The sequence below is a fragment of the Micromonospora sp. I033 genome (assembly GCF_053890995.1).
In genome coordinates, this window is record NZ_JBSSLX010000010.1 from 1 (window position 1) to 56,237 (window position 56,237).

Genomic DNA, 56,237 nt, shown 5'->3' on the forward strand with positions numbered 1-56,237 from the left:
GGCGCGGGGAGAAGCAGGGCTAGTCGCCCGTCCGCCGACGACAGTTCCGACGAGAGGAGGCCGGGCGGGTTCCGGTGACGTGACCACCCGGGCGGTGCCGGTCGCGGCTCCGGCCGCGAGCGCGCCCGCGGTGACGGTGGCGACGACCGGGTGCGCGGCGATCGCCTGGGCGATCGTCCCGAGGAGCCCCGTCCCGGTGCCGGTGGCTCCTCCACCGCCCGCGGCCGCGCCTGCGCCGGCGGCCGTGCCGGCGCCGCCGGCTGCTCCGCCCGTGGCGGCCCCGCCGGCCGACGAGAGCGCGGAGGCGGCGGCCGCCACCGTGCCGGCCTTGCCCAGCGCGAGTTTGCCCAGCAGGGCGGCGGCGAGCCCGGCGGGCACCGGCACCAGCGCCAGCGTCGGTAGGAGCCGGTCGGCCGGCAGCAGCCCGTCGGCCGCCCGCCCACAGCGGGCACAGCCGCGTACGTGCCGTACGGCGCGCTTGCGCCACAGTGGACTCGGTACGCCGTCCCAGCCCGCCATCGCCCCGGTCAGTCCTGGACAGCGCGGCCGGGCCTCCCATGCCGCCACCACCGATCGGCTCGCCTCGAGCTGACCGCGCATCCGCTGGACGCGTACGCCCGCGTGCGCCACGCTCACGCCGAGGGCGGCCGCGAGTTCCGTGCGGGTCAGCTCGTCGGCGACCTCGAGCCACCACAGCGACAGCAGCACGCGGTCGTCCGGGTCCAGCCACCGGCCGGCCCGCCGCGTCTGGTGGCGCTGCCCGGACAGGTCGGCACGCAGCAGCGCGGCCCCCTCGAAGTCGGCGTCGGGAATGGCGTCGGCCTCGGTCAGGGCCGCGGTGCGCCGCTCGGCACGGGCGGTACGGGCGAGGTGGGTGCCGACGTGGCGGACCGCGATCGAGGTCAGCCACGGCCGGAAGCTCTCCGCGTCGCGGAGTGCCGGCAGGTGCCGCACGGCCCGCAGCATGACCTCCTGGACGACGTCGTCGACCTCGTGTGGGACGTCCAGCGCCCGCCCCACGATCGTGTAGACCAGCGGCAGGTACGCCGTCACCAGGTCGTCCAGCGCTCGCCGGTCGCCGGCCCGTGCCGCGGCGATCAGCTCCGTCTCGTTCCGTCCGGTAGCGCGCACGTCCCCTCGTCGTCCAGAGCAGGCATCGACTCTGCGGGATCAGTGGCGGGCCGTCAACACCCCGAGATCGATGAGAGCCGAAGTGGCAGGGCTTCGCCGTGCACCCTTCCGGTCGCAAGGTGGCTACGCACCGTGCTGCTGCCCGCCGCCGACTCCGCTGGGCCGCCCGCCGTAACCGAAAAGGTTCTCTTCCGCGCCTGCCTGCAAAACTCAATCGCTTCGGCAAAAAGCGTTATGAGTGTGCGATTTCCCGGGTCGCGCCGCTGTGAACTGCGGCCGGCTCCCGCACTTGGGGCGGTGGCGCCTCCTTTGGAAGGCGGCCTGAGCTGCGGTTATGACGGCTCCGCGAGGATCCGTGCGGCGCCGGGTGCAGCCCGCGGATTCGTCGGCCACGGTACTTCTTGAACATTCCGAAACGAGCTGGCAATATTGCAAGCCATAGATGTTAGCGCTCACACGAGCCCCGTGCCGGCAATTCATCGCCGCGTCCCGCAACCCCGTTCGGCGGCGTGCGCCGCTGCGCGGCCGTGACCCTCTGTCAGCAACGGAAGGAGTTGACGATGACCTCCCACATTGCGGTCCGGCCCCGCCGGCGGGCGAGCACGCTCGTCGCCGCAGCCGCCGCCGCGCTGGTCTGCGCGGCGATGGCGCTCGTGGCCGCCTCCCCGGCAAGGGCGGCCACGGTGGACACCGCGGCCTGGTACGTGCTGGTCAACCGCAACAGCGGCAAGGCCGTCGACGTGTACAACCTCGCGACCAATGATGGTGCGCGGATCACCCAGTGGAGCCGTAACGACGGTGCGAACCAGCAGTGGCAGTTCGTGGATTCCGGTGGGGGTTACTACCGGCTGCGGTCGCGGTTGTCGGGCAAGGTGCTGGACGTCTACAACTGGTCCACGGCCAACGGTGGGTCGATCGTGCAGTGGGCGGACAACAACGCCGCCAACCAGCAGTTCAGCCTCCAGGACGTCGACGGCTACGTGCAGTTGATCAACCGGAACAGCGGTAAGGCCGTGGAGGTGCAGGGTGCCTCCACCGCCGATGGCGGCAACATCGTCCAGTACGACGACTGGAACGGCACCAACCAGCAGTGGCAACTGGTCAAGGTCGGCGGCGGCACGAGCACCGGGACGTACACCAACCCGGTGGTGTGGCAGGACTTCGCCGACGGGGACGTCATCCGCGTCGGCGACGCCTACTACTACTCCGCCTCCACGATGCACTACTCGCCCGGCGCTCCCATCCTGCGCTCCTACGACCTGGTGAACTGGGAGTACGCGGGGCACTCCGTGCCGAGCCTGGACTTCGGCTCGAGCGCGTACAACCTCAACGGCGGGCGGGCCTACGTCAAGGGCATCTGGGCCTCGGCGTTCAACTACCGGCCCAGCACCAGCACCTACTACTGGATCGGGTGCGTCGAGTTCAACCGCACGTACGTCTACACCGCGAGCGCGGTGGACGGCACCTGGAGCAAGCGGTCGCAGATCAACAACTGCTACTACGACGCCGGGCTGCTCGTCGACGACAACGACACCATGTACGTGGCGTACGGCAACAGCACGATCAACGTGGCCCAGCTGTCGGCCGACGGGCTCAGCCAGGTCCGCAGCCAGCAGGTGTTCACCACACCGTCCAGCGTCGGCACCCTGGAAGGGGCCCGGTTCTACAAGCGGAACGGCTACTACTACATCTGGCTGACCCGGCCGGCCAACGGCCAGTACGTGTTGCGGTCCAGCTCCCCGTTCGGACCGTACGAGATGCGCCAGGTGCTGCTGAACCTGCCCGGCCCGATCTCCGGCGGCGGCGTGCCGCACCAGGGCGGGCTGGTCCAGACCCAGAACGGCGGCTGGTACTACATGGCCTTCGTCGACGCGTACCCCGGCGGCCGCGTGCCCGCCCTCGCCCCGATCAGCTGGACCGCGGACGGCTGGCCCACCCTGCAGACCGTCAACGGCGCCTGGGGCACGACCTACCCCAGGCCGGCCATCACGACGACGCGCACCGTCGCGTCGATGATCGGCCCGGACACCTTCACCGGGCCTGCCCTCGGCCCGCGCTGGGAGTGGAACCACAACCCGGACACCAGCAGGTTCACGGTGAGCAACGGCCTGCGGCTGCAGACGGCCACCGTCACCGGCGACCTCTACAACGCCCGCAACACGCTCACCCACCGCATCCAGGGCCCCTCCTCGACCGCGACGATCGAGCTGGACCACAGCACCATGCGCGACGGCGACCGGGCCGGGCTGGCGCTGCTGCGCGACTCGTCCGCCTGGATCGGCGTACGCCGCGACAACGGCGTCACCCGGGTCTCGATGACCAACGGCCTGACCATGGACAGCAACTGGAACACCACCGGTACCGGCAGCGAGGCGGCGGGCGCGACCGTCACCGGCGGCCGGATCTGGCTGCGCGCCACCGCCGACATCCGGCCCGGCTCCGGCCGGCAGGCCACCTTCTCCTACAGCACCGACGGGACCACGTTCACCCGGCTCGGGCCCGCCTTCACGCTCGGCAACGCCTGGCAGTTCTTCATGGGCTACCGCTTCGGGATCTTCAACTACGCCACCGCGGCGCTCGGCGGCGCCGTCACCGTGCGGCGCTTCGACCTGACCACCCCGTGACAACCCTCCGTGTGCCGCGCTCCACCCCGCGCGGCACTTACCGAAAGGAACGACCGGCATGAACAGTCTTACCGGGGCGCACCCGCCGCGCACGGTTTCCCGCCGGCTCCTGGCCCTGGCGGTGCTGCTCACCGCAGCCCTGGCCGCCGCGGGCCTGGCGGTGGTGTTCGCCCGTACCGCCGACGCCGGCACCACCCTCGGCGCCTCCGCAGCCGAGAGGGGCCGCTACTTCGGCGCGGCGGTTCCCGCATCCAAGCTCTCCGACGGCCAGTACGTCGGCATCCTCGACCGGGAGTTCAACTCGATCACCCCGGAGAACGAGATGAAGTGGGACGCCACCGAGCCGTCCCAGAACCAGTTCCGCTACACCGGCGGCGACCAGATCGTCAGCCACGCCCAAGCGCACGGGATGAGGGTCCGCGGCCACACCCTGCTCTGGCACGCGCAGCAGCCCGGCTGGGCGCAGAGCCTCTCCGGCGCCGCCCTGCGCTCGGCCATGATGAACCACGTCACCCAGGTCGCCACCCACTACCGGGGCAAGATCTACGCCTGGGACGTGGTCAACGAGGCCTTCGCCGACGGCAGCAGCGGCGGCCGCCGCGACTCCAACCTCCAACGCACCGGCAACGACTGGATCGAGGCGGCGTTCCGCGCCGCCCGGGCCGCCGACCCCGGCGCCAAGCTCTGCTACAACGACTACAACACCGACGGGGTCAACGCGAAGTCGACAGGCATCTACAACATGGTCCGCGACTTCAGGTCCCGCGGTGTGCCGATCGACTGCGTGGGCTTCCAGTCCCACCTGGGCACCTCGCTGCCCGGCGACTACCAGGCCAACCTGCAACGTTTCGCCGACCTCGGCGTCGACGTGCAGATCACCGAACTGGACATCACCCAGGGCGCCAACCAGGCCACCATGTACGGCGCGGTCACCAGGGCCTGCCTGGCCGTGGCCCGCTGCACCGGCATCACCACCTGGGGCGTCCGGGACAGCGACTCCTGGCGAGGCGGCGACAACCCGCTGCTCTTCGACGCCTCCGGCAACAAGAAGGCCGCGTACACCGCGGTGCTCAACGCGCTCAACGTCGGCGGCGGAGGCGGCTCCACCGGTCCGGTGGACACCGCGGCCTGGTATGTGCTGGTCAACCGCAACAGCGGCAAGGCGGTCGACGTGTACAACCTCGCGACGAATGATGGTGCGCGGATCACCCAGTGGACGCGTAACGACGGTGCGAACCAGCAGTGGCAGTTCGTGGATTCCGGTGGGGGTTACTACCGGCTGCGGTCGCGGTTGTCGGGCAAGGTGCTGGACGTCTACAACTGGTCCACGGCCAACGGTGGGTCGATCGTGCAGTGGGCCGACAACAACGCCGCCAACCAGCAGTTCAGCCTCCAGAGCGTCGACGGCTACGTGCAGTTGATCAACCGGAACAGCGGTAAGGCCGTGGAGGTGCAGGGTGCCTCGACGGCCGATGGCGGCAACATCGTCCAGTACGACGACTGGAACGGCACCAACCAGCAGTGGCAACTCGTCAGGGTCGGCTGACCGGCCGCGTACCGGAAGGACCGACCTTCCACCTGCCGAATGACGCCTACATCAACCCCGACTGCTCTCGGGGCCGGCGCTCCAGCAACTGGTGATGGCGAGGCCCGGGGCGCGCGTGCGGCGCGCCCCGGTCCATCGGTGACTACCGTTCACCCATGACCGAGACCTTCCGCGGGGTAGACATCCCGCTCGTCCGGCTCGCCCAGCCCCACGGTGACCAGCTGGTTGCGCAAGCAGAGCGCCTCGATCAACAGCTCGACGCATAGGTGGACAAGGTGTGTGGGAACGCCAAGCCAGCCGTGGGAGCGCTCGAAGCCAAGCTGCCAGAGAAGCTTAAGGACACCCCACGGCGGTCGAAGCGGCGCGCCGTGCTGACTACAGCGAAGGCACCCACAGCACCCCCTCGTTGTAACCCTCCTTGAACCCGTCCACGAACGCCCCGGCGACCCCAGTGATGACGCACCCGGCGCAGCACAACACCAGCCCGATCACCGGCAGCGCGATCCACAGGAGGATTGCCCACGAGCCCAGAATCGCCTTGTTGGATGGCTGCTGAACGAACCCCGGCGGCGGGTACTGCCCCTGGTGCGGGTACGGCTGCTGCGGTGGGTACGGCTGCTGCGGTGGGTACGGGTGCTGCCCCGGGTAGGGGGGCGGTTGTTGCTGGTACGGGTCGTGAGGATGCATCCGGCCATCCTTCCCAGCGTTGGCCGGCGCGGGAAGACCCGAACGGCCCCACCTCTGTCCGGTCCCTGACCGGCCAAGGGCCGGGATGGTCAGGCCGAAGACGCTGCCGTCGGAGAGCTCACAGCCGCACGCCGCGGTCGAGGGTCAGGACGCCGGCGTCGCGGGAGACGCGGGCACAGGTGGCGGTTACCGAGGTGCCGTCGTGGGTGAGCTGGGGCAGATCGGCCCCGTCGCAGAGCTGATCTACGTCGGCACTGGCCACCAGGCTGCGGAGCAGGGCATGGAGGACCTCCTCGTGGCGAGCGGGTCTCGACATGCCGCCGCCGTCGGGGGCCGTCTGCCGCAGGTCGAATCGGCTGGCGTAGGGCTGTGGTGAGGTGATGAGGCACCGGGGGGAAGGGCCGATGGCGCAAGAGGAAGCCGACGAGCCGGGCGCTTCCGAAGTGGGAGATGGGGGAGGGTTCGCCGGTCCTGCGAGCTGACCCGCGTGACGCGCTCGTGTCGGCCTCCATCGGGCCTACCGGTGAGCTGGTAGCGCTGTGGTCGACATCCGAGGACGAGGCGGCGCTGCGGTCGGTCACCACCCAACCGGCTGGGCGACGTTTCCCGATCCGACAGCGGCCCGACCCGTGACTGCCCGAGTGACCAGGCAGGCGGGGGACACCTTCGAGGTCACCGAGTTGCCCGGGTTGACGCTGGCCCATCCTTCGGTCCAGCCCCGACCCCGGGCGCGCGTACTGGTGGTCGGAGCCCGCTGCCGGTGGCGCAAGCACGGCCCGGACCACAACGCCGTGATCTACGGCAGCGACGGACGCATCGAGGCGCAGGCGACGCTTCGGTGCGGCATCGAACACGTCTGCACCACCACCTCCGGGGAGGTATGGGTGGCTACTTCGACGAAGGCGTTTATGGCAACTACGGCTGGGGCGATTCAAGCTCGGCGCCGCCGATGGGCACGGGCGACCGCGGCAGAGCAGGTGCGCGTGGTGTGGTGGGATGGCCCGCACGTGCTCGCGGGCTCGGATCATCCCTGGCGGTGGGAACTACTCAAGGGCGACGGTGGTTGGCGGGGTGTGGTGCATCGAGCTGCCTTCGTGGTGGGGGTGCACGTGCGGGCCGACCTTTGCCGGCGATGAGGACCAGGGCGTGAGGGGCGAGCAGCGGGCACCTCGACGCCCGCGAACTTCGTAGAGCCCGTTCGGCTCACGAGCAGGTCGCGCAAGGCTTCTACGGTGCTGCGGCAAACTTCAGATGTTGGAACTTCTCGACGTAGACGAACCGCTTGCCGTCAGGCGAAAAGCTCGGGTGATTTGCTATCTCGTCGTCGACGATCTTCGTCTTCTTCCCGGTACTGAGGTCGACCGACCAGACCCCGGATTTGTCCTCCGTCGACCCAACGGCAGCGATCATCGACCGGCCGTCCGGTGATACCGCAAGATCGGCCATGCCGGGAAGCTTCGTGAGAAACCTGGCTGTGGCCGATTTCCCATCCCACTCGGTCAGGTACCAGGTGAAGTCCTCCGGATCCACCTCGGGACGCAGCGGCAACCTGCCGAGGGAGTCGGGTGCGGTCATGAAGTACAGCCGGTCACCCGCGGTTGCCGGCGACCGCACCAGCACCACTGACTCGCAACCCGAATCACCGCCGCTGACGTTGAAGGTTGTCCCGCCGACAGTCACCGGAGAGGGGAACTCAGACGCCTTCCCGTCGGCGAGCGCCCCGATTGCGATACCGCACTTCCGGGGCGCCTGCACGTATCCTCTGCCGTCACCGTTTGCCAGTACGGCGCCGCCAAGGAAGCGCGTCAGCGCCAGAGGCTCGAACTTCTTGTCGTTCGGGGAATAGCTGAGCAGTTCGGTACGGTCCCAGCCGCACTCGATGGCCACCCCGAGGTCGCCGTCGGCGCCCGCGAAGAGGAAGCTGAGCACCCCCTCTTCGCAGACAGATCCCTGTGGGGGGCGCCCGAAAACGCGTTCCTCGTTGCTCTGGTCGGGCCGCTGCCGCCACACTTCGGCCCCGTCCGAGGACACCTCTCGCAGGTAGTAGACCCAACCATCGGTGGCCCAGACCGGATTGAACAAGGAGACCGGCTCCACGAACCCCGCGATCCGGCCACACCCGCCGAGCATGATCACGGCCAGCACGACGATCGGCAAGACGACCAGACGCACCGCACGTACACGCAACCTTCCGGCGCTCATCTGCCTCATTCCGTCCGTCACTCAGCGCGCGCTCACTCTAGGCACCACCACAGCCCTCCGAGACCCCACCGACTCTGTAGAACCCTTACACAGGCGGTTTCGTCGCAGCGTCGCCGTCCATTTCGCGCCACTGACCGCCATCGGCTTGCAGGAACCGCTTCACCCTTGCCGTGCTTCGCCCTCGGTGTCGAATTCCCAGCGGAGCACCTTGCCCGTCTCGGAGTCACCTGCCCTGGCCACAAGGTGCCACCGGACCTCACGGGCGAGCCACACGTCACGCGGTCAGCCGTCCTCGGCCTCTATTCCACCAGCCCGTCACCAGCTCCTTGCCCGCGCGATACAGACGTTCAAATCGAGGGCGGGTGCATTATTGGCCTGTGCAGGACGTGAGGGTGGCACCTGCCCGAAAACCTCGGCCAGGTCAAGGCCAAGCCGCCTAGCGGTCGCCTACGGCGAGGCTTGATCCAACCGAGAACCTCGGACAGGAGCAAGCCTGCCCGACCGGGGAGACCATGCCCATCGCATAGCCCGCTTGACAGCCGCCATTGAGACTCGTCCGGTAGGGCGCTCCACCTTGTCCCCCTGGCCCCTGGCCCGCTCCACGGTGTGGGACTCATGGCGGAGATGGCTCTGGGGCCCCGCCTTCTGGCCGCAGGAGAGGGTGGGTCCCGGTGGGGTGTGGTTGTGGAGGATGTCGACCCGGCGGCGGGCCGGGCAGATGATCGCGGCGTTGTCGGGTGGGAGGAGCTAGACCATACTGGTCCGCCATGGACCTGGACGGGTATCAGCGGGGGGCCCTCCGGACCGCCGCTCCACGTGACAAGAGGAACGAGCTACTTCACCTGGTGCTCGGGCTGGTCGGCGAATCGGGTGAGATCGCCGAGAAGTTCAAGAAGTGGGTCCGCGACCTGGACAGCGACGAGTCGCGGATCGACCGAGCCGACATCGCCAAGGAACTCGGTGACGTGCTCTGGTACGTAGCCGTGCTCGCCGACTACCTCGAACTATCGCTGGACGACATCGCGACGGCCAACCTGGCCAAGCTGGCCAACCGCCACGGCCGTGGCGTGCTGAGTGGCAGCGGCGACAACCGCTGAGCCAGGGGTTCGGCTGACATTCACCCGTTCAAGCCGGTGGCCTGACGGGCCATCCACCGGTCAGTAACCGTGGCGAGCAGCGGTCACGAGCGGGCACGAGCGGCATTCGGCTCGGCCGCCGGCCGCCGGCGTTTCGGGCATCACGGCCCGTTGAGCGCGCTCTTCCGAACTGAGGGTGCCCTACGGCCATCCGGAAGGGGTCAGAAGGCCGGTTGGACTGTGTTCCACCAGCCGACGATCCGGTTCGCAACGGAGTCGAGGTCGTACCGCGCAGGATCTAGGCCGAAGTGGTCTCCCAGCTCGTGCCGCAGAAACTCCCGTATCTCCGTCTGGCCGGCACCGGCCCGCAGCCTGTCGAACAGTGGTCCGTGCATGCAGTCGTACTCGTCTGGCGCAATCTCCGCCACTCCGATCGGGTCCCACTCGTTGAGGACGTTTTGAAGGCTCAGTTGCAGGTCGGCCCAGTCCATCCGCTGATTCTGACGGTCTGTGTGGCTGTACAGCCACCCGTACAGCCAAGCCGGGCGACGGACCCGGACGCAGGCCGACGGAAGCCGACGGGATGAGCAGGTCAGCGGCAGCCATCGACGCCGGCCGACAGCAGCCTTGCTCTTTGCCAGGCAGGGATAGTGACTGTTTCCTGGCCAGACGGCAAACTCTCAGGCATGAGTTACGACCCGGCGGTGTGGGAGGGCGTGCAGCCCGAAGACGACACCGCGGCCGGCACGGTCTACGACCAGCTCTACGCTGGGCCGCCATGACCGGAGGCAGAACCTCTGGTTGGGGTTCGCTGCTCAACGACGCGTCCGGGCCAATGTCTACCTGACGATGCCATACGGGCTAGCCGGAGAGCTGTCGGCCGAGGCGGCCCGACTGGCTGCTGAGCATGGCCTTGTCTGCTATGACCCACAGTCGGAGCACGTACGGCCGGCCCCTGAGGATTAGGTGGCGCGTCGGGCCATCCGCGGGCCACAAGCCGGTGCGCCGCCAGGCCGAACCAGGCCACCAGGGACCATGCCGACCAGGCAAACCGCCGTGACAGCCGCCGCTTGGGGCCAGTTCTCCAAGCTGACAGTCTTGCGAGCTGCTTCATATCCTGAGCATGTGTCAGAGGTTGAGCTACCAGAGCAGCTGGCTCGACAGCTCGCGCAGGCCGCGTCGAGTGAGGATCCTCCGCGCGTCCTCGAAGCGATAGCCGCGGAGCACCTCCGGGCCGGCGCGTCTCGAGAAGCCCTGCTGGGCGTGTGCGAGGTAGCTCGCCACACGTGTGAGGACGGGACTGCCGAGGACCGCATCCTCGACCTGATGGATCGACTCTCTGGCTGGTGTGCCCCGAGCGCCCGTTTATGAAGATCCGGTCGCCCAACTGACAGCAACCTGGTCGAGCGGGTCTGAATTGCAACGGACGACAGTCGGGCCAGAGGCAGGGCGGCGGCACAGCGCTGAACCGTCCGGGACGCACCAGTCCAGGCTACGGATCAGACGGTCAGCGCCGGCCCGTCGTACAGCCATCCGTACAGCCAGGCTCGCCCCGCCTACGCCGACGTTGCCCGACAACGACGGACGGGCTGGCCAGGAGCGCCATCGCCTGACCGGCCATCTGCGATCTTCTGAACCCCAGGCCGCGCGGTGCCTGGTAGAACGGCCGGCGTGGAGATCAACCAGTTGGACAGGGCCTTGGACAAAGTCTTTGACCAGGCGGTGGTGTACCACGCCTGTACCGCGACCGCCGACCCGAGGACCGGCATCCAGCCGGTGTACTTCACACACGCGCTTAGTGCAGTCCTACGACGTGCTGAAGCCATGCTCTGTCGGCAGTATTCAACGTGTCGTCCTGGAGCAGCGTGCGCAGCAGCGACGCGTGTTCAGAGAACACGGCCCTGCACTGCTCGCGTTCCGGATGGTCGCTGTCGTTGCCGAGCAGCAGCACCGCGCGCTCGTTGTCTGCGTCGACTGGCTGCGACAACTCAGCGGTGACAACCACGAGGTCGAGCAGATCGGACCGCATCGAAATTTCCGGGTCGGCCGCCAGGCGAAGCAGGAACGGCAACGCTGCCGGCATTGCGGCGTTCACGTGGAAGACGCCGTCCATCAGAACATTGGTGAGAACGCGTGCAGCCTCAGGGGCGGCAAGCTGATCTAGCAGCCCATAGAACAGAAGCGGGACGTCGGCGGGACAGCCAGGGATCTCAGACCATGCGATCTCGGCGCAGCCCCGCAGCGCGGGATGGTCGTTGTCGGCCCGATGTACGTGCGCATGCTCCTCAAGGAACCGGGCAACAGCGGCCTCCTTGGCCGCTGCATCCACCACGCACATCCGCCTACGCCCCCATGTCACACGACGCCAGTTCCCAAGAGCGTCCCGGGTGGCACTGTCCTCGAACCGAGCCGTGCACGCAAGAGTTATCCCCCGCCCCGTACAGCCATCCGTACAGCCAAGACCGCCGACCACGCCGACCCTGCCCGACAACGGCAGACGCGCTGACCAGGCGCGCTGTCACCTGGCCAACCCATCCGCGATCCTCTTCTGAACCTAAGGCCGGCCGTCCCGGGCCGAGGTAGCGCGCTGTCAGGCGAGACGACCCTTCGCTGCAGGCGCTGTCGAGCAGCGACCCCCGCCAGCACACCTCACCCGTGTCGTCGACGCCCACCTCTTCGGAGCAAGCGGGCGGTCCTGACTCCGGGTCAGGTCATAGCGCCTGCCGACTAGGGCGTATGCCTCACGCAGGGACGCCGGCAGGGGAAACCCAGGTGTCAGATGATCGGGTCTTCACGGCGGTGCTCGACAGCGTGCTTGAGTGCTTGGCGTTCTTCGAGCTGTGTGACGACGAGACGCTCCACCCGGACATTGCCGTCCAGCAGCTCGACGATGCAGCGTCCCGCCTGAGCGGGTTAGAGCCTGCCGATCGGGCGCGTCTGGCCGCCGCCATCGCCGCCAGAGCGGAGAGCTTCCAACCGCCCTACCGCCAGTTGGTCGAAGACGCGCCGGAGGCATTCGGTCTCGTTGACGAGGATGACTGAGCCGAGCACCGCAGCCTGAGCTGTCGACAGCAGCGGTGACAGCTGTCGACGCGGACGAAGCCACCCAGTGAGGCCCGACGCCGGATGGCAATCCGAGGCCAGTGACACCGGCGGACACCGCTGGACAGAGCGCCCAGAACTTGTAAGCGAGGCGTCCAGGCCACGGCCAGCAGAAGGGCAGGCAGGTCAAGAGACCGTTCACTCAGAGGATCGACACAGAAGACTGTCAGGGCCCTACGCTCAACCCAGGACCGGGCTATTCGAGGCTCTCCACGTACAGGCGCGCCAAGAGTGCCGCCGCCTCGACCGGATCCCTGGCCTGCAAAAGGCACTCGCTGTCCGGGGTGGCTCGGCTGAAAACGGAGTACCAGCCGTCGGACCAGACCGCCACGGTCGGCCGCCGCTCCTCCGCCGGAATGCCCCAGATGTGTGGGCCATGCCCCGGCACCAGTGTGTTCATGGGTGTCCGAGGGTACGCCGACCGCAGCACCGATCGGCGTACGCGGCTTGAAGCAGGGGCCAGAAGGCGGGGGAAAACCAGCCTCGCTCTTCGTCGTGAGGTGGCGCATGTTCGTCGAGCAGCATCTGCCACACGGCTTCGGGCCGTAGCTCCTGGGCGGCACCTTCGACCGGCTCCGTCATTCACGGGGTAATGCCCAGTGCCGGACCAGCTTACGCTCGCTCCGGACGCGGATAGGCGCTAACCCGTGGTGATGTGGACTGGCCGGCTGGCGTGACGTCCCAGTGGGCGCGAAGAAACCACGGCCTTCGGGGACAGGCGGGCCCGTAGACTGCCGCGCCATGGGAGAGATCGTCACGCTCGGCGAAGTCCGGTGCCCGTCTGGCCAGCTGGTCGTCATCGACGGGGGAATGCTGGGCATGTGGTCCGGAAGCAGACCTCCGAACGAGCTGGATCCACGCGGTCTTGGGATTGAGGATCCCGACCTGTTGGCCGAGGTTGCCGGGGCAGCGGACTACACGGTGGTCGGCTCGGACGCCGAGCGCGCGGGGGCGTCGTTCCAGGTTCGGCCCGGGCGGTATCACTACGACATTCCCGCCTCGCGTCGCGACGACTGGGTGGAACGGTTCGGCGGTCACTGCCGGGAACACGGGTGGACGGCGGCGTTGGAGCGCTCCGAGACACAGGTGCCGCACCGGGAGCGGGCCCGCCGGTGTGCGGTCGAACTCCAGCGGGGGTTCAGCGTCTTCGGGCTGCCCGCGGTGGCGGTGGATGGTCTTCCCGGCAGGGCGGTCACGGTGGAAGCGGAACGCTCGGACGGGCCGTGGGATGGCTGGTCCCAGATGATTGTCCGGGTGGGTGACGCGCCGGTTGCATCCACGGTCGACGTGGGCGTGGTCGGTGTCGACGCGGCTCGGCTGGCCTTCGCCGACGTGGCCGCCCTCGATCTGTGGCGCCACGAGGAGCCGTTGGACGGCCTCGCCGATGTGGCGTTCTGGGGTGCTGACGCGCCGGCGGCGGCGCAGGAATTCACCGCCGAGCCGCTGACCACGCCGGGTGATGAGGGCAGCTACGGCTGGACGGACCTGCCGATCCGTTCCGCCCTTCGACGGGCGATGACGGTGCAGGCCTGGCGGGACGCCGAGCCCGGCCGGGGGCTGGCGGTCGACTTCCGGCCGCACTCCCACCACTGGCGGGTGATGCGCCAGGTACGGGCCAGCGACACGGAGAGCGGCACTCTGCCCCTCGGTGACGCGCAGGTCTTGTTCGCCATGACCAGCTGGGGCGATGGGGTTTTCCCGGTCCAGGTCGACCGCGACGTTGCCGGGCACCTGCTGGCGGTCCGGATCATCCTCGCCGAGGGCTGAACCGCGCCAACCGGCGGTACCCGGAGAAACACCAGGGCAGCCGCCACGTGACGGCGGCTGGCGGGTGGGCGGCGGACGAGTCGACCTGTACGGCGGATTCTGGGCTCGGTGCATACTAGGCGCCTTGGCGTGAGGACGATGGCAGTGGCGGCGACAGAACTCACAAGGCTGTTGCGCGGATCCAAGGCAGCGGCGGCTACCGCAGCCTGGTCTGGCGATACCGTTGCCTCGCCGCCGGTTTGATCTTCGTTGTGTTGGTCCTCGTATCGGCCCTCGTTCGCTGCCTGCCGGTGACTATGGCATTGTTCGCCATGACGGCACTGGCGGTCGCCGCCGGTGTGGGTCTCTGCTGGATCGGCAGAGCCGCCGGTCTCGCGATGGCGTTCAAGCTCATCGAGGCCGCCCAGGACCGGTGGCGGGCGGTCAACGCACCCCACCTCGTCGCTCTCGTCCGCGCTGGCGCGCGGTTTACCAACGGACGCCTGGTCGAACGTGAGGAGCTCGCCGCCTGATGGACGCCCCCCAACCGCTGACCGACGAGGAACTCGCCGAGATCGAGAAGCTTGCCGACGCAGCGACCCCGGGCCCCTGGCACGTGCGTCAACTCGACGATGACTTCGCCATGGGCCTGGTCGCTATCAGCACGATCCCGGACACCGGTCTCGCTGAACGCTGGCCGGACTTCGACCATCACGAGATGGTGGCCGCCACCCTCGTCCAGCACCCCCGCTATGTCGATATCGCGGATGAACGCTGGGACGAAAACGCCCAGTTCGTCGCCACCGCCCGCTGCAACGTTCCACGCCTGATCGCTGAGATCCGAAGGCTCCGCCACCTACTCGCGGCCAAAGGGCAAAAGACCACCGGGGACTGACGGGCCTCACCCTGTCCACAGGTATTGACAATTCCTCGCTCGATGGAAGAGGCAGTGACAGCCGGTCAGCCCCTCACAACAGCCGGGGGAGCAGACTGCATCGGTCACCACCCCGCGCCGACATCCGGGTCATGTCAAGCATCTGCTGGGACGCCGGTGTAATGCACCAGCCGGGACACGACCATGGGCAAGTGTTTTGCCTAGTCCCACCACATGCCTGACGGATCCGTCCCAGGACATGCTTGACGGTCGGCCTGGATACCCGAGTCGACATCAGCCTGGCAAGCTGTCACCGTGGACCGTTCGGACATCGACGTCAGAGACTCTGTCGAAGGGGACCGCCTGGCGCAGCTGATGGAGCTGTTCGCCTCGGAATGGTGGACTGCAGAGCGGAGCCCAGCCGACGTGACGGCGATGTTGGCCGCCTCTGATCTGGTCTTCGCCCTGATCCAGCGGTCAACCGATCGGCTCGTGGGGTTCGCCCGGGTCCTCACGGATGGCGTCTACCTGGCCGTCGTACTCGACGTGATCGTTGCGTCGCATGCCCGAGGCTCGGGTGTAGGCCGCATGCTGCTCGATGCGGTCGTCAACGACCCCCGGTTGGCCCAGGTGCGCAGCATCGAGCTTGTCTGCCAGCCGGAGCTCTTGCCGTTCTACCAGCGATGGGGCTTCACGGAGGAAGTCGGACGATCGCAGTTGATGCGACGGTCCTCCGACCCGCTCCTGGCATCCCCAGGCCGGTAGCCATAGCGAGACGATAATGTCAAGCGTCTGGTGGGACGCGAGTGTCAAGGATGTCCCGTGACGGGACACATGGGCAAGTGTTTAGATTGCCGAACTGACCTCTTAAGGATCAAGGCGGCCCGCAAGCGGGCCGCGCCGGCCCGGCCCCGGCCTGCTGGCGACCTCCGGCCGGCATCGGCCGGGCCGGCCGGCCACGCTGCGGAGGACCAGAGAGACGAATGGCTGAGCCGGGACGACCGCCGTCGGGGTTGCTCTCCATCGAGGGCGGGGAGATCGCTGCCGCCCAGCAGAGCGGTTGCCCCCGGACACTCGTGGGTACCGCCCGCGGTTCGATGGCGACGAGGACCAGGGCGTGACCCATTCCCTGGATGCCCGATCCTCTACGCCACCGGCCGGCGTGGGCGCTGCGCGTCGGTACGCCGATGGCCTACGGCCACCCTTGACACCGACCGGGCGCCGCAGTCTTTGGCACCTATCCGGAAGATGGGGGAAGACTGGCGGCCACACTCCGCCGAGAGACGGATGGCCTGCCACTGTCCGACGCGACTGGAACCCGGCGGTCAGGACTCACGGCCGGGCGCGACGTAGCGCAACGCGAGGAATGACCCGTACTGGTTGGTCTCTGCCAAGGCCCACGGCGTGTACGCCGCTGCGTGCAGCAGTCGGGTGCCGGCGTCGACCAGGACTGGTGCGACACCGATGTGAAGCTCGTCGACGAGGTCGGCCTGCACGAACTGGGTCGCAAGCTCCGCACCGCCGAGGATCCAGACGTTCTTTCCCTTGGCCGCCTCGACTAGCTGCTGGTGTACCTCGGTCACCTCGCTGTCGGTGAAGCGTAGGTCAGCGCCGTCATGGCGCGGCAGTTTGCGATGGGTGAAGACCCAGGTAGGTCGGTCGGCGTAGAACCAGGGGGCGTGATGGCGATGGATGAACTCGTAGGACCGCGCCCCCATCGCGATGGCACCTACCTGATCGAAGAACCGCTCGTAGCGCCGCCGTTTACCCTCCAGGTTGCTGAACTGGGAGAGCCAGTCAAGCTGTTCGGCGGGTTCAGCGATGTACCCATCGATGCTCATCGCGACGAAATACTGCGTCCGGGTCATGCACGGACACTAGGACCACGCGCTCGGTCCTGCTCTCCGGCCGGCCTGTACTCCGGATCCCCGAGGCTACCTCGCACCGGATCGGATCGGCCGGGCCATCCTCGGGCCACAAGGTGGTGTCACCGGGGGCGAACCAGGACACCTGAGAGCGCGTCGAACACACGTTACGCAGCGCTCCAAGCCGATCTTGTGCGCCGCCACCATGCTTCGGGCGCCCTGGTCGCGGGTGGGTGGCCCGCAGCCGTGCCTGCTGGCCCCTGGGCCGCCAGGCCCGGCCGCCCACCAACGAAAAGCACGGCGTCGATCGCGCCGGGTCAGGTAGTAGATCGTCCTCCAGGCACGGTCACGTACATGTCCTGGTCGTGAAGTTGTTGCAGCCGACGACTCCTGCCCGTCAGTCGATCGGTGTCACGGCCGTGCATCGAGGAATCGCGTGATTGCAGCAGCGACGGCCTGGTGGTCTTCGAGCATCGGTAGGTGCCCCGTATTCAGGTCGCTCTGCCAGGCGCTGCCGAGTCGCTGGACGCATCGTTGTTGCAGCGCCATCGGCAGCTCGTGGTCGTCGGTGGTGCGCAGGTAACCGCGCCACCCGCTCCACGACCGGTGAGCGGTCCGGTCTCGGTAGAGGGCGGGTGACTCGGGGGTGAAGTCGGCGATGATGCGGTCGGCGACCTCCTTGTCCAGACCATGGGCGAGACCACGTCTGATCGCCGAGTCCGGCGGTCGGGTCCCGGCGAACCGCATCGCGGCACTGAGCACCCACCGGTCCGGCGCCGGCATCGCCGAGATGAACGATCCTCCCGGCTGCGGGATCACGGCACTGATCGCCAGGAAGGCGCTGACGCGTTCGGGCGCGAGGCGGGCGACTTCGGCGCCGATCACACCACCGGCCGAGTGCGCGACGATCACGTACCCGCCCGGCGGTGCGGAGTCGATGACCGCCTGGGCGTAGTCGCGCAACCGGGCTCGCTCGCCCTGCGGCCGGGAAGCGACACAGGTCTGCTGCCCTTCGCCGAGGTCGCGGCGGACGTCATCCCAGATCCAGGCGGGAAGCCCGGCGCCGCTGATGAACATGATCGATTCGCGTGATGTGCTCATGACACCATCGTCACCCCAGCGATGTCACCGGTATGTCACTATTTATTGGATGAACCGCACCGACCGTCTCTACGCCTTGCGTGAGGAACTGCGGCGCGCGGGGCCTGCGGGGCGCTCTGCGGAACGACTCGCCGAGGTCTTCGAGGTCAGCGTCCGCACAATCAAACGAGACATTTCGGCTCTGCAACATGGCGGCTTCCCGGTCTGGGCTCGACCCGGCCCCGGTGGTGGCTACGTCGTTGACGCCGCCGCGACGCTCCCGCCGGTGAACTTCACCGACGCTGAGGTCTCCGGCCTCGCCGCCGCCGTGGCCGCCCACCGCGGACAGCCCTTCGAAAGCCACGCCCGCGCCGCCCTCGTCAAGGTGCTCAGCGTGATGGACACCCGCGCACGAGAAAACGCCACCGCGTTGAACGGTCGTGTCTGGATCGATCACACCGACACGCCCGGCGATGCCCGGACTCGACGCGCGATCGAGCAAGCACTCCACGCACAACGCGTCCTCGTCGTGGAGTACCGCGACCGGCGCGGCGCGCCCACCACCCGGCAACTCGATCCCGTGCTCCTGGCCCGCACTCGTGGCCACTGGTACCTCGTCGGGCACTGTCACACGCGTCAAGCGATCCGCTGGCTCCGCCTCGACCGCGTCACCGCCGCACACCTGACAACCCAGCCGGCCGCTCGTATCCCCATCGAAGCCGTTGGCGCACCGCCCACCACCGCCGAAGCCATCGCTGAACTGTGACGCCACGCGCCATCGCCGACCAGTCCGCTACCGCAGTCGAACGACACGAGGACTTCGGCGAGCCCTGGACCGTCCGACGCTGGACAGCATCCTGTCGCTGTCCATCGGCCACCTCGGATATCACGACGGCGCTCTCTGGTACGCCGCCGGGGAGGCCAACACGGGCGCAACCTCGTAGGTGGGCGCGGGCAAGTTCCGCAACCCGCGTGCGGCCAACCCCGACCTCGCGACCGTCCAGAGCAAGGACACGGACCGTCTTCGTAAACCGGCTGCGGCGGAGTGACCCAGCCTTCAGCGGGCTGGAGAAATCAGGGCCAAGCCGGTGTCCGGATCCACCCGCTTCGCCAGCTCCGGCGCCACCTCGGAGATGATGACCTCGAGCGTCGGCCACACCCGACCACGTAGCAGGTGCCCGCCGACCGTACTGCCGTCGGCCCGTCCCAGCACCGTATGCACATGCAGTGCGGGCTCGCCGTCCTGCTCGGCAACGTCGCCGAGCAGGGAGAGCACCTCGACCTGCTCCGCGACCGGGATACGGCGGTAGTCATGGGCGTTCCGGTCGAACCAGCCGACCTCGGCCTCGGCGAACCCGCCGACCGCGGACACCCGGGCGGCGACCAGCCCCTGCTCCCGCAGCGCGGCGCCGATGGTGGTCACCGCCTCCTCCTCCTTGTCACAGACCACCACCAGGACCCGCCCGGTCTGGTGGCGCACCTCCCGCAGTATCATTCCGATCTCCCCGTGCGGATCAATCCTGGTCGACCGCCACGCCGACGGCGGGCGTGGCGAGCCCGGCCGGCGCGCCTTCCTCCGAAGCGTAGGCAGCGGGCAGCTTCGGGGTGGCGGTAATCCAGAGCACCCGAACCTGTGTCAAGGTCCGCTTGACGTGGCGGGCCGGGCGGCGGCCGGCTCCCCGCCGGGCGGGTCGACGGCAAGCGGGATGGCGAGGCGGTTTTCCGCTGCCCTTCAGGGCAGTCCGGAGCGCTTGAGGATGTCGATGGCGTCTCGGAGATCGCCGCCCCGGTCGGAGAGCTCGCCTGGTGTGGTCGAGGCCACCGGACTCCACTGACACAGCCTGTCAGGAAAGTTGTCGGAGGCTGTGCACATGGCCACCACCACCCCGCCCACGCAGATGCCTGGGGCCCCGACCGCATCGACCGATTCTCGCGTGCCGCCAGCCGAAGCCTTGGCTACGCCACCGACGGAGGGTCGAGCCGAGCGACTGCTCCTGCCGGCTACCTTTGTCACGAGCCTGGGCAACGGCATCCAGCTCGTCGCCTCCGCGATCCTGGTCTTCACGACCGCGGGCAGCGCACTGTCGGTGGGGTGGCTGTTCATCGCGGCGTCCGTGCCACCGGCGCTGCTGTCGCTGGTGTTCGGGCGCATCGCCGACCGTTACGACCGGCGGACGCTCTGCCTGATCGCGGATATGGCCAGCGCCCTGGCAGCATTGGTGCTGCCGGTCTGGCTGCTGCTGGCCGGGGCAACCACACCTGTGGCGTACCTGGTCAGCTTCGCGCTCGCCGCGCTGGCCGCGATGTTCATGCCAGCAAGCAACGCCCTGGTGAAGGAGCGGATTGCTCCAGGTCGCCTCGTACGGTTCAGCGCGCACTACGAGATCGCCTTGCAAGCCGGAAGTCTTCTCTCCGCAGCGGTAGGCGGATTCGCCATCCACCTGTTCGGGCCCACGCCGCTGTTCCTCTTCAACGGCGGCACCTTCCTCGTCTCGGCCCTGGCCATGTATCTGATCGGCCGGGGCCCTGCCCACGCCGAGCTTGGCCAGCCGGCGGCCATCGGCAACGGCACGCCGACCGGCCGCACCGGCGCACCGCTGCTGCGCCTCGGCCTTCTCTACGCCACCTGCACGGTGATGACCATGGTCGGCAACACCGTCTTGATCGTCTTGGTGTACCAAGGCTTCCACCAGGGCGCGGGTATCTACGGGCTGGTGGACGCACTGGCCGGGGTCGGGTTCGTCGCCGCCGCCGCCCTCTACCCCCGACTTCCCGCCAGGTTCGGCCACCTTCGCATCGCCGTCATCGGCATCGTCGGCTGCGCGGTCATCGTGGCCGTGGAGCCGCTGCACCTGTCCGTTCTTCTGGCGGGCATCCCCATCGCCGGCGGTCTGGTCGGACTGGCTCGGGTAGCAACCCGGAGCCTGCTGCTGGCCAGCGTGCCCGAACGTAGGGCCGGCCAGGTCTTCGGCGCCACCAACGCAGCCGGCCTCGGCCTGAGTGCCCTGATCACCGTGCTGGTCGCCGCCGTTGCCGATCACACGAACATCGCCAACGCGTTCTATTCACTTGCGGGCATCACCGCCGTTATCACCGCTATCACCGCCGTGACCCTACGCAAGTCAAGTGCTTCATACGGCGTCCTACAACCCGGCCCCTCGTGACGCGCTGCGGCGCCCGGTCGGTGGCAGATCCCGGATGTCGGGGCCTACGATCACCAGTTCGGAAATGAACCTGCTGGGCCCGCGCGCCGACTGAATAGGCGAAGGAGGGCCGATGAGCGGTGAGTTGCTGGTGGTCCGCTGTCAGTTGGGTGAACGGGAGGCCTTCGCCGAGCTGGTCCAGGGTTGGCATCCGGCGGTCGAGCGGTACGTCAGGCGGATGCTCGGCGGGTCCGACGACGACGTGGTGCAGGAGATCTGGCTGGCGGTCTTCAAGGGGCTGCCGGGGCTGCGGCGGCCGGACCGCTTCACCCCGTGGCTGTTCGCCATCGCCCGCCGGGCAGTGATGAACCGGCTGCGGGATGCGTACACGTGCCCGGAACCCGAGCCGATCGACGACATGCCGGGGGACGACGAGGCGGAAGGTGTCGTCAACCGGGAGACCCTCGCCGGCGCGCTGGCGGCACTTCCCGCGCGGGAGCGGGAGGTGCTCTTGCTGTTCTATCTCGAGGATCTGCCGCTGGATGCATGCGCGCAGGTCTGCGCCGTACCCGTCGGCACTGTCAAGTCGCGGCTCAACCGGGCACGCAAGTTGTTACGCCACGAGCTGGTACGGAAGGGGTATGAAGCATGACTCCGGAAGAGGTGCTGGCGCGGCTCGACGCGCGGTTGTCGCTGCGCAGGCGGGCCGGCTATCTGATCCTGGCCTTCGCCGGGCTCACCGGGAGCGCCCTGCTCAGCCTGCTCTGGGCGACCGAGCCCAACTTGCCGGCGCGCACGAAGGTGGCCTTCGCGGTCTTGGTGGCGATTGGTCTGTGCTGGGCGGCGTTCAGCGGCTGGGCTGTGACCCGACGGACGCCGCTGTTCGCCCGGGACCGGGTGATCGCCGGCTGGCTCGGCGTCGGCGCCTGGCTGGCATTCACCGTTGGCGCGTTGATCATCACCCTTCTGCGGCACAAGCTCGAGCCGTCGCTGCTGGGCATTGTGCTCACGCTGGGGGTACTGGCCGCCGCGAACCTGCGGGCGGCCCGCCGGGCGAAGGCGGCGCTGGTGCGCCGCAGGACCGAGCTGGCCGGGGGCAACGACGTGCAGTGAGTGAGTGTCTCCCGGATCCTAGCGACCGTTCTGGGTTACGAGCCCGACCAACGAACAGTGAAGACAGGTACCTTGCGCGACGCTCATGGGCCCGTTCGCCACTGTGCGGACCTCTCCCGTTCGCCGTTGCGGCGCGTCCTTCCGCCGGTACGCGAGTGCACCGGGCCGGGTCAATGTGTGCGCCAGTTACCGACGGAGGTAGACGGGAGCTCGGTCATGCCCGTCCATGACGTGTCCGTGATGGAGTTCCCGGCATCGGATGGGCCCGGTTGACAGCCCCAGGCCCTGGGCCTGAGTTGGCTCACGGTGCCGCGCTCGTGAGGCCCGCGTCGCGTTCACCTGCGGTGATGCCTGCAGGTGGGGCTGCTTTCACGCACTAACCGAATGAGTCAACTGGGTCTGACCGGCCAGCCGTCTGGCGGCCTCAGAGCCGCAGCAGCCCCGCGGCGAGCGACTCACGCAATCCGGCGGGCGGCTCTTGGTAGCCCTCGTCCCACAGCGCACCGGGAAAGCCGCCGGCCGCGAACGCAGTGTTGAGATCGTCGACGAACCAGATCGCGGGCCCCACCTTCCCGTCGATTCCGGGGCCGGGCAGGTCGATGCCGTAGGGCGCGTCGCCGCTGATGTTCGCCTTGTGGAGCTCGTCGGGCGCGTAGTCGAGCTGGAACGGGATGCCGGCGTCCCGGCGCGCGGTGTCCCTGAGGTACGCGGCGTGCTCGGCCTCGTAGTAGGAGCGCGAGCCGCCCCGCTCGGCCCACTCGAATTGCACCACCAACGGGTCCGCGAGCACGCTGGCCGGCCAACCCGGCAATTCCCCGACGAGCCACACATCGCCCACCTGCCGGATCCACGCGCTGATCGTCATCGGGAACGGCGCGAACGTCACCTCCAGCCAGTCGGCCAGCGCGGGCGCGCCCGGCGACGGGGGAACGTGGGCGCGACACGGCGTCCCCTCGTCGTCGTTCTCCTTCGCACGGAAGCCCCGCGCCTGCAGCCGCTCAACGAGCGTCTCGACGTTCCTGCGGGCACGGTCGGCGAACTCGCGCGCCACCGCCTCGGCGTCCTCGCGGTATGGGGCGTCGAAGACCCGTAGGCCAAGACCGCGCAGGTCGCGCCATACGTCGTCGGGATCACCGGACACATACCGCGCGTGGAAGCTCGCCATGGCCAGCATCCTTGCAGGGAGCCACCAGCGTCGGCGGCGAGGTCTCGGTTGCCGACTCAGCTGGCGATCCGCAACGTCATCAAGCAGCCGCGGCCGCTGCGCTCGGCGACCATCGCGATCAATGGCACGACACAGACCTTCGCCCTGCCATCCCCGCCGAGAAACAGGCCATCCTCGAGGATCCACGCCCGCAAAGTCACGCACTAACCCGACTTGGCTGGGGGTGTATGCCACGGGAGGCAAGGCTTCCGCGGCCGGTGGGAAGACCGAGGGTGTGCCGGTCGAGGGCGACGCCGACCTTCGATCCGGCCGGTGGCCCATGGCGGGCCCGGCTGGCCCGCGCCTGCGCCGCGCACGTCAGCTTGGGGCCGGCGACGTTGCTGCTCTACGACGTCACAACGCTGTACTTCGAGACCGACGAGGGTGACGGGTTCCGCGAGCCCGGGTTCTCCAAGGAACGCCGGCTGGAGCCGCAGATCACCGTCGGGCTGCTCACCGACGGGTCGGGGTTCCCGTTGATGGTGCACGCGTTCGAGGCAACCGGGCCGAGACCACCACCATGATGCTGCCGGTCCTACGGGCCTTCCTGAACGCGCACCACCTGTCGAATGTCACGGTCGTGGCCGACGCGGGGATGATGTCGGAGGCGAACAAACGCGCGATCGAAGCCGCCGGGTTGTCGTTCATCCTCGGTGCCCGCGTCCCCGACGTGCCCTACGTCGTCACAGAGTTCCGCAACGCCCACCCCGATGCCGAGATCCCAGACGGGCGCGTGTTCGTCCGACCCTGGCCCGCCGGCCCCGGCGACAACCGCCGCGACCACAACTTCTACTACCAGTACCGGGCTGACCGGGCCCGCCGCACGCTGCGCGGAATCGACCAGCAGATCACCAAGGCCGAAAACGCGGTCGCAGGCCGGACAGCGGTCAAGCGGAACCGGTACGTGGGCCTGACCGGCGCGGTCAAGAGCGTGAACCGGGCCATGGAGGTCAAGAACCGGGCCCTGGCCGGGATCAAGGGCTACGTCACCAGCCTGCCCAACCCCGACCCCGAGCAGGTCATCGGCGCCTACAAGCCGACTGTTGCAGGTCGAGAAGTCCTTCCGAATGTCCAAGACCGACCTGGCCGCCCGGCCGATCTACCACCACACCCGCGAATCGATCGAAGCGCACCTGACCATCGTGTTCGCCGCCCTGGCCGTGTCCCGCTGGATCGAGAACACCACCGGCTGGAGCATCAAACGGTTCGTCACCACCGCCCGCCGCTACCGGACGATCACGATCCAGGCCGGCGACCACAGCATCACCGCCGCCGACCCCCTACCCGACGAACTCCGCGCCGCACTCGACGTCATCCACGGCACACACTAAATGAGCCAAGTCGGGTCAATGTGTGCGCCAGTTACCGACGGAGGTAGACGGGAGCTCGGTCGTCCATGACGTGTCCGTGATGGAGTTCCCGGCATCGGATGGGCCCGGTTGACAGCCCCAGGCTCTGGGTAGCACCGAAAACGCGCAGCCCGAGTTGGGTTCGGTTCGTGTCGATCTGGCACACGAACCGAATCCCGACGACATCGCCAGTCGGTTGGCTCTCGCTACCGGGACGCCAGTCGCAGATCACCGTTGATGACGACCATGGATGTCCGGTTGCCGTCGCCCCGCCGCGCACTCGACGGCGCGCTGCTCGAGATCATCTTGCCGTCGACCGGCGTAGTCGAGTCATGACGTGGTACGAGTGCTCGGTGGGTTCTCGTGGTCGCCGTCTGCTGGGCCTCGGCCCGTCCCGGCGTGACCGCCACAGCACACACGTCGAGGTGGTCGCGGCCAAGCTTCGGCGACGAGGAGCCGGGGCGGCTCGCCTACGGCTCCGGCAGTTGGAGGCCGCTTCGGTGATCTCGGTGCAGTCGGGCCTTGCCGCCGCGCTCGCCTGGCTGATCGGACACGACGTGCTGGGCAACCCGGCACCCGTCTTCGCGCCGTCCGCCGCGGTCGGCACGATCGTCGCCGCGCTCGGCCAGCGCGCCCACCGCACGATCGAACTGCTGCTCGGGGTAGGCCTCGGCATCGCCACCACCGATTTCCTGCTGAGTGTGCTCGGCACCGGTCTCTGGCAGACCGGACTCGTGGTCGGCGGCGCCATCCTCACGACCATCCTGCTGTTCGGACGCAGCGGAGCGGCCGTCGGACAGGCCGGCGGCACGGCCGTGCTGTTGGCCACCCTGGCGCCGGCACAGAAGGACCTCGAGTGGCCGCGGATCGTAGAGGCCACCGTCGGTGGAGTGGTGGGCCTCCTGGTCGTCGCGCTGCTGCTGCCGCTAAACCCGATGCGGATCCTCGACCGTGACGCCGCTCCGATCTTCGCCGGTCTCGCGCACGAGCTCAGGGAGGTGGCCGCATCGCTGACTCACCGCGACCGGGAACGGGCCGTACGCGCCCTGACCGCACTCCGCAGTATGGGGCCGGACCTGGATCGATTGCACCAGGCACTCAGCGGCGCCGAGGAAGTGGTCAGCCTGGCGCCGGCGCGATGGCTGCGCAGGAAGGACGTGGAGCGCTTCGCGCGAGCCACCCAACTCCTGGAACGCGTCATCGAGCACAGCCGCGGCGTCGCCCGCCGATCAGCGATGGCGCTGCAGTACCGGGAGCCGATTCCGCCCGAACTGGCGACCAGTGTCGGACGCCTCGCCGATGCGGTCGAGCTGCTGCGCAAGGAACATCGCGCCGGACGTCCTACCGAGAAGACCCGCCTCGCGGTGTGCGGCGCCGTGTACGCGGCCGGCCGAGCCCGCAAGCTCGGCGTGGATGAGTTCGGGGAGGCAGTGATCACCCAGCTACGCACCGCCGCGAGCGACCTCCTTCGCGCCACCGGATGCGACGCCACCTCGGCGAACGACCAGGTGCGGCAGGCGGCACAACGCGGCGCAGAATCGGTCCAGGCACGAGACGAGCCAGGATGATCTACCTGCGCAGATCATCCGATCACGGCGATGCGGGCGAGCTAATCCGAGAGCAGCGGAGAGGATCGGAGGCCATTCGATCGGCCCTCCGCGCCGTCGACGGCGTGCAGGACGTCGCCGCGGTGCGACTCCGCTGGATCGGTCACCGCCTGCCCGCCGAAGCCGAACTGGTCGTGAACGCGAACCTCAGCCTCGTCGCCGCGCACAAGATCGCCACTGACGCCGAGCATCAGCTCGCCCACGCCGTGTCCCGGCTGACCAGCGCCACCGTTCACACCGACCCCGACAGCCACCCGGGCGGCCACCACACCGACCTGTTCCACCAGCGTCGCCAAGCCCCTCGCTGAGTTGACCGTCGCGGCGGGCTCGAAGGCGTGGTCAGCAAGCGGCTGGCCGGCCGGTACGAGCCTCGCCCCCGGGTAACCGTTTCGACTGCGCCAGGGTCACACCTGCCACCATGCATGGGACGAGATGGTCGTCGATACGACGTTGCACACCGAGGCGTCCATCGACGTTCATCCAACCGATCGAAGTGCGTAAGCTCTGCACGGTCAGATCTGAGGAACCTACCGAGGAGGTTCCATGGATCGTCGAGCAATGTTGCGGGCCACGGTTGTCGGTGCGGGCGCGGTCGCCCTGCCGTTCACGGCGTGGTCGGCGGCGTACGGAGCCCCGGCGCAGAACGCAGCGGGGCCCTACGGTGGGCTTCAGCCCGCCGACGCCAACGGCATCCAGTTGCCGGCCGGCTTCACCAGCTCGATCGTCGCGCGATCCCGCCGGACGGTGCCGGGGACGTCGTACACCTGGCACGACGCCCCGGACGGCGGCGCCGTGTTCCCGAACGGCACCGGCTGGATCTACGTGTCGAACTCCGAGGTGGCAGCCAATGCGGGCGGCGGTGCCTCACGTCTCGTCTTCAACTCCAGCGGCGCCGTGGTCGGGGCGTCGCGGATCCTCTCCGGCACCAACAACAACTGCGCCGGCGGCAAGACGCCGTGGAACACCTGGCTCTCCTGCGAGGAAGTATCCCTGGGCCGGGTCTTCGAGACATACCCGCTCGGCGGGACGTCCGTGGTACGTCCCGCGATGGGCCGGTTCAAGCACGAGGCGGCCGCGGCTGACCCGGTCCGCCGGGTCATCTACCTGACCGAGGACGAGACCGACGGCAAGTTCTACCGCTTCGTGCCGACCACCTGGGGCGACCTGTCCGCAGGAACCCTTCAGGTCTTCCGCGCCGGTACAGCCACCTCCGGCACGTTCACCTGGGCCACGGTGCCCGACCCGGACGGCTCGCCCACCCCGACCCGGCAGCAGGTGTCCGGCGCGAAGACGTTCAACGGTGGCGAGGGCTGCCACTACGCGGACGACACCGTCTGGTTCACCACCAAGGGAGACAACCGCGTGTGGCAGGTCAACCTGGCCGCCGGCACATACGAGCTCGCCTACGACGACAACCTGGTCAGCCCTGGCACCGCCCCGCTGACCGGGGTCGACAACATCACCGGGTCCACGGCCGGTGACCTGTACGTCGCCGAGGACGGCGGGAACATGGAAATCTGCATGATCACGCCGGACGACAAGATCTCCGTCTTCCTGCGGATCACCGGACAGAGCGGTTCGGAGATCACGGGGCCGGCGTTCACCCCGGCCGGGGACCGGCTGTACTTCTCGTCGCAACGCGGCACGACCGGCTCGTCCTCGGGCGGCATCACCTACTGCGTCACCGGGCCGTTCCGCCGATGACCGGCTGCCGGCCGCGCTGACCGACACGGGGCCGCCCGGCGGCGGGGCGGCCCCGGTCGGCTATCGGCGCGGTGGTGATGTCGTCGGCCGACGGGCCACGGGCATGTCGAGTGATCAGCGGCGGCGCAGCGCCCGGTCAAGCAGAGCGGGCGGGGTGTCGTGCTTCTCGTGGGCGGCCAGGTCGACGCCGGGAGCCACGATCGCGTCGATCGCGTCCAGCACGTCGGGGGAGAGCACGGTGTCCGCGGCGGCGATCTGCGAGCGGAGGTGATCCGTCGTACGCGGACCGATGATCGCGCTGGTGACGCCCGGGTGCGCGGTGACGAATCCGAGCGCGAGCTGGATCATGCTGAGCCCGGCCCCGTCGGCAACCACGGCGAGCTGCTCGACGGCCTCGAGTTTGGCCCGGTTGGCGGGAATGCTGACGTCGTAGCGCTGCCGCATGAAGGCCGAGCGGTTCGTGGTGATCTCCTGTCCGGCACGGATGGCGCCGGACAGCCAGCCCGAGGCCAGCGGGCTCCAGGCGAGCACCCCCATGCCGTACTCCTGCGTCACGGGCAGCACGTGGGTCTCGATGCCCCGCTGCAGGATCGAGTAGCTCGGCTGCTCCGTCACGTAACGGCTCAGGCGCCCCTCCCGGGCCGCCCACTGGGCCTGGACGATGCGGTGGGCCGGAAAGGTCGAGGACCCGAAATAGCGGATCTTTCCCGCACGCTGCAGGTCCGTCAGCGCCGACAGCGTCTCCTCGTCGCTGGTCGTCGGGTCCCACCGGTGCATCTGGTAGAGGTCGACGTGGTCGACGCCGAGGCGGCGCAGGCTGTTGTCCAGCGCGGTGACCAGCCAGCGTCGCGAGCCACCCCGATGATTGCGTTCGTCGCCCATCGGCAGGGTCGCCTTGGTGGCCAGCACGACATCGTCCCGGCGGCCGGCGATGGCCTTGCCGACCATCTCCTCGGACTCGCCGCCGCTGTAGACGTCGGCGGTGTCGATGAGGTTGATCCCCGCGTCGAGCGCCGCGTGGACGATGGTGGTGGCGTCCTCCTGGGTGGTGTTACCGATCCTGCCGAAGTTCATCGCGCCGAGTACGAGGGTGCTGACCTGCACACCCGTGCGGCCCAAGGTGCGGTACTGCATGACTGGTCCTCCTGGGGACGTGCGGCGGCGCATCGTTTGGTGGTGGCTCGCCCGGCCGCTACGCTGAGCAAGCGGAACGCCGTTCCGATAAAGAACATACGGAACATCGTTCCGGATTCCAAGTGGTGTGATGGGGGTAACTGGCCTTGGCCGAGATCGACAGCGGCGCGGAGCGACCGGTGCCGCGCAAGCGGGCCGACGCCCGGCGCAACGAGAAGGCCCTGCTGGACGCCGCCTCCGCGGCGTTCGTCGCCTCCGGCGTCGACGTGCCCGTGCGCGACATCGCCGCCAGGGCGGGCGTCGGCGTGGGCACCATCTACCGCCACTTCCCGACCCGAGCCGACCTCATCGTCGCCGTCTACCGGCACCAGATCGAGGCGTGTGCCGAGGCGGGGCCGGCCCTGCTGGCCGACAGCAGCACCCCGCACACCGCCCTCGAGCAGTGGATCAACCTGTTCGTCGACTTCCTGACCACCAAGCACGGCCTCGCTGCCGCGCTGCAGTCCGACGCCGCCGCCTTCCAGACCCTGCACGCCTACTTCCTCGACCGCCTGGTCCCGGTGTGCGACCAACTGCTCGACGCCGCCGTCGCGGCGGGCGAGATCCGCCCCGACCTCGGCGCCTACGGACTGCTGCGCGGCGTCGGCAATCTCTGCGTCGGCGCGGGTAACGACCCCCGATACGACGCGCGCCGCCTGGTCCAGGTCCTCATCGCCGGGCTGCGTCTCCACTGAGGGCAGGTCCCAGTTCCGCGACAGGTAGCGTCCCTGTCACGAGTGAGGACACGTTCCGCTCGGTGCAGATCGAGCGCACCAGTGTGGGCAACTACGTGGTACGGAACGTTCGCGGCGGATCGATGTCGATGGGCACGGGTGAGGACGGCAGCTCAAGTGGAGCTGCTTCTGGCCGCCATCGGCGGCTGCACTGCTCTGCCGGGTGGCAAGCAGCGATGGAACCAGAACTTGCAGGCGCCGACCGGTCGGCGTCTAGGCGAGAGAGGTAAGTAATCACCACTATGTGACCCGCCGCGCCTCTCCAGCGCCAGTACCCGGCGGCGGAGTGCCGCAGTCCTGCTCCCGCCACTGGCCGGCGGTGTCGGCGCGCAGCAGGCGATCAACCATCTCCATGGCCTGTGGCTCCGAGTCGAACTCCCAGCGCAGCACCTTTCGCCTCCTGGGTGGTTGGGCAGGGCCATCCCGCCAGCCGACGACCCGGGCGAGCCGAGCAGACCACCGCCCGGCCCGCCAGCGTCCGTACGTCCGTCAAGGTCTGCTTGACGTGGCGGACCGGGCGGCGGCCCGCTCCCCAGGCGGTCGGGTCGGCGGCAGACGGGACGGCGGCTCGTCCGCTAGTCGATGGGCTTCTCCCAGACCGATACGTGCTGTCGGCTTTCGTGGGTAAACGGCTTTCGATTCCAACCGTCCCAGCGATCGCGAAGGCGCAGTCCGGCGAGTTGTGCCATCAGATCCAGTTCGGACGGCCACACGTAACGGAAGGGAATCGAGCGACACGACCCAACCCCGTTCACGACGCGAACGTAGTTGGAGGTGGTGCTCTGGGTGGCGACGTCGTAGACGTCATACGCCCAGCCGGTAGGGCTGACCGTGTAGGGCACGATGTTCTGGCCGTAGGGGAGCCGCCGCAGCTCGGGGACCAGGACCTCAATGATGAAGCAGCCACCCGGCTCCAGGTGATCGGCGACGTTGCGGAAGCAGGCCACCTGGGCTTCCTGGGTGGTCAGGTTCATGATCGTGTTGAAGACCAGAAAGGCCAGCGAAAACGTCCCGTCGACCTTCGTCGTGGCGAAGTCGCCGATCGTAACGTCAATCGCGTCGCCACCCGGCTTGGCACGCATCTGGTCGACCATCGCGCGGGATAGCTCGATGCCGTGTACGGACACGCCCCTGCCGGCGAGCGGCAGCGCGATGCGACCCGTCCCGATGCCCAGTTCCAGTACGCGGCCCCCGCCGGCGATGTCGGCCAGTACGTGGACCGTCTCCTCGACGACGGCGGGATCGAACATCTCCGACGTCGGGTCGTCATATCTGGCCGCCACGTCCTTACCGAAGTATCCATCCGCGTCATGCATCCCCGGACCGTACGGTGACACCCCCCGTGGGTGCCCCCGATTTTCCGACCGATGGCTCGCCTCGCTGAAGCGTCGCCGTGCCCGATGGGTGCCCGATGCAGCGGTCAACACCGGCCCACAGCGGCACCCCGGCAGCCGCAAGCTGAACGCTCCGTGCTCACTCGCCAGGCAGCGCGGCTACCCACTGTGTCGATCAACCCGATTCCCAAGCTGACGTCCTCAACGAGGATGATGACGTGCCGCTTGACGATGAGAGATACCTCGAAGCACACGTCGACTTCGGCAACCTGGTGGGCTACTTCGTTCGGTTGGACGTCGACCTGCCGCCGGAGACTCTGACGCGTAGCCTTCCTGGTCCAGGCGATGATGGACCTCAGGGATGGTTGGCGTTGTCCCCGGAGCGAGCGGAGGTGTTGGCGCTCAGCTCATCGAGCGTGCTCAAGGCGCGCGTGACGCCCAGGCGCGTTTGTACCAGAGCAAACAGCATTGAGCTGAGCGACTGACTGGGTGACGACGGCGAGGTACAGGCTCAGACGTTGATTGAGCGACGAGCGCTGGCAGGATGGTGGCGTGATGACTGAGCCCATCACCGCAGGCCGGGCGGAGTTGGTCGACGATCTGGAGGGGTTGCCCGGTAGCTCTGGCGGCTGTCTCCTTGCCCTGACGTTGGATGCTCCAGTCTGCCTCTTCGCCGGCGACGTCTGGTGGGTTAAGGATGAGGTGCTGTACGTCCAGCGCGGGGACCGGGATCCTCAAGCGCGCTCCTACGGCCCGGTTTGACGCGCGCCTCGGTAGGGAAGTTTCGCGGACACCTCAATAAAGGAGGCTGTATGGAGACGTCCGCTAGCGCCGGGCGCAGTTGCCGGCAGCCGACACGTCCATGCGCGGCGGCGCGTGTTGCAGCGCCAACCGCGAGGGGGCGAGCCTAATGGCTCGCGTCGGTCGCTACGGGATCCCAGGGTTCGTGTGGTTCCTGATCTGGCTCGTCGTCTGCATCTTGATCGTCATTCTGTTGGCTCTGCTCATTCACCACTTCGGAGGCGCCTCGCTATCACTCAAGCTCGGCCACTTCTACCTGAACATCGGGGTCACCTGACCCGCCAGATCGTCGACACTCCGGCGCCGGTATCGCACCAGTAGTGTTAGCCGTCACCTTCGGTGACGGCTAACACTGTTTGGAAGCGAGCAAGGTGGAGTGCCAGCCCGGTGCGCGAGCGCTTGTCGAGAGGCCGGATAGCCCATCGTTGCGGGAACACGCTGGGCTCTCGCGGGGCGAGTACCGCGAGACACGCGAGCTGCTGGACCAGGCGGTCGACGAGTTGGGCTTGCCAGAGCTGCCAGACGACGACCAAGCCATCTGGGAGGTGGTGGTCTCGTATGCGCGACGTTTGGTGTCCGGGGTCGTCGCACCGGTAAATGGCGCATGCCGTCGCCGCCTATGCCAGTTCTCTGGGGTTCCCGGAGCCCCTTACTGGTGGGGCAGCCCCAGAGACACCGAGCGGTGGGCCACGCCGGCGTCGGCGGCCAGATGTCCTGGGGCGATGAAGGGCCCTGCCGTCGCCGGCTCCTTGCAGAATCCGGGCTGCGGTCCTGACGCCGATGCCGGGCATCGGCCTCAGGACCGCAGCGAGAGGATGCGCATCAAGCATCCTCTTCACCTCGGAGGGCAGGGTCACGCTGAAGCACGTCACGCAGGCTGTTGGCCAGCCTCGGCAGCATCATCTCGGCTTCGGCGTGTCCGGGAACCGTGACAGTCTGCTCGTCCAGGGCGCCCAATGAGGCGATTGGCCACGCGCGGTCCGTTCTTGCCCGCGATCGCACCAGTTTGCGGCCGGCCGGTCTCGCAGAGGTCGGCCGCCCCAGCGCGACAGCCTGTGGCAGAGGGCCGACAAACCGGACACCGGGGAACGCGCAACCTTCGTCCAGAAGTCTGCGTGCTAGCCGCGGACGGTCCGCATCTAGTCCGCAAAAGGTCCACCGAAGGTAGGGAGCGGTGAGATGTCAGAAGGCATTTTCGCTGCTAAGCCACCAGTGCCCAGGTCGGCGGGTCGTCCAACTTGATCTCGTAATGCGTAGGTCACACCACGGCGAGCCGGCCCTGGCGTTGCTGCACGAACCTCTCAGCTGTGCCACGAGCGCCAGAGGGATGCGTAGGCCCCGTCGGCCCGGACGAGTTCGTCGTGGTTGCCGAGTTCGGTGATCCGGCCGTCCTCCATCACCGCGACCCGGTCGGCGTCGTGCGCGGTGTTGAGCCGGTGCGCGATCGCGATGACGGTCCGGCCGGTGAGCACGGCCGCCAGCGCGCGCTCGGTACGCCGGGCGGTCGTCGGATCGAGCGCGGCTGTCGCCTCGTCGAGGATCAGTGTGTGGGGGTCGGCGAGCACTAGCCGGGCCAGCGCGAGCTGCTGCGCATCGGCCGCCCCGAGTTGCCTGGCCCCGTCGCCGAGTTCCGTGTCGAGGCCGTTGGGCAGCTCGGCGTACCAGTCGGCGCCGACCGCGACCAGCGCGGCTTGCATCTGTTCGTCGGACGCGTCCGGCGCGGCGAAGGCGAGGTTGTCGCGCACAGAGCCGATGAAGACGTGGTGTTCCTGGGTGACCAGGGCGATCCGGCGGCGGCGCTCGGCGGGATCCAGGTCGGTGACCGGGCAGCCGCCGATGCTGACCGCGCCGTGTCGCGGTGCGTCGATTCCGGCCAGCAGCCGGGCCAGGGTGGACTTTCCGGCGCCCGACGGGCCGACGACGGCCAGCCGCTCACCGGGCCGTACCTCCAGGTCGATGCCGTGCAGGACGTCATGGCCGTCGGTGTACGAGAATCGAACGCCGCGCACGACGAGCCGTTCCCCTGGTGGCGCGGAGGCCTTGCCTGGCGGCTCCGGTGGCACCTGGCCGACGCCGAGCACGCGGGCGAATGACGCGAAGCCGCGCTGCGCCTGTTCGGTCCACTGCAGGATCCGGTCCAACGGCTCGATCGCCTGCTGGAGATAGAGCGCGGCGGCGACCACTTCACCGAGCGACACCATCCCCTTGGACAGCAAGAATCCGCCGACCAGCAGCACTGCGGCGATCGGCAACGGATAGCTGGCCTCCACCACCGTGTAGAACACGGTCCGCAACGCGAGGGTCGCCCGGCGGCTGGCCCACACCCGGCCGATGCGCTCGGTGCCATGGACGATCCGCTCGTCGGTGAGGCGCAGCGCCTCCACGGTGCGGGCGCCCTCGGCGGTGGTGGTCAGCGTCTCGGTCAGCTCCGCGGTGGCGGCGCCCTCGGCGAGGTAGGCGGAGCTGGCCCGCCGCAGGTACCAGCGGCTCGCCGCCCAGATCGGCGGCAGCCCGGCCAGCGCTACCAGGCCGAGCATCGGGTGCAGCAGGAAGATCGCCCCGAACAGCAGCGTCAGCTGCGCTGACGCGATGACGATGGTGGGCACGACGTCGCGGACCGTCGTCCCGACGGTTGACACGTCGACGGAGCTGCGGGTGGCGAGGTCCCCGGAGCCGGCCCGCTCCACGACGGAGACGGGCAGGCCGAGCGTCTTGCGGATGAACTCCTCGCGCAGCCGGGCAACCGCCCGCTCCCCGAACCGGTGACCGGCGTACTGGGCGTACCGGGAGAGCAGTGCCTGCACCAGAACGCATCCGCCGATCGCCATCGCCAAGCGGTCCACGGTGGCGACGCCCGCGCCGGCGGCAACCTGGTCGACGATCCTGCCGAGCAGCCACGGCGCGGCGAGTCCGGCGATCGCGGCGGCACCATGCAACAGCAGCACGACCAGGACCGCGCGCCGGTCCCGGCCGACGAGGTCCAGCATCTCCCGTCGGACGGCTGCACGGTCCGCCACTGGTAGCCGGCTCACCGCAACGCCCCCTGGGGCCCGGTGAAGTCTTCAAAGTCGAGGTCGTCGCTGCCCCGGGCGACCAACTGCCGGTAGCCTCGGTCCTGTTCGAGCAGTTCCGCGTGCGTGCCGGTGGCGACGATCCGACCCTCGCTCAGATGCGCGACCGTGTCGGCGTACCCGAGCAGCAACGGTGACGTAGCGAGCACGATGGTGGTCCGCCCGGCCCGCGCGACGCGCAGCCGCTCGGCGATCCGCGCCTCCGTGTGCGCGTCCACCGCCGACGTCGGGTCGATGAGGATCAGCACCTCAGGTTCGGCGAGCAGCGCCCGAGCCAGCCGTACCCGTTGGCGCTGGCCGCCGGAGAGTGTGCGGGCCCGGGTGTCGATCGGGGTGCCGAGCCCGTCCGGCAGCGCGTCGGCGATGTCCTCTGCCGACGCGACACGCAGGGCCGCCCTGATCCGGTGGTCAGCGCCTCCCGCCTGGGCGAAGGTGTCACCCTTCCCTGCCCGGGTGCGGCTGTCGCCGTTCCTCGCCGGGCCGTCGGCGCTCGACCCCCGGCCGCGCAGGATATCCCGTAGGGTCCCGGCGAAGAGGTAGGAGTCGTGGTCGGCGACCAGGATCCGGGCGCGTACCTCATCGAGTGCGATCCCGGTCAGCGGCACGCCGCCCCAGGTCACGTCGCTGACGACGTAGCGTCCAAGCCGGTCGGCCAAGGCGATGGCCTCGGCCGGGTCGTCGGCGGCCACGCCGGTCACCCGACCATCGCGCACGGTCAGTCCGCAAGCGGGGTCGTGCAGGTCTGCGGGCCGTACCGGTGCGGACCTGGCTAGCGGCCGGCGGGCACCGGGTACGTTCCCCGGCCCGTCCACGTCCTGCACGGTCAGGCCACCGACGCGGTCCGGGGTCAGGTTGAGCAGGGCGATGATGCGACCGGCGGCGACCCGGCCCCGGATCACCCCGTAGCTTCCCTCAAGCAGGAACCAAACCGGCACGATGAGCGTCGCCACGTATCCGTAGACGGCGACCATCTGCCCGACCGTGATGTCGCCAGCGACCGCCATCCGAGCAGCGAGCCACACCACGGCCGCGAGGAACAGCCCCGGTATGGCGACCGTCAACGCGTCAATCCAGCTGTAGACGGCACCGACCCGATAGCCCTCGGCAAGCAGGTCCTGGGAGCGGGCGGCGTACCGGCGCGCGAACAAGCCGCGGCCGCCGACCCCGGCCAGCACCCGCAGCCCGGCCACGATGTCGCCGGCCCGGGTGGTGAGGATGCCCTGCTGGTGCCGGTAGACGGACTCCGCCCGCTCGAGGCGGCGCAGCAACGGTCCGATGAACAGCGCGATCGCCGGCACGCCCAGCAGCACGCACAGCGCCAGCAACGGGGAAACCGACCACAGCACGACAGCGATGACCGCGTACGCGATCAGCGCGCCGACGCCCGGGCCAGTCATGGTCAGCACCTGCGACGTGTAGCCGATGTCGGAGCCGCCGACGGTGGCAACCTCCCCCGCCGCGAGCCGGCGCGGCAGCACCGCGCCGATCCGGGACAACTGGCGCAGCAGGACCGCCGCGGAGCGGGCTGTGGCGTCCTCTCGGACAAAGGTCATCGTGCGGTGCCGCATGATGCCCAGGTACGACAGCCCCACCCCCGCGACGACGATTGCGGCGACCCATAGCAACAGGGCTCGGGTGTCGTGCGCGCGCAGTCCGTCGTCGACGGCGCGGGAGACGAGGTACGGCCGAACCGACAGCCCGATCATCCACGCCGTGCCGACCACGGTGCCGCGCAGCACCCGCCAGGGTTGGCAGCGAACCAGCCACCAGACGTACCGCATCGGCCCCCTCGTGTCCGGCACACCGGGATCGGGATGCGGAATCTGTGGGGGCACCCGCCAAAACTACCGAGTTGCCTGCGGACGTACTCACCCATATCCCCGGTTCGCTCGTGCGTCCCGGCGCGAGCCGCACTGTTGCTGAGGGTGCCGTTGGCCAGGAACCACAAGCGCTCCTCGCAGCTTCGCGGGTTGCCGTCGGACCGTTCGCGGTCCCGGGCCGCCCCCGTGCCCCATCGCCTCGTGGTACGCAACTCTTCCCAACATTCAGCTGACGGCTACCGCATCACTCGCCCCATGCGGAACCCTCAGCCTCGGGGTGGCCGGCGGCCGCCCGCGGTTCGCCCGCAGCCCGCTCCCAGGACCTGCGCTGCCACGTCCTGGGGCGACGGCGCGGGCCGCACTCATCGTCATTCCGTGGCCCCCCGCGCCTCACCCGGCGCCGACCGGCGGCGGGGGAGTGCCACCGTCCTGCGCCCGTCACTGACCGGCGCTGTCGGCGCGCAGCAGACGATCAACCATCTGCAAGGCCTCCGGCTCCGATTCGAACTCCCAGCGCAGTACCGGTGCGCTGCGCGTCCTCGGCAACGGCGTTGTCCCCGCCCAAGCAGCGGCCGCCCTGCGCCTCCTGTTGTGCCGCCGCCACTAACCGTGCGCCGGCGGATACGGGCCGTGTGCGACCGGCTCGGCGTGAACGCGCCGATCCAGGCCGTGGTGTGGGCGGTCCGACGGGGGATGCTGTGAACACCGTCGTCAACCTTGCCGCCGTCGATCTGGGCGCCTCCAGCGGCCGGGTCATGGTCGGACGCGTCGGCGCGGGAAGGCTGGACCTCACGGAGGCGCACCGGTTCGCCAACGAGCCGGTGCGCGCCGGGGACACCCTGCACTGGGACATCCTCCGCCTGTGGCGGGGTGTGCTCGACGGCCTACGCGCCGCCGGCCCCGTGGCCAGCATCGGCATCGACTCATGGGCCGTCGACTACGGGCTGGTCGACGCCTCCGGCGCCCTGCTCGGCAATCCGGTGCACTACCGGGACGCCCGCACCGACGGGGTCGCCGAGCGGGTCGCGAAACAGCTGGGCGAGGAGCGGCTCTACACGACCACGGGCCTGCAGCAGCTGCCGTTCAACACGCTCTACCAGCTCGTCGCGGCCGCCGGCACGCCGCAGCTCGACATCGCCCACCGGCTGCTGCTGATCCCGGACCTCATCGCGTACTGGCTCACCGGCCAGCTCGGCGCCGAGGTCACCAACGCCTCGACGACCCAGCTGTACGACCTGAGGCGGCGGGCCTGGGCCACCGGCCTGATGGCCGACGCGGGCATCCGCAGCGAGCTGTTCCCGCCGCTGCGCGAGCCGGGCACCCGGATCGGCCCGGTCCGGCCCGACCTGGCCCTGCCTGGCTCGCCGCAGGTGGTGGCCGTCGGCTCGCACGACACGGCATCGGCGGTCGTGGGCGTACCGGCGGCGGGACATCACTTCGCCTACATCTCGTGCGGAACCTGGTCTCTCGTAGGCGTCGAACTCGACGCCCCGGTACTCAGCGAGGCGAGCCGCCGGGCCAACTTCACCAACGAGTCCGGCGTCGACGGCACGGTCCGCTACCTGCGCAACGTGATGGGCCTGTGGCTGTTGCAGGAATCCCTGCGCGCCTGGGGCGCCGGCGACCTGACCGACCTGCTGCGGCGGGCTGCCCGTGAACCGGCCTTCCGCTCCGTCGTGGACCCGGACGACCCGGCGTTCCTGCCGCCCGGCGACATGCCCACGCGTATCGCCGACGCCTGCCGGCGCGCCGGCGAGACGGTGCCCGCAGACCCGGCGGCAACCGTCCGCTGCATCATGGACAGCCTCGCGCTGGCGCACCGGCGGGCCGTCCGACAGGCCCAGCAACTCTCCGGCCGGCACGTCGACGCCGTGCACATCGTCGGCGGCGGCGCCCGCAACGAACTGCTGTGCCAGCTCACCGCCGACGCCTGCGGACTGCCGGTGCTCGCCGGTCCCGTCGAGGCCACCGCGCTGGGCAACATCCTGGTACAGGCCCGCGCCGCCGGTGTGATCAACGGGGACCTGGCTGCCCTACGGACCGTTCTGCGCGAGACTGAGCACATCGTGAGGTACGAGCCGCGCGGTGACGAGGTGGCCTGGCGGGCCGCCGAGAAACGGATGGGTGGTTGAAGATGCGCGTCGCGCTGTTCGTCACCTGCCTTGCCGACACCCTCTTTCCCGAGGCGGCGAAGGCAACCGTACGGCTGCTGGAGCGGCTCGGCCACGAGGTGGTGTTCCCCGCCGACCAGACCTGCTGCGGGCAGATGCACGTGAACACCGGCTACCCGGACGAGGCGGTGCGGCTGGTCCGCCGGCACGTGCGCGTCTTCGCCCCGTACGACGTGGTGGTGGCCCCGTCCGGCTCATGCGTCGGGTCGGTGCGGCACCAGCACGCGATGGTGGCCCGCCGGGTCGGGGACGAACGGCTGGCCAGCCGGGCCGAAGAGGTGGGCCGGCGCACGTACGAGCTGTCCGAGCTGCTGGTGGACGTGCTCGGGGTGACCGACGTCGGCGCGTACTTCCCGCACCGGGTGACCTACCACCCAACGTGTCACTCGCTGCGCATGCTCCGGGTGGGGGACAAACCGCTGCGGCTACTACGCGCGGTGCGGGGGCTGGATCTGGTGGAGTTGCCGGAAGCGGAGCAGTGCTGCGGCTTCGGCGGCACGTTCGCGGTGAAGAACGCGGACACCTCGACCGCGATGTTGGCGGACAAGATGCGTCACGTGCTGTCGACGCGGGCGGACGTGTGCACGGCGGGGGACGCATCGTGCCTCATGCACATCGGTGGCGGGCTGTCGCGGCTGCGTGCCGGGGTGCGGACGGTGCACCTGGCGGAGATTCTGGCCAGCACCGAGGACGAGGACCGGGCGGGGGAGCAGGCCCGGTGGGAGGTGCGGTCGTGACGCGAACATTCCTGGGCATGCCGACGACGGCCCCGCGGGGGGTGGGCAACCTGCGCGAAGGCGAGCCGTTCCCGGCCGCCGCGCGCCGTGGCCTCGCGGACCCGCAACTGCGCCGCAACCTGCGGCACGCCACGACCACGATCCGGGCCAAGTCCGGTGCGGTCATCGCCGAGGTGCCGGACTGGCAACAGTTGCGGGCCGCCGGCTCGGCGATCAAGGCCGATACGATGGCCCGGCTGCCGGAGCTGCTGGAGCAGCTGGAGGCGGCGGTCACCGCGGCCGGCGGCACGGTCCACTGGGCGGCCGACGCGGTGGAGGCGAACCGGATCGTCACCGAACTGGTCCGGGCCGCCGGTGCCGACCGGGTCATGAAGGTCAAGTCGATGGCCACCCAGGAGATCGGTCTCAACGAGGCCCTCGAGGCGGCCGGGATCGAGCCGGTGGAGACGGACCTGGCGGAGTTGATCGTGCAGCTCGGCCGGGACCGCCCCAGCCACATCCTGGTGCCGGCGATCCACCGCAACCGGGCCGAGATCCGGGAGATCTTCCGGCGGGAGATGCCCGGGGTCGACCCCGACCTCACCGACGAACCGGCGGTCCTGGCCGCCGCCGCGCGCAAGCACCTGCGTCAGACCTTCCTCAGCACGAAGGTGGCCGTGTCCGGGGCGAACTTCGCCGTCGCCGAGACCGGCACCCTCGCGGTGGTCGAATCGGAGGGCAACGGGCGGATGTGCCTGACCCTGCCAGAGACGTTGATCACCGTGATGGGCATCGAGAAGGTCGTGCCCACCTGGGCCGACCTCGGAGTCTTCCTGCAACTGCTGCCCAGGGCCTCCACCGGGGAGCGAATGAACCCGTACACGTCAATGTGGACCGGGGTCACCGCCGGCGACGGGCCGCAGCAGGTGCACCTGGTGCTGCTGGACAATGGCCGCAGCGCCGTGCTCGCCGACGAGGTGGGTCGGCAGGCGCTGCACTGCATCCGCTGCTCCGCCTGCCTCAACGTCTGCCCGGTCTACGAACGCACCGGCGGGCACGCCTACGGCTCGGTCTATCCGGGACCGATCGGGGCGGTGCTGTCACCGCAACTGACCGGGGTCGCCGACAACCCGTCTCTGCCGTACGCGTCGTCGCTCTGCGGCGCCTGCTACGACGCTTGCCCCGTCATGATCAACATACCGGAGCTGCTGGTCCACCTGCGCGCCCAAGCCCCGCATCCCCGCAGCGAAGCCATCGCGATGGCCGCCGCCGCGTACACGATGGACCACCCCGCGCTGTACGCGGCCGCGCAACGCGCCGCGGGCCTGGGCCGAATCGCCGGCCCCGCCCTGCCACCACCGCTCAACGGCTGGACCGCCAGCCGGGACCTCCCCGCCGCACCCCCGCAGACCTTCCGCCGATGGTGGGCCGAGCGGTGAACGCCCGCGAGCTCGTCCTCAGCCGGATCCGCGCCGCCCTCGGCGACACCCCGGCGACAACAGCCGGCGTCGCCCGCGATCACCAGCCCGCCGGCGCCGCCGCCGACCTCGACCTGCTGGCCCACCGACTCACCGACTACCGGGCCACCGTCCACCGGTGCACCGACGATGAGGTCGCGCAGGTCATCGACGGAATCCTCGGCGGCGGACGCGTCGTGATCCCACCCGGACTGCCCCGGCACTGGCTGCCCGGCACCGTCGCCACGGTGGTCGACGAGAGCCTCACCGCGGCGCAGATCGCCGCCGTCGACGGGGTGGTCACGGCGGCGGCCGTGGCTGTCGCCGAAACCGGCACCATCGTGCTCGACGCCCACCCGGACCAGGGCCGCCGGATCATCAGCCTGCTGCCCGACGTGCACGTGTGCGTGCTGCGCACCGAGCAGGTCGTCGCCGACGTGCCCAGCGCCCTCGCCCGATTGGCTCCGCACCGGCCGTTGACCTGGATCAGCGGACCCTCCGCGACCAGCGACATCGAACTCAACCGGGTTGAAGGCGTTCACGGTCCGCGCAACCTGCACGTGGTTGTCACAACGGCTGGCCGGTGGTTCTGATTCTTGGCACGCTTCGCCCCGTTGAGCCGATGGCATCCTCGATTGCTGCCGATCTATACCCCGTGCTTCCCGCCGGATAGCAGGGGAGGGCGAGCCATGAGCGTGTGCGTTGCCTGCCGAGCGGAGCGACGCGCACTTGTTCGTATCGGCAGTCGGGTGTGCCGCACGGTAGCCCTGGTCACTGCTTCCACCCACTGAGGTGACTCGCGCCCCGACCGCGCGGGTACCCGCGCGGTCGGGGCAGGCGTGCGCCCGGATCCGGTGCCGCGATCGTGCGGGCGCGTCGGCCCTCTTGACCGCCAACTTACTGCTTTACTATGGTACTAGGAAAGCAGCAAGGGGCTACCGTGTTCGTCTTCCGGCTCGACACCCACTCCGGCGTGCCGCCGTACCTGCAACTCGTCCAGCAGGTCCGCCAGGCGGTGCTGCTGGGCTTTCTCCAACCCGGTGACCGGCTTCCGCTCATCCGCGAGGTGGTCGAGGACCTGGCGATCAATCCGAACACCGTCGCCAAGGCGTACCGGCAGATGGAGCAGGAGAACCTGGTCACCGGCCGGCCCGGCCAGGGCACGTTCGTCAATGAACAGCAGTCGGCCGCGATGTCGGCATCGACGTACACGTCGCTGCGCCGCGGCCTGGCGACCTGGCTGCGCCGCGCCTACGGGGCCGGCCTCGACGAGCAGGCGGTCAACGCGCTTTTTACTTCCGTCCACCAGCAGACGAGGAATGAGGAAGTGGCGTGACAGCGACCGAGTTCGCGCTGCGCACCGACGGTGTGGGCAAGCGGTACCGGAGGGGCTGGGCGCTGCGCGACTGCACCCTGGCCCTGCCGGCGGGCGGCGTGATCGCCCTGGTCGGGCCGAACGGCGCGGGCAAGACCACGCTGCTGCGCCTGGTCGTCGGGCTGCTGGCACCGAGCACCGGCACGGTGGAGGTCCTCGGCCACGACGTCACCGTCAGCACCCCGCAAATTCTGTCCCGGGTCGGATTCCTGGCCCAGGACCACCCGCTGTACAAGCGCTTCACCGTCGCCGAGATGCTCCGCTTCGGCCGGGCCTGCAACCTGCGGTTCGACCAGGGGCTGGCCGAGCGCCGGCTGGCGAAGCTGGGCATCCCGCTCGACCGCAGGGCCGGCACGCTCTCCGGCGGGCAGCAGGCCCAGGTCGCGTTGGCTCTGGCGCTGGCGAAGCGGCCGGACCTGCTCGTCCTCGACGAGCCGGTGGCCAGCCTCGACCCGCTGGCCCGGCACGAGTTCCTGCAGGTCCTCATGGGCGCGGTGGCCGAAGGCGGGGTGACCGTCCTGTTCTCCTCCCACGTCGTGCACGAGCTGGAGCGCGTCTGCGACCACCTGGTCGTGCTCAACCACGGCCAGGTCACGCTCACCGGTGACATCGACACCCTCCTCGCCGAGCACCGGCTGCTCGTCGGCCCGCGCACGGCCACCGACCTCGACCGGGCCGGCACCGTCGTGGAGGCCGTCCACAGCGACCGGCACACGACCCTGCTGGTACGCGACGGCGCGATCCCGGCCGCGCCGGGGTGGCAGGCCCAGCCGGTCGCGCTGGAGGACCTGGTGCTGGCGTACCTGCGCCGGCCGGCCGAGCCGAGCGCCGCGGTCACGTCGGAGGTGGCGGCATGACGTGGTTGATCTGGCGCCAGCACCGGACCGAGGTCTGCGTCCTGGGTCTGCTTGTCGGCATGTTCGGCATTGCCCTGCTCGTGCTCGGGACGCAGGCCCACGACCTGTTCCCCGGCGGTCCCGCCCGGTGTGCGGGAGAGGCCGGTATCAACGAGGACTGCGCGGCCTCCTTCCGCCGGCTCGACGAGGAGTACGGGTACGTCGAGAACCTCCTGGCGGGCTTCTATCTGGTCCCCGTCGTCATCGGTGCGTTCCTCGGTGCGCCGCTGCTCGCGCGCGAACTGGAGGACGGCACCTGGCAGCTCGCCTGGACGCAGGCCGTGCCGCGGATGCGCTGGCTGGCGGCCAAGCTCGCGGCACTGGCCGGCGTCACCGTCACGCTCACCGGGATGTTCACCGCGGTGCTCACCTGGTTCCGTCAGCCATTCGACGCGTGGGAAGGGCGGTTCCAGTACGACGCCTTCGACCTGGAGGGGCTTGTTCCGGTGGCGTACGCGCTGTTCGCGTTCGGCGTCGCCACCGCCGCCGGGGCGATCCTGCGGCGCAGCCTGCCTGCGTTCGGCGTCGCGTTCGGGGCGTTCCTCGCCGCCCGGATGTCGGTGGCGCTGTTGGCCCGTCCCGCGTACGCCACGCCGCTCACCACCATGGAGCCGGTCCCCGTCGGCGGCTCGAAGGACCAGGCGGGGCACCTGCCCGTGCCCAGCTTCGCTGACTGGGTGATCGAACACGGCTACGCAGACGCCACCGGGCGCAGGCTGAGCTGGACCGAGTACTACGAGCTGGAGGGCGCTGCCAACCGGGCCGGCACCAACCTCAACCAGTTCCTGCACGCGCGGGGCATCCAGCAGTTCGGGGTCTACCACCCGGCCGACCGGTTCTGGACGTTCCAGCTCATCGAGGCGGCCCTGTTCGTCGCCGTCGCGGCGGTCCTGATCGGTGTGGTGGTGTGGCGGGTACGGCGCCGTATGATCTAGTGCCCTGACCACAAACGTCCACGGTGTTGGGAAGCCGGCCATGTGCGCCAACTCGCCGCGGCGGTGGATTCTGACCTGCGGGGTGGGGTGGTTAGGCGGGGAGGCGGCGCGCGACAGCGGGGATCACGATCGCGGCCGCGATCAGGTGGGTGAGCATCAGCAGGATCTTGGTGGCCGTCCCGGCGTCGGCGATGACGTCCGGCAGCAGCGACAGGACCGTCAGCACCACCGTCGTGCGGACGAAGGTGCGCCGCGGACGTCGGGCGAACCGGAACAGCAGCGCGGCGATGACGACGCCGAGCAGCGAGAAAGCGGCGGTGAGCACGCCGAAGCCGGCCACCGGGATCGGGGCGCCGCCCAGGTCGAGGCTGACCCCTGCCGCGTGGCCGGCGGCGGCGACGGCCGTGGTGGCGGCGCTCGCGGCGACCGCGGCGATGACACCGTTCCGGATCATCACACCGAGCGTGGAAGTGGTGGCGTGGGTCGTGTTCACGGTGGTGGTCATCGTGCCCTCCAGTGGGTGTGTGGACCGGCTCGGTACCGGCCTCTCACCAGGACGACGAAGAGGACCAGCCCCAATCGACAAGCACGCCCAAATCTTTTCGAAGACATCCGCCACCGGTATACGACGAGGCAGTCCCCGCGTTCATCGGATGAACCCGCGGCGTGTGGACGGTCCCGGCGGTGCGTCCGGCCGCCCTAGGCTTGGAGGCCAGAACCCTGCCCCACGTGCGGTGCCGGTACCGCACGTAATTTGCTGAGCGGGCCTCCAGTAACGGCGGCGTCGCGGCGCACACTACGGTGACCGACGTGCAGATTCCTGGTCTCGGGACGGTTGTCAACGATGCCGATCTGGGTTGGTATCGGAGTGAGCCGGTACCGGTACCGGTATTGGGCGACCAGCCGTGCCGATTCCTGATCGACGGGTACGACGACGACCCGGCGCAGGAGGACTTCCACTCGGCCATCCGCAACTTCCTCGCGCTCGATCACTCGGCATTGGTTGCGGCTTGCCCATCGATCTACGCGTACTACCGAGACGTCATGGATGATGTCCAGGCCGCTGGCGACGACGACTGGTACATCGCGATCGACGGCCCACACACCGTCCTGGACCATGTTCGGCTCGGTGCTGAGCCGACAGCCAGTCGCGATCCCTACGGAGATCAGCGTGTCTACATCTCGATCGAGTGCGAGTGTGCCTGGGAACCAGAGCACGGCCTGCAGATCGTGTTCCGCGACGGCAACACAGTAACCAAGGTCGGTCCGTACGACGGTCACCTCACCAACTCGGCCGCCTACGGCGACGATGACCTCGACGGCGTGGTGTACCGGTCGTACTGACGATGCGCGCATCGCCTGCCCGCCTACCTCCCTGAAGGCCGCACTCCGGACCTGGAGACTCCCGACTTCGAGTCCCCGATCTCCACGCACCTCGGCCGTGCCCGGTACAGCTGGACCGCGAGTTGGTAGGTGAGGAACGCGAGGGGGAGCGCCGGCCGTCCTACGCGACCCCCCTTAGGGGCCCTGCTTTCATTCGAAAATTCAAAAGTTGAACCGTATCGATCTAAAGATTAGCGTGTGGCTCATCGATCTTTTGTGCTGCGAGGTCGAAGACACCGGTTCCAAGGGAGGCGAGCCCCACCGATCCTCCCGGCCGGCCCCCACCACTCGCACCAGGAGGAACCATGACCGCACCGAACGGCCGGCACCGACGCCGGAGAGCCGCGCTCGCGGCCGCAGGTGCCGCGTTGGCGACCCTGCTCGCTACCGTCCCCGTCACCCCGTCCGCGGCGGCGCCCGTCAGCGCCGACGTCCCGCCCCAGGAACCCGGCGTCACCCTGCGCTCATACGACATGGGCGCACCACTGTCGGCGCTGTGCACCCTCAAACCCGCACAGACTCCGAACGTCGACAAGTTGATGCCCCAGATCAACTGGACCAGCACCGACGAGTTCGGCCTGTCCGACCGGTTCATCAGCCACGCCATCGCCAACCTCACCGTGCCCAGCGACGGGGAGTACACGTTCCGCCTCACCAGTGACGACGGGTCGCGGCTGACGATCGACGACAAGCTCGTCGTCGACCACGACGGCCTTCACGGCGAAACCTCCAAGGAAGGGTCGCTCACCCTGACCGCCGGCCTGCACCCGTTGTTCGTCGAGTTCTTCGAGAACGGCGGCGGCCAGGTGCTGCGGCTGGAGTGGCGTCCCCCGGGCGCGAGCGGATTCGAACTCGTGCCGACCTCCGCGTTGAGCACCGAGGCCGACGTCGTACGCGTCACCGCCCCGGGATGGAAGTACTGCGAGGGCGCAACCGACTCGGCGGGAGACGGCCTTCCCCTGGATCGGGTGCACCCCGGCTACACGCTCACCGACCTGCGCCCCGAAGGCTTCGAGCCGCAGGTCACCGGCATGGCCTTCCTGCCCGACGGCGACCTGGTGATCTCGACCTGGGGCGGCACCGACAACGCGACCGGCGAGGTCTACCTGGCCGAGGGCGTCACCGGCAAGACCGGCCCCGAACAGGTCACCTACCGCAAGTTCGCGCAAGGGCTGCGCGAACCGCAGGGAGTGGCGGTGGTCGACGGCACCCTCTACGTCAGCCAGAAGCACGAGCTGACCGCCCTGCGCGACACCGACGGCGACGGCGTCGCCGATGACTACCGGACGGTGGCAACCTGGCCGTGGGGCGGCAACTTCCACGAGTTCGCGTTCGGCCTGCTCTACCGGGACGGGTACTTCTATCTCAACCTGTCAGTCGCCATCAACCTCGGTGGCGCCACCACCGTGCCCCAGCCGGCGCGCAACCGCGGCACGTCGATCAAGGTGAACGCCGCGACCGGCGAGATCACGTACGTCGCCGGCGGCCTGCGCACCCCTAACGGCATCGGCTGGGGACCGCGCGGCGAGGTCCTCGTCACCGACAACCAGGGGGGCTGGCTGCCCGCGAACAAGCTGATCCAGATCAAGCAAGGGGCGTTCTACAACCACTACACCACCCCCGCGGGCCCGTACGACGACAAGGCGGTGACCCGTCCCATCGTCTGGCTGCCGCAGAACGAGATCGCCAACTCGCCGTCCACGCCGGTGCTGCTGAAGCAGGGGCCGTACGCGGGGCAGCTGGTCGTCGGTGACGTGACCTACGGCGGCCTGCAGCGCGTCTTCCTGGAAGAGATCGAGGGGCAGTACCAGGGCGCCGTGTTCCGGCACACGCAGGGCCTGGAGTCCGGCATCAACGAGGTGGCCCTCGGCCCCGACGGCGCGCTCTACGTCGGCGGCCTGGGCGCGGGCGGCAACTGGGGCCAGGAGGGCAAGCTCACCTACGGCCTGCAGAAGCTGACACCCAACGGCACCTCGGTCTTCGAGGTCAAGCAGATGCGCGCGTCGCATGTCGGATTCGAGCTGGAGTACACCGAGCCGCTGTCCGCCGAGACCGCGCAGCAGCTCGCCGACGCGTACCAGGTGCAGCAGTGGCGCTACGGCGCCACGAGCCAGTACGGCGGTCCGAAGCTCGAGCTGGAGACGCTCAAGGTGGCCAAGGCCGAGCTGTCGGCCGACGGCCGCACGGTCGAGCTGCAGATCCCGGGCCTGAAGGAGAACCGCGTGGTACACGTGCGCTCCCCTCGTCCGTTCTCCTCCGCCGGCGGCGAGGAGCTGTGGAACACTGAGGCCTGGTACACGCTCAACGAGATCCCGGGCCGCGTGGTGCAACCGCAGACATTCTTCGAGGCCGAAGAGGGCCGAACGGTCTCGGTCGGTATGGCCACCGACCACGCCGCCTACTCCGGCGCGGGCTTCGCCGCCGGGTTCACCGAGAACGGCTCGTCGACCCGGATCTCCGTCGACGCCGGCGAGAGCGGCAGCTACGACGTGGCGATGCGCTACAGCAACGGCCCGAACCCCTACTCCGGCCAGAAACAGCTGAGTTTGTACGTCAACGGCGAACGCGTCGAGCAGACAGTCTTCCCCTCGACCGTGACCTGGGAGGAATGGGGAACGGTCACCACCACCGTGCCGCTGAACAAGGGGCGCAACGTGGTCGAGTACCGCAAGGAGGCCGCGGACTCCGGACACGTGAATCTCGACGTGCTCGCGGTGCGGCCGCACGGCAAGCGCATCACGCTGTTCAACGGACGCGAGCTCACCGAATGGCAACACACCGACGGACGCGAACCGACCTGGACCGTCTCCGACGGCGCCATGACGGTGCGCAACGGTGACCTGCGCACGTTGCAGGCCTTCGGGGACTTCCGCCTGCACCTCGAGTTCAACCTGCCGCTGTACCCGCCGGACGTGACCGGCCAGGCGCGCGCCAACAGCGGCGTGTTCCTGCAGGACCGCTACGAGATCCAGATACTGGACTCGTTCGGCATCGACCCGCCCCAGAAGAACGACGCCGCGGCCATCTACAACCAGAAGGCCCCCGACGTGAACGCGGCGCTGCCGCCCGAGACCTGGCAGACGTACGACATCGTCTACCGGCAGGCCCGCTACGACGCGGCCGGCAAGAAGGTCGAGAACCCGCGCGTCACGGTGGTCTGGAACGGTGTGAAGGTGCAGGACGACGTCGAGATCCTCGGCCCGACCGGCAGCAGCCGACCCGAAGGCCCGGCGACGGGTGCCATCCGGCTGCAGGATCACGGCAACCCGGTCCAGTACCGCAACATCTGGGTTGAGCCCTTGGACCTGTAGGTTCGCCAGCGATCAGCACGCGGGCGGTCGGGTACCGGTTCGCCGGCCCGGCCGCCCGCGGCCTGGATGGTCCGACAGCTTGTGCCCGAGCCCAACGGAGGTGGTCGTGGCAATAACGGTTGATGCAGGGCGTCCCGGCGACATCTGGAGACTTCACGACGACGACCGGCCGGTGCGGATCAAGAAGCGCCCGCACATGGTGGTGTTCCAGTCGGACGCCGAACCGGCACGATCGGGCCATGACCTCCACGGAAGCGCTGCGGAGTATGGCCACAGTCTCCCGAGTCGATCCCGTGAACTGCCGGCGGTCTCCTGCGGAGATTGGGGGAGCAGGTTGGGAGCAGACGGATGCACTGAACGGCGTTGAACAGCGTCCAACCGCACCCACCACGACCTGCAAGTTCTCGTTTTCGCAGATCAGAGTGGGTGCGGCGTCCTGCTTCACACGGAGTGCTCAACGGCTTTGAAGGGGCGCCAACGGCTTCCTATGCCTGCTGGTGGGGGAGTGTGAGCAAATCAGAGTGGTAACGATCGTGTTGGGCGGAACACGGTGCGTGGGCGTTGGCGGCGCAGGGGCGTCCGCGGTATTCGCGGCCGGCGAAGCCGGCGATCGTGGATGCGGTGGAGCCGCAGATCCGGATGTTGTTGCAGCAGTGGCCTGAGATGCCGGCGACGGTGATCGCGGAGCGGGTCGCGTGGACGCGGTCGTTGACGGTGCTCAAGGATCGGGTGCGTCTGTTGCGGTCGTTGTTCGCGCCGCCGGATCCGGCGCAGAGCACGGACTATCTGCCGGGTGAGCTGGCGCAGTGTGATCTGTGGTTCCCGCGGGCGGACGTGCCGTTGGGGTTCGGGCAGGTGGGCCGCGAGAGCTGACCGCCGGCCGCCACTGCAACGCGGGCATACCCGTAGAGGGTCTTTGAGAAGCTCGCCCGTCGCCTGGACCGGAGCGGTAGGGCATGGTCTCCTCAAACACCCTCTGTGCTCAGGCAGTCGGCGCCGGCAGGCTGAGGACGAGCGATCCACGCAGATCGACCAGGACCCGGTCGGCTGTGCGCACGACGCGCATGACGACGTCCTCGCAGCCGGGACATCGGGCGACGAGGCCGGGCGATCGGTCGAACACGCGCATCGCGGCCAGCGGACGGGTCGTCCGGCACCCGGCGCAGGTGAGCTCGGCAACGGTGAGGTCGGTCCCCATGATCTCGCCGAGCGGTCCGGCGAGGGCGTTACCGTCCACCCAGGGTGCGTCGTCGGCTCCGACGTTGGTGGTCGACATGGTCATCCTCCGGTGGGTCCGAAACGTTCGGTGCGGATGTTCGCCGGATCGTGGCCGATGTCGACGAGGAGGTCGGCAACGGTCTCGACGAATCCGGTGGGCCCGCAGACGAACGCCACGGCGTCGGCGTCGCGGGGCCAGGCGACGCGGGCGAGGGCGTCCGCGTCCAGTCGTCGGGGTGGGGCCGGCCAGCCGGCGGGCGCGACCCTTGTATAGACGTACGTGACGGCAACGCGCCCATCGTCTGCGGCTCGCACAGTTGAAAGATCCTCGGTGAACAGCGCCTCGGACGGGGACCGGGCCGAGTAGAGCAGTCTTGTGGGATTCGTCGCCGCACGCACCATCGACATCAGCGGCGCCACGCCGGACCCGCCGCCGATCAGCAACGCCGGGCGCGGATCTGCGGGTCGGCGTACGAACCAGCCGCCGAGCGGTCCACGGATCTCGAGTTGGTCACCTGGCTCTGCAACTTCGACGAGGTACGGCGAGACCTCGCCGCCGGTCACCGCCTGGACGGTCACCTCGAGCCGGCCGGGCCCCGGGGCGGACGAAATCGAGTAGCTGCGGTACGCCGTGTAGCCGTCGGGGGCCGTCAACCGGACGTCGACGTGCTGGCCCGGCACGTGGCCTGTCCAGCCGTCAACGTCGAGGACCAGGGTCCGTGCCGTCGCAGTCTCCGCCCGGGCGGCGGCGACGGTCGCCGGCTGCCAGGTCAATCTTCCCGGTACCGCTGCTCGCGCCATGGGTCGCCATAGTTGTGGTAGCCGGCCGTCTCCCAGAACCCGGGCTCGTCGTCGAGACGCAGTTCCAGAGCGCGCAGCCATTTCGCGCTCTTCCAGAAGTACAGGTGAGGAACGAGCAGACGAGCCGGCCCGCCGTGCACCGGAACCAGGGGCTCGCCGTCGAACTCGTACGCTACCCAGGCCTGGCCGTCGAGTAGGTCCTCCAGCGGGATGTTCGCGGTGTAGCCGCCGTAGGAGTGGGCGACGACGTACTCGGCCGTGGTCTCGACGTCGGCCAGCAACGTGTCCACCGAGACGCCTCGCCAGCTCGTGCCGAACTTCGACCAGTGCGTGACGCAATGGATGTCCACGGTCGGCTCGTCGGCAGGAAGAGCGGTGAACTCCGCCCACGACCAGGTGCTCCGCTCGCCCGTCTCGGTGACGACGGCGAGCTCCCACTCGTCGATGTCGATGCGCGGCGTGGGTCCCGCCGACAGCACCGGGAAGTCGTCCGTGCGGTACTGGCCCGGCGGGAGGTTGGTGTCGTCGCGTCTGCGGCCGCCAAAGCCGCGTGTGATCACTGCCATGCGCCTCTCCCCATGTGGCAGGGCGGCCGCGATCCCGCTGCCACCCGTGCTTCCACCCGGCCGGTGAAAGTCGATCTGGTACCCGCCCACGACGTCATCGTCAGCCCGTGCCCCGGTGATGAGATTCTCTGCGGTGGGATCGTGGTTCCCCGCCATTGTGAGTAATTAAATTGGACCATCTGGTCCAGGATAGACTGGCGTGGCGTTGGTCAGCAAACCTCGCTGGCCATCGACGACTTGGAGGAGCGGCAGCGCGCCTGGCGGTCGTGGCGATGCATTCCGCTTGGGGGATGCCTCCGCATCGAGAATCCATTGGACTGCAGAGTCCATGATGCGGGTGGAGACTGCTCCGAGTTGGTCGTTCGCCATGTCGTAGCTGACGGGTCGAGCGGATCATGCGGCAACGCGACGTTGTCGGGCGGCACCTGCGCCGCCGTAAACGCACCACCATCCTGGATCAGGCTGCCCCGCCGGCGTCGAACCTGATCGACCGGGACTTCACCGCCAACGCACCCGATCAGCGGTGGTGCCGCGGTCGCCCGCCCGCTGCGGCCGAGGCGTACTTCGCCACCCTCAAACGAAAACTCGACGTCGACCACCGGCATTGGACGGCCGAAGCCGGCGCCCGCCATGACGTGTTCCGGTGGATCGCCTTCTGGTGTCCACATCCCGAGGGGAACCTCATAGGACGTGTTCGTGCTTCCGATCACTCAATGTCATCGGCAAGATCGTCGCCACTGCTCTCGTTTTGCTGCACGCCGAGCAGGGCCGAACGACATATTCACCCCGAGTTACAAGCCGTTGCTGGGAAAGGCTCATTGGGCCGGCTGGTCGTGTCGGTGTGCGGGCTGCGCGCAGCGATGACAGTGAACGCGGTGGCGAGGACGGCAAGTGCGCCGTACCCGAACGCGATGTGCGGCACCGAGAAGACGCTGGAGAGTTCAGCGGCGATGAGGCTGGGCACGGTCGCGCCGCTGTAGCTGAGGAGATATACGACGGCGAAGATCGGTGCCCGGTCGTGCAGGGTGCTGCCGTACAGCAGGCCGCGGGTGACGGCACTTATGGCGATGCCCTGAGCGGCTCCCGCAACGATAGTTGCGGCGACGAACAACGGCAGTGCGCCGGTGGTAATCGCGGTGATGATGCCGATCCACCCGGCCAGGAAGGCGATCATGCCGATGCGCTGAGCTGCCGCCGGTGAGAACCGGCCGCCAAGGGGGGCGCCTAGCGCGCTGGGGCCCATGTATGCGGCGAACACCAGTCCAAGGACGAGCGAGCTGGTGGTGTGAAGCTGATCTTTGACCAGTGCCGGCACGAAGGCCTGGTAGAAGGCCCCGGTTGCCCAGGTGGCCAGGAACACCGCGGCCGCGACGGGAAGCAGATGTCGGACGCGGACCGGTACCCGAACGCTAGGGCGCAGTGAACGCCAACCGCCCGGCGAGGGAGTCACGGTCTCCGGGCTGATGGCGACGAGCGCGGCCGACAGGAGGAGCAGGCTAATGACAACCAGGTAGATGAGGTCACGTGGCCAGGGGCCGAATTGGACCAGGGCACCGGAAGCGATGGCGCCCATGGCGAGACCGAGCATGACTGTTTGGCTGGAAGCGACAGAGGCCAGCCAGGTCGGCTTGGTGGGTGCGGCGTCGACGATGTAGGCGGTGAGGCTGCTGCTGGCCAGCCCGGCGCCGAGGCCCATCAGGAGCCGACCGGCGATCAGGATGCCGATGTGGTGCACGTTCAACAGCAGCAGACAACCCAGTACGAGCAGGCCGAGGCTGGCGATCGCTGCAGGCCGTCGGCCCACATGGTTGGACAGTCGTCCCAGCACCAGCAGCGTGCTGAGAGTAGCGGCGGAGTAGGCGACGACGGTCAGGGAGATGCCGGCGTTGGTGAACCCGTCCTCGGCCCGGTAGATGTTGAAAAGAGGGATCGTCGAGCCCACTGCGGCAAACACGGCCACCAGTGAGACCACCGCAGATAAGAATGCAAGCCGGAGCGTTCTGTCCCGGCCCAAGTTGGTCGCTGGAATCACGTGTTGCATCGAGCCGTCTTTCTCTTGTTCTGAACCATGCCGGCCACTTCTGGAGGTTTCGGGGTGCGCACGTCTACGTGCCCGGCCACCCCTCGCCTCGTTCCGGTCTCCTCATTGCCTCCGGGCGAGTGTCACGAACCGTGCCGCCACCGCGGCGAGCACGGCGGAGGTAAGGACAACGAAGCCCGCCGTGAGGAACACCATCTGCAAGGTTGTCGACGAAACAAGGATCGCGCCGAGGCCAGACCCCGCCGCCAGGGCTATCTGAAGGTTCGTCACATTCACCGCGGACGCGGCCTCCGGGGTCTCCGGGGCCGCGTCGAGTATCCAGACCAGCGTTCCCGGGTTCACGATTCCCCAGAACAGGCCCCACAGCACGAGCAACAGGCCAGCCAGCCAGGGTAAGGAGCCCGCGCAGGCCAGCCCGATGAGTAATGCGGCCACCACCGTCGCCGCCCCGGCGAAGCTGCCGATCACTCCGCGCTTAAACAGCGATCCGGCGACGATTGAGCCGACGATGCCACCGCAGCCGTATATCACGTAGAGCAGGGAGATCACGCCGCTGGACAGTTGTGTGTGGTCCATCAGGAACGGGGTGATGTACGTCCAGGCGGTGAACTGTCCGATGAACACAACCGCGCCAGCTGCCATCCCAAACCGGGCGGCCCGTCGCGTCACGACTCCCACGAGATCACGCAGCTGCGTACGCCCGTCCGGGGGAATGCCCGGCAGCACGACCGCCTGCGCAACCACGACAAGCAGTGTCGCCGCCGCCGCAAAGGCGAAAGTGACACGCCAGCCGACGAGGTTGCCAAGGAACTGTCCCGCAGGCAGTCCCACCACCGTCCCACCCGAGATACCCGCCGCGATGATGGTGATGGCGCGAGTGCCGCCGACCGGGCCCACCAGCTTGGGTCCGACCGGTGAGACCACGGTCCAGAAGGCTCCCAGGGTGGCGCCGAAGAGCATGCGGGCGATCAACACCAACACGAAGTTCGGCGCCACCGCGACGACCGCGTTCGACACAAGCACCGTCAGACCCAGGACAAGGATGACGGAGCGGCGGTTGAAGCGGCCGGAACCGAGGAAGAACAGCGGCGCTGACACCGCGGCGCTGAAACCCGGCACGAGCACCATCAGCCCCGCGAGGCCGAGCGAGACATCCAGTCCGTCGGCAATCTGCGGCAGCAGCCCCACCGGAAGCGTCTCCGTCATGACGATGACGAACGCGCCGAGCGCGAGCGCACCAACGGACGCCCAGCCCCGCCTGCTACCGGGCTCCGCGGCAGCGCGGGCAGCTGCAGGCTCGATCGGGACGGCCGCGGTGCACGACGATGACGTGACCACGGACACCTGCGATGCGTGGTGTGCCGGCGTCGCCTGTTCGAGTTCGATCATATGTTCTCCTCACTCATCGCATGCTCCTGGCACGGCTCCGCTCTGTGAGCACCCGAGGATGTTGTGCGCGAGTAACGCGGGCGTCCAAGACACCTCACGTTGCGATCCAGCCGCATGAGACCAGTGCGCGGCCGCTCGGTTGCATGGGCGCGTCAAGCCTTGATGAGGTCGATGATGTGGCCGAAGTTGAGTTCTGATGCGAGTGCCGTCAGGTCTCCCGCCGCCAGCTTCGCCGCAGCCGCCTGTGTAGCTCCGAGAGCGTGCGTGTATGGGTCGACCCCGAGGCTGATCCGGCGGACACCGATCGTCTGGAGTTCCGCGAGGGTAGCCGTGTCCTTGGGGCTGACGAGGACGTTGACCGGCTTGGGCGCGACAGCCTTGACGACTGCGCTGATCGAGGCCATGTCCGGCAGGTTCGGTGCGTACAGGACGTCAGCTCCTGCTTCCGCGAAGGCCGTGAGGCGGCGGATGGTGTCATCGATGTCGGAAATTTCCCACAGGAAGTTGTCCGTACGGCCGGTCAAAACGATCCGTCCGCGTGCAGCTGCGCCGGCGGCCTCGATGCGGCGAACCGCGTCATCGAATCGACGAATCGGGTTAGAAGGGTCACCCGTGGTGTCCTCAACTCCGATGCCAGCGAGACCGCGGGCAATGGCAGCGTCGACAGTGGCCGCGACATCTTCGGGAGTCTCCCCGTACCCGTCCTCGAAGTCGCCGTTGATCGGCAGGCCACTCACGGACGTGAGTAGGGCGGCATGGTCAAGGTGCGTGTCGCGGTTGATGGCGTGGATACCGTCGAGCCGGCCCAGTGTCGCGGCGAAAGCCGCTGAAGAGGTCGCGATGGACTTGAATCCGGCCTCTTTGAAGAGCAGAGCCGACGGGCCGTCCCATGCGTTGGGCATGATGAACGTACCGGGGCCACGATGGAGTTCGACGAACTGTTCGTAGCGTGCCTGGGCTGGAATATCAGACATGGTGCGGGTCAGGCGCCC

General features: G+C 68.9%; 52 protein-coding genes and 3 pseudogenes (1 of these 55 running past the window's edge). 31 read left to right on the forward strand and 24 right to left on the reverse strand.

Features of this window, described 5'->3' with window-relative positions; all coding sequences use genetic code 11:
* Positions 1-1,131: RNA polymerase sigma factor (locus ACW0Q9_RS03210; RefSeq protein WP_456178341.1), on the reverse strand; the 1,131-nt coding region annotated here is incomplete at its 3' end.
* Between the two features lie 560 nt (positions 1,132-1,691).
* Here ACW0Q9_RS03210 and ACW0Q9_RS03215 point away from each other — a divergent pair.
* Complete coding sequence (locus ACW0Q9_RS03215) at positions 1,692-3,755, forward strand: family 43 glycosylhydrolase (protein WP_456178342.1); 2,064 nt, start codon at positions 1,692-1,694, stop codon at positions 3,753-3,755.
* A 58-nt stretch (positions 3,756-3,813) separates the two neighbouring features.
* A complete protein-coding gene (locus ACW0Q9_RS03220) occupies positions 3,814-5,301 on the forward strand; it encodes an endo-1,4-beta-xylanase (RefSeq protein WP_456178343.1) in 1,488 nt (495 codons plus the stop codon).
* Positions 5,302-5,676: 375 nt separating this feature from the next.
* Here ACW0Q9_RS03220 and ACW0Q9_RS03225 read toward each other — a convergent pair whose 3' ends face one another.
* Entirely contained in the window at positions 5,677-5,988 is a 312-nt protein-coding gene (locus tag ACW0Q9_RS03225) for a hypothetical protein (RefSeq protein ID WP_456178344.1), read from the reverse strand.
* A 118-nt stretch (positions 5,989-6,106) separates the two neighbouring features.
* Positions 6,107-6,304, reverse strand: coding sequence for a hypothetical protein (locus ACW0Q9_RS03230; protein WP_456178345.1), 198 nt, complete (start codon positions 6,302-6,304; stop codon positions 6,107-6,109).
* A 325-nt stretch (positions 6,305-6,629) separates the two neighbouring features.
* Between ACW0Q9_RS03230 and ACW0Q9_RS03235 the strand changes: the two genes are divergently transcribed.
* Positions 6,630-7,124 (forward strand): hypothetical protein, encoded by a 495-nt coding sequence (locus ACW0Q9_RS03235; RefSeq protein ID WP_456178346.1) that lies wholly within the window; start codon positions 6,630-6,632, stop codon positions 7,122-7,124.
* A 91-nt stretch (positions 7,125-7,215) separates the two neighbouring features.
* On the opposite strand, the gene ACW0Q9_RS03240 is transcribed toward ACW0Q9_RS03235, so the two are convergent.
* On the reverse strand, positions 7,216-8,211 hold the full coding sequence (locus ACW0Q9_RS03240; RefSeq protein ID WP_456178347.1) for a TolB family protein: 996 nt from the start codon (positions 8,209-8,211) through the stop codon (positions 7,216-7,218).
* A 746-nt stretch (positions 8,212-8,957) separates the two neighbouring features.
* Here ACW0Q9_RS03240 and ACW0Q9_RS03245 point away from each other — a divergent pair.
* Entirely contained in the window at positions 8,958-9,287 is a 330-nt protein-coding gene (locus tag ACW0Q9_RS03245) for a nucleoside triphosphate pyrophosphohydrolase family protein (protein ID WP_456178348.1), read from the forward strand.
* A 200-nt stretch (positions 9,288-9,487) separates the two neighbouring features.
* On the opposite strand, the gene ACW0Q9_RS03250 is transcribed toward ACW0Q9_RS03245, so the two are convergent.
* On the reverse strand, positions 9,488-9,757 hold the full coding sequence (locus ACW0Q9_RS03250; protein WP_456178349.1) for a hypothetical protein: 270 nt from the start codon (positions 9,755-9,757) through the stop codon (positions 9,488-9,490).
* 1,304 nt (positions 9,758-11,061) lie between these two features.
* Entirely contained in the window at positions 11,062-11,598 is a 537-nt protein-coding gene (locus tag ACW0Q9_RS03255; protein WP_456178350.1) for a hypothetical protein, read from the reverse strand.
* Positions 11,599-12,038: 440 nt separating this feature from the next.
* Here ACW0Q9_RS03255 and ACW0Q9_RS03260 point away from each other — a divergent pair, with 440 nt between their 5' ends.
* Positions 12,039-12,308 carry a hypothetical protein gene (locus ACW0Q9_RS03260; protein WP_456178351.1) on the forward strand — a complete coding sequence of 90 codons (270 nt, stop codon included), beginning with the start codon at positions 12,039-12,041 and terminating at the stop codon, positions 12,306-12,308.
* Between the two features lie 256 nt (positions 12,309-12,564).
* Here the strand turns inward: ACW0Q9_RS03260 and ACW0Q9_RS03265 are convergent, their stop codons facing one another.
* Positions 12,565-12,768, reverse strand: coding sequence for a hypothetical protein (locus ACW0Q9_RS03265; RefSeq protein WP_456178352.1), 204 nt, complete (start codon positions 12,766-12,768; stop codon positions 12,565-12,567).
* Between the two features lie 341 nt (positions 12,769-13,109).
* On the opposite strand from ACW0Q9_RS03265, the gene ACW0Q9_RS03270 reads away from it, so the two are divergent.
* The 4 genes and pseudogenes from ACW0Q9_RS03270 (at position 13,110) to ACW0Q9_RS03285 (ending at position 15,753) form a co-directional block, all read left to right on the forward strand.
* On the forward strand, positions 13,110-14,135 hold the full coding sequence (locus tag ACW0Q9_RS03270; protein WP_456178353.1) for a hypothetical protein: 1,026 nt from the start codon (positions 13,110-13,112) through the stop codon (positions 14,133-14,135).
* Positions 14,136-14,494: 359 nt separating this feature from the next.
* Positions 14,495-14,647 (forward strand): annotated as a pseudogene (locus tag ACW0Q9_RS03275) (IS256 family transposase); the annotation flags it as partial.
* Entirely contained in the window at positions 14,647-15,009 is a 363-nt protein-coding gene (locus ACW0Q9_RS03280) for a hypothetical protein (RefSeq protein WP_456178354.1), read from the forward strand. The pseudogene ACW0Q9_RS03275 and the gene ACW0Q9_RS03280, both read left to right, overlap by 1 nt.
* Positions 15,010-15,303: 294 nt before the next feature.
* A complete protein-coding gene (locus ACW0Q9_RS03285) occupies positions 15,304-15,753 on the forward strand; it encodes a GNAT family N-acetyltransferase (RefSeq protein WP_456178355.1) in 450 nt (149 codons plus the stop codon).
* Between the two features lie 560 nt (positions 15,754-16,313).
* On the opposite strand, the gene ACW0Q9_RS03290 is transcribed toward ACW0Q9_RS03285, so the two are convergent.
* Positions 16,314-16,856 carry a dihydrofolate reductase family protein gene (locus ACW0Q9_RS03290; RefSeq protein ID WP_456178356.1) on the reverse strand — a complete coding sequence of 181 codons (543 nt, stop codon included), beginning with the start codon at positions 16,854-16,856 and terminating at the stop codon, positions 16,314-16,316.
* A 408-nt stretch (positions 16,857-17,264) separates the two neighbouring features.
* Positions 17,265-17,954: an alpha/beta fold hydrolase gene (locus ACW0Q9_RS03295; RefSeq protein ID WP_456178357.1), complete on the reverse strand. Its 690-nt coding sequence runs from the start codon at positions 17,952-17,954 to the stop codon at positions 17,265-17,267.
* Positions 17,955-18,003: 49 nt separating this feature from the next.
* Between ACW0Q9_RS03295 and ACW0Q9_RS03300 the strand changes: the two genes are divergently transcribed.
* Complete coding sequence (locus tag ACW0Q9_RS03300; RefSeq protein ID WP_456178358.1) at positions 18,004-18,699, forward strand: helix-turn-helix transcriptional regulator; 696 nt, start codon at positions 18,004-18,006, stop codon at positions 18,697-18,699.
* Positions 18,700-18,990: 291 nt separating this feature from the next.
* On the opposite strand, the gene ACW0Q9_RS03305 is transcribed toward ACW0Q9_RS03300, so the two are convergent.
* Positions 18,991-19,428, reverse strand: coding sequence for a PPC domain-containing DNA-binding protein (locus ACW0Q9_RS03305; protein WP_456178359.1), 438 nt, complete (start codon positions 19,426-19,428; stop codon positions 18,991-18,993).
* Positions 19,429-19,804: 376 nt separating this feature from the next.
* On the opposite strand from ACW0Q9_RS03305, the gene ACW0Q9_RS03310 reads away from it, so the two are divergent.
* The 3 genes from ACW0Q9_RS03310 (at position 19,805) to ACW0Q9_RS03320 (ending at position 22,189) form a co-directional block, all read left to right on the forward strand.
* Positions 19,805-21,097: an MFS transporter gene (locus ACW0Q9_RS03310; RefSeq protein ID WP_456178360.1), complete on the forward strand. Its 1,293-nt coding sequence runs from the start codon at positions 19,805-19,807 to the stop codon at positions 21,095-21,097.
* 112 nt (positions 21,098-21,209) lie between these two features.
* A complete protein-coding gene (locus tag ACW0Q9_RS03315; RefSeq protein WP_456178361.1) occupies positions 21,210-21,728 on the forward strand; it encodes an RNA polymerase sigma factor in 519 nt (172 codons plus the stop codon).
* The gene (locus ACW0Q9_RS03320) at positions 21,725-22,189 is read left to right on the forward strand and encodes a hypothetical protein (RefSeq protein WP_456178362.1); all 465 of its coding nucleotides are present in this window, start codon (positions 21,725-21,727) and stop codon (positions 22,187-22,189) included. Before ACW0Q9_RS03315 ends, ACW0Q9_RS03320 begins: the two co-directional genes overlap by 4 nt.
* A 424-nt stretch (positions 22,190-22,613) precedes the next feature.
* Here ACW0Q9_RS03320 and ACW0Q9_RS03325 read toward each other — a convergent pair whose 3' ends face one another.
* On the reverse strand, positions 22,614-23,354 hold the full coding sequence (locus tag ACW0Q9_RS03325) for a hypothetical protein (RefSeq protein ID WP_456178363.1): 741 nt from the start codon (positions 23,352-23,354) through the stop codon (positions 22,614-22,616).
* Between the two features lie 56 nt (positions 23,355-23,410).
* Positions 23,411-23,554, reverse strand: coding sequence for a hypothetical protein (locus ACW0Q9_RS03330; RefSeq protein ID WP_456178393.1), 144 nt, complete (start codon positions 23,552-23,554; stop codon positions 23,411-23,413).
* Between the two features lie 120 nt (positions 23,555-23,674).
* Here ACW0Q9_RS03330 and ACW0Q9_RS03335 point away from each other — a divergent pair.
* From ACW0Q9_RS03335 to ACW0Q9_RS03350, 4 genes and pseudogenes are all read left to right on the forward strand, one after another.
* Positions 23,675-24,724, forward strand: a pseudogene (locus ACW0Q9_RS03335) (IS1634 family transposase); the annotation flags it as partial.
* A 518-nt stretch (positions 24,725-25,242) separates the two neighbouring features.
* A complete protein-coding gene (locus ACW0Q9_RS03340; RefSeq protein ID WP_456178364.1) occupies positions 25,243-26,310 on the forward strand; it encodes an FUSC family protein in 1,068 nt (355 codons plus the stop codon).
* Complete coding sequence (locus ACW0Q9_RS03345; protein WP_456178365.1) at positions 26,307-26,657, forward strand: cation transporter dimerization domain-containing protein; 351 nt, start codon at positions 26,307-26,309, stop codon at positions 26,655-26,657. The genes ACW0Q9_RS03340 and ACW0Q9_RS03345 overlap by 4 nt, the downstream gene beginning before the upstream one ends.
* A gap of 235 nt (positions 26,658-26,892) precedes the next feature.
* On the forward strand, positions 26,893-28,053 hold the full coding sequence (locus ACW0Q9_RS03350; protein ID WP_456178366.1) for an alkaline phosphatase PhoX: 1,161 nt from the start codon (positions 26,893-26,895) through the stop codon (positions 28,051-28,053).
* Positions 28,054-28,167: 114 nt separating this feature from the next.
* Here ACW0Q9_RS03350 and ACW0Q9_RS03355 read toward each other — a convergent pair whose 3' ends face one another.
* The gene (locus ACW0Q9_RS03355; RefSeq protein ID WP_456178367.1) at positions 28,168-29,187 is read right to left on the reverse strand and encodes an aldo/keto reductase; all 1,020 of its coding nucleotides are present in this window, start codon (positions 29,185-29,187) and stop codon (positions 28,168-28,170) included.
* A gap of 155 nt (positions 29,188-29,342) precedes the next feature.
* Between ACW0Q9_RS03355 and ACW0Q9_RS03360 the strand changes: the two genes are divergently transcribed.
* On the forward strand, positions 29,343-29,921 hold the full coding sequence (locus ACW0Q9_RS03360; protein ID WP_456178391.1) for a TetR/AcrR family transcriptional regulator: 579 nt from the start codon (positions 29,343-29,345) through the stop codon (positions 29,919-29,921).
* A 614-nt stretch (positions 29,922-30,535) separates the two neighbouring features.
* Here ACW0Q9_RS03360 and ACW0Q9_RS03365 read toward each other — a convergent pair.
* Positions 30,536-31,276 carry a class I SAM-dependent DNA methyltransferase gene (locus tag ACW0Q9_RS03365; RefSeq protein WP_456178368.1) on the reverse strand — a complete coding sequence of 247 codons (741 nt, stop codon included), beginning with the start codon at positions 31,274-31,276 and terminating at the stop codon, positions 30,536-30,538.
* A 573-nt stretch (positions 31,277-31,849) separates the two neighbouring features.
* Between ACW0Q9_RS03365 and ACW0Q9_RS03370 the strand changes: the two genes are divergently transcribed.
* Positions 31,850-32,056 carry a hypothetical protein gene (locus tag ACW0Q9_RS03370; protein ID WP_456178369.1) on the forward strand — a complete coding sequence of 69 codons (207 nt, stop codon included), beginning with the start codon at positions 31,850-31,852 and terminating at the stop codon, positions 32,054-32,056.
* Between the two features lie 184 nt (positions 32,057-32,240).
* Positions 32,241-32,372, forward strand: a complete 132-nt coding sequence (locus tag ACW0Q9_RS03375) for a hypothetical protein (protein WP_260428364.1) — start codon at positions 32,241-32,243, stop codon at positions 32,370-32,372.
* 1,024 nt (positions 32,373-33,396) lie between these two features.
* Here the strand turns inward: ACW0Q9_RS03375 and ACW0Q9_RS03380 are convergent.
* Positions 33,397-35,082, reverse strand: a complete 1,686-nt coding sequence (locus ACW0Q9_RS03380) for an ABC transporter ATP-binding protein (RefSeq protein ID WP_456178370.1) — start codon at positions 35,080-35,082, stop codon at positions 33,397-33,399.
* Between the two features lie 41 nt (positions 35,083-35,123).
* Entirely contained in the window at positions 35,124-36,947 is a 1,824-nt protein-coding gene (locus ACW0Q9_RS03385) for an ABC transporter ATP-binding protein (RefSeq protein ID WP_456178371.1), read from the reverse strand.
* A 737-nt stretch (positions 36,948-37,684) separates the two neighbouring features.
* Here ACW0Q9_RS03385 and ACW0Q9_RS03390 point away from each other — a divergent pair.
* The 7 genes from ACW0Q9_RS03390 to ACW0Q9_RS03420 all read left to right on the forward strand — a co-directional run bounded on the left by ACW0Q9_RS03390 (position 37,685) and on the right by ACW0Q9_RS03420 (position 44,536).
* Positions 37,685-39,118 (forward strand): rhamnulokinase, encoded by a 1,434-nt coding sequence (locus tag ACW0Q9_RS03390; protein WP_456178372.1) that lies wholly within the window; start codon positions 37,685-37,687, stop codon positions 39,116-39,118.
* Between the two features lie 2 nt (positions 39,119-39,120).
* Positions 39,121-39,894 (forward strand): (Fe-S)-binding protein, encoded by a 774-nt coding sequence (locus ACW0Q9_RS03395; protein WP_456178373.1) that lies wholly within the window; start codon positions 39,121-39,123, stop codon positions 39,892-39,894.
* A gap of 17 nt (positions 39,895-39,911) precedes the next feature.
* Positions 39,912-41,312 carry a lactate utilization protein B gene (locus ACW0Q9_RS03400; protein ID WP_456178392.1) on the forward strand — a complete coding sequence of 467 codons (1,401 nt, stop codon included), beginning with the start codon at positions 39,912-39,914 and terminating at the stop codon, positions 41,310-41,312.
* Positions 41,309-41,923 carry a LutC/YkgG family protein gene (locus ACW0Q9_RS03405; protein ID WP_456178374.1) on the forward strand — a complete coding sequence of 205 codons (615 nt, stop codon included), beginning with the start codon at positions 41,309-41,311 and terminating at the stop codon, positions 41,921-41,923. Before ACW0Q9_RS03400 ends, ACW0Q9_RS03405 begins: the two co-directional genes overlap by 4 nt.
* Positions 41,924-42,270: 347 nt before the next feature.
* Entirely contained in the window at positions 42,271-42,666 is a 396-nt protein-coding gene (locus ACW0Q9_RS03410) for a GntR family transcriptional regulator (RefSeq protein WP_456178375.1), read from the forward strand.
* On the forward strand, positions 42,663-43,562 hold the full coding sequence (locus ACW0Q9_RS03415; protein ID WP_456178376.1) for an ABC transporter ATP-binding protein: 900 nt from the start codon (positions 42,663-42,665) through the stop codon (positions 43,560-43,562). Before ACW0Q9_RS03410 ends, ACW0Q9_RS03415 begins: the two co-directional genes overlap by 4 nt.
* A complete protein-coding gene (locus ACW0Q9_RS03420) occupies positions 43,559-44,536 on the forward strand; it encodes an ABC transporter permease subunit (protein ID WP_456178377.1) in 978 nt (325 codons plus the stop codon). The genes ACW0Q9_RS03415 and ACW0Q9_RS03420 overlap by 4 nt, the downstream gene beginning before the upstream one ends.
* Positions 44,537-44,627: 91 nt before the next feature.
* Here ACW0Q9_RS03420 and ACW0Q9_RS03425 read toward each other — a convergent pair whose 3' ends face one another.
* Positions 44,628-45,041, reverse strand: a complete 414-nt coding sequence (locus tag ACW0Q9_RS03425) for a DUF6069 family protein (RefSeq protein ID WP_456178378.1) — start codon at positions 45,039-45,041, stop codon at positions 44,628-44,630.
* 296 nt (positions 45,042-45,337) lie between these two features.
* Between ACW0Q9_RS03425 and ACW0Q9_RS03430 the strand changes: the two genes are divergently transcribed.
* The 3 genes from ACW0Q9_RS03430 to ACW0Q9_RS03440 all read left to right on the forward strand — a co-directional run bounded on the left by ACW0Q9_RS03430 (position 45,338) and on the right by ACW0Q9_RS03440 (position 50,103).
* Positions 45,338-45,880 (forward strand): DUF6985 domain-containing protein, encoded by a 543-nt coding sequence (locus ACW0Q9_RS03430; RefSeq protein ID WP_456178379.1) that lies wholly within the window; start codon positions 45,338-45,340, stop codon positions 45,878-45,880.
* A gap of 344 nt (positions 45,881-46,224) precedes the next feature.
* A complete protein-coding gene (locus ACW0Q9_RS03435; protein ID WP_456178380.1) occupies positions 46,225-49,230 on the forward strand; it encodes a family 16 glycoside hydrolase in 3,006 nt (1,001 codons plus the stop codon).
* 621 nt (positions 49,231-49,851) lie between these two features.
* Positions 49,852-50,103 carry a hypothetical protein gene (locus ACW0Q9_RS03440; protein WP_456178381.1) on the forward strand — a complete coding sequence of 84 codons (252 nt, stop codon included), beginning with the start codon at positions 49,852-49,854 and terminating at the stop codon, positions 50,101-50,103.
* Positions 50,104-50,212: 109 nt separating this feature from the next.
* Here ACW0Q9_RS03440 and ACW0Q9_RS03445 read toward each other — a convergent pair whose 3' ends face one another.
* Genes ACW0Q9_RS03445 through ACW0Q9_RS03455 form a run of 3 tightly spaced genes read right to left on the reverse strand, consistent with a single transcriptional unit; the run spans position 50,213 to position 51,815 of the window.
* On the reverse strand, positions 50,213-50,506 hold the full coding sequence (locus ACW0Q9_RS03445; RefSeq protein ID WP_456178382.1) for a DUF6510 family protein: 294 nt from the start codon (positions 50,504-50,506) through the stop codon (positions 50,213-50,215).
* Positions 50,507-50,508: 2 nt separating this feature from the next.
* Positions 50,509-51,249 carry an FAD-binding oxidoreductase gene (locus ACW0Q9_RS03450; RefSeq protein WP_456178383.1) on the reverse strand — a complete coding sequence of 247 codons (741 nt, stop codon included), beginning with the start codon at positions 51,247-51,249 and terminating at the stop codon, positions 50,509-50,511.
* Positions 51,219-51,815, reverse strand: coding sequence for a sulfite oxidase-like oxidoreductase (locus tag ACW0Q9_RS03455; protein ID WP_456178384.1), 597 nt, complete (start codon positions 51,813-51,815; stop codon positions 51,219-51,221). The genes ACW0Q9_RS03450 and ACW0Q9_RS03455 overlap by 31 nt, the downstream gene beginning before the upstream one ends.
* A gap of 380 nt (positions 51,816-52,195) precedes the next feature.
* On the opposite strand from ACW0Q9_RS03455, the pseudogene ACW0Q9_RS03460 reads away from it, so the two are divergent.
* A pseudogene (locus ACW0Q9_RS03460) lies at positions 52,196-52,345 on the forward strand (IS3-like element ISRhosp1 family transposase); the annotation flags it as partial.
* A gap of 251 nt (positions 52,346-52,596) precedes the next feature.
* On the opposite strand, the gene ACW0Q9_RS03465 reads toward ACW0Q9_RS03460, so the two are convergent.
* The 4 genes from ACW0Q9_RS03465 to ACW0Q9_RS03480 form a co-directional block, all read right to left on the reverse strand.
* Positions 52,597-53,787 carry an MFS transporter gene (locus ACW0Q9_RS03465; RefSeq protein ID WP_456178385.1) on the reverse strand — a complete coding sequence of 397 codons (1,191 nt, stop codon included), beginning with the start codon at positions 53,785-53,787 and terminating at the stop codon, positions 52,597-52,599.
* A gap of 171 nt (positions 53,788-53,958) precedes the next feature.
* The gene (locus ACW0Q9_RS03470) at positions 53,959-55,245 is read right to left on the reverse strand and encodes an MFS transporter (RefSeq protein ID WP_456178386.1); all 1,287 of its coding nucleotides are present in this window, start codon (positions 55,243-55,245) and stop codon (positions 53,959-53,961) included.
* 152 nt (positions 55,246-55,397) lie between these two features.
* Positions 55,398-56,219 carry an isocitrate lyase/PEP mutase family protein gene (locus ACW0Q9_RS03475; RefSeq protein ID WP_456178387.1) on the reverse strand — a complete coding sequence of 274 codons (822 nt, stop codon included), beginning with the start codon at positions 56,217-56,219 and terminating at the stop codon, positions 55,398-55,400.
* Positions 56,220-56,227: 8 nt separating this feature from the next.
* Positions 56,228-56,237, reverse strand: partial view of a nuclear transport factor 2 family protein gene (locus ACW0Q9_RS03480; protein WP_456178388.1) — the 3' portion only. 371 nt of this gene lie beyond the right edge of the window; 10 of the gene's 381 nt are visible here — the last part of the coding sequence; the start codon falls outside the window, past its right edge — the gene reads right to left on this strand; it ends in the stop codon at positions 56,228-56,230.

Excerpts from the sequence above, each read along its gene's own strand:
- ACW0Q9_RS03395 (WP_456178373.1), top strand. The coding sequence starts at position 39,121 with ATGCGCGTCGCGCTGTTCGTCACCTGCCTTGCCGACACCCTCTTTCCC.
- ACW0Q9_RS03445 (WP_456178382.1), bottom strand. The coding sequence starts at position 50,506 with ATGTCGACCACCAACGTCGGAGCCGACGACGCACCCTGGGTGGACGGT.
- ACW0Q9_RS03320 (WP_456178362.1), top strand. The coding sequence starts at position 21,725 with ATGACTCCGGAAGAGGTGCTGGCGCGGCTCGACGCGCGGTTGTCGCTG.
- ACW0Q9_RS03355 (WP_456178367.1), bottom strand. The coding sequence starts at position 29,187 with ATGCAGTACCGCACCTTGGGCCGCACGGGTGTGCAGGTCAGCACCCTC.
- ACW0Q9_RS03245 (WP_456178348.1), top strand. The coding sequence starts at position 8,958 with ATGGACCTGGACGGGTATCAGCGGGGGGCCCTCCGGACCGCCGCTCCA.
- ACW0Q9_RS03300 (WP_456178358.1), top strand. The coding sequence starts at position 18,004 with ATGAACCGCACCGACCGTCTCTACGCCTTGCGTGAGGAACTGCGGCGC.
- ACW0Q9_RS03225 (WP_456178344.1), bottom strand. The coding sequence starts at position 5,988 with ATGCATCCTCACGACCCGTACCAGCAACAACCGCCCCCCTACCCGGGG.
- ACW0Q9_RS03290 (WP_456178356.1), bottom strand. The coding sequence starts at position 16,856 with ATGACCCGGACGCAGTATTTCGTCGCGATGAGCATCGATGGGTACATC.
- ACW0Q9_RS03365 (WP_456178368.1), bottom strand. The coding sequence starts at position 31,276 with ATGCATGACGCGGATGGATACTTCGGTAAGGACGTGGCGGCCAGATAT.
- ACW0Q9_RS03315 (WP_456178361.1), top strand. The coding sequence starts at position 21,210 with ATGAGCGGTGAGTTGCTGGTGGTCCGCTGTCAGTTGGGTGAACGGGAG.
- ACW0Q9_RS03305 (WP_456178359.1), bottom strand. The coding sequence starts at position 19,428 with ATGATACTGCGGGAGGTGCGCCACCAGACCGGGCGGGTCCTGGTGGTG.
- ACW0Q9_RS03345 (WP_456178365.1), top strand. The coding sequence starts at position 26,307 with ATGATCTACCTGCGCAGATCATCCGATCACGGCGATGCGGGCGAGCTA.
- ACW0Q9_RS03280 (WP_456178354.1), top strand. The coding sequence starts at position 14,647 with ATGGACGCCCCCCAACCGCTGACCGACGAGGAACTCGCCGAGATCGAG.
- ACW0Q9_RS03325 (WP_456178363.1), bottom strand. The coding sequence starts at position 23,354 with ATGGCGAGCTTCCACGCGCGGTATGTGTCCGGTGATCCCGACGACGTA.
- ACW0Q9_RS03385 (WP_456178371.1), bottom strand. The coding sequence starts at position 36,947 with ATGCGGTACGTCTGGTGGCTGGTTCGCTGCCAACCCTGGCGGGTGCTG.
- ACW0Q9_RS03450 (WP_456178383.1), bottom strand. The coding sequence starts at position 51,249 with ATGGCGCGAGCAGCGGTACCGGGAAGATTGACCTGGCAGCCGGCGACC.
- ACW0Q9_RS03435 (WP_456178380.1), top strand. The coding sequence starts at position 46,225 with ATGACCGCACCGAACGGCCGGCACCGACGCCGGAGAGCCGCGCTCGCG.
- ACW0Q9_RS03250 (WP_456178349.1), bottom strand. The coding sequence starts at position 9,757 with ATGGACTGGGCCGACCTGCAACTGAGCCTTCAAAACGTCCTCAACGAG.
- ACW0Q9_RS03295 (WP_456178357.1), bottom strand. The coding sequence starts at position 17,954 with ATGAGCACATCACGCGAATCGATCATGTTCATCAGCGGCGCCGGGCTT.
- ACW0Q9_RS03265 (WP_456178352.1), bottom strand. The coding sequence starts at position 12,768 with ATGAACACACTGGTGCCGGGGCATGGCCCACACATCTGGGGCATTCCG.
- ACW0Q9_RS03420 (WP_456178377.1), top strand. The coding sequence starts at position 43,559 with ATGACGTGGTTGATCTGGCGCCAGCACCGGACCGAGGTCTGCGTCCTG.
- ACW0Q9_RS03350 (WP_456178366.1), top strand. The coding sequence starts at position 26,893 with ATGGATCGTCGAGCAATGTTGCGGGCCACGGTTGTCGGTGCGGGCGCG.
- ACW0Q9_RS03380 (WP_456178370.1), bottom strand. The coding sequence starts at position 35,082 with ATGCTGGACCTCGTCGGCCGGGACCGGCGCGCGGTCCTGGTCGTGCTG.
- ACW0Q9_RS03220 (WP_456178343.1), top strand. The coding sequence starts at position 3,814 with ATGAACAGTCTTACCGGGGCGCACCCGCCGCGCACGGTTTCCCGCCGG.
- ACW0Q9_RS03455 (WP_456178384.1), bottom strand. The coding sequence starts at position 51,815 with ATGGCAGTGATCACACGCGGCTTTGGCGGCCGCAGACGCGACGACACC.
- ACW0Q9_RS03310 (WP_456178360.1), top strand. The coding sequence starts at position 19,805 with ATGGCCACCACCACCCCGCCCACGCAGATGCCTGGGGCCCCGACCGCA.
- ACW0Q9_RS03215 (WP_456178342.1), top strand. The coding sequence starts at position 1,692 with ATGACCTCCCACATTGCGGTCCGGCCCCGCCGGCGGGCGAGCACGCTC.
- ACW0Q9_RS03425 (WP_456178378.1), bottom strand. The coding sequence starts at position 45,041 with ATGACCACCACCGTGAACACGACCCACGCCACCACTTCCACGCTCGGT.
- ACW0Q9_RS03270 (WP_456178353.1), top strand. The coding sequence starts at position 13,110 with ATGGGAGAGATCGTCACGCTCGGCGAAGTCCGGTGCCCGTCTGGCCAG.
- ACW0Q9_RS03370 (WP_456178369.1), top strand. The coding sequence starts at position 31,850 with ATGACTGAGCCCATCACCGCAGGCCGGGCGGAGTTGGTCGACGATCTG.
- ACW0Q9_RS03475 (WP_456178387.1), bottom strand. The coding sequence starts at position 56,219 with ATGTCTGATATTCCAGCCCAGGCACGCTACGAACAGTTCGTCGAACTC.
- ACW0Q9_RS03230 (WP_456178345.1), bottom strand. The coding sequence starts at position 6,304 with ATGTCGAGACCCGCTCGCCACGAGGAGGTCCTCCATGCCCTGCTCCGC.
- ACW0Q9_RS03400 (WP_456178392.1), top strand. The coding sequence starts at position 39,912 with ATGCCGACGACGGCCCCGCGGGGGGTGGGCAACCTGCGCGAAGGCGAG.
- ACW0Q9_RS03470 (WP_456178386.1), bottom strand. The coding sequence starts at position 55,245 with ATGATCGAACTCGAACAGGCGACGCCGGCACACCACGCATCGCAGGTG.